This window comes from Micromonospora sp. DT53, from assembly GCF_049841535.1.
Taxonomy (GTDB): domain Bacteria; phylum Actinomycetota; class Actinomycetes; order Mycobacteriales; family Micromonosporaceae; genus Micromonospora.
The window spans coordinates 152116-207084 of sequence record NZ_JBNCKM010000006.1; the positions used below are offsets into that span (position 1 = coordinate 152116).

Sequence of the window (54969 nt, forward strand, 5' to 3'; positions counted from 1 at the left end):
GACGCGGGGTGGAGCAGCTCGGTAGCTCGCTGGGCTCATAACCCAGAGGTCGCAGGTTCAAATCCTGTCCCCGCTACAAGTTCGAAGCCCGTCTCCGGGTCACCGGAGGCGGGCTTTCGACTTTCTGGCGCGGCGGGTCACAGCGGTTGGTGACCCCCGCTGATCATCGCCGGAACGGATGGGTTAGTCTTAACCAGTCGACGCGGGGTGGAGCAGCTCGGTAGCTCGCTGGGCTCATAACCCAGAGGTCGCAGGTTCAAATCCTGTCCCCGCTACCACTGAAGGTGATTCAAGTCCGGCCCCCACGGTGTGGGGGCCGGACTTGTTTGGTGTCGCTGTGGAATGGGGGCCCCGCGGGGGCCGGCACCGCGCGGGCGCCGGCCCCGGGGCGGGTTCTACCGCAGGCCGAAGGCCCGGGTGACGGTCTGGGTGACGCCACCACCGTTGCGCTGCTTGGCGGTGACCCGGATCGACGCGAAGTCGGCCCGGTGCGGCGCGTTCAACGACGCCTGCCAGGTGCCCTTCTTCTCCTTCAGGCCCTGCCGTTGCCAGGTCGCCCCGTCGTCGTAGGAGATCTCCAACTGGAGCGACGACACGGCGTCCCGAGCCGCGGTGCTGCCCACCACCACGGGCGTGATCGCGAAATCGGTTCGGCGCTTCGTCCGACCCGCGAGGTCCACGTCCGTTCCGTAGTCCAGTTGGACCAGCGGGATGGCCTGCACCTCCGTGCTGCCGCCGGAGACGAAGCTCCACTCGGTGTGCGTGGCGGTCGAGTACGGGCTGAACTCGGGCTTGCCCTTGGTCTCGACGACCAGTCGGTACGGCAGCTTCTCCGGTGACAGGTCACCGGCGCCGACCTCGGGCCAGCCGTCGAACTGGGTCAGCTGCTTGTCGCCCTGATAGAACGTGGCGATCTGGGACATGCTGGCCCCGCCGCTGTGTGCGGCGCCCGCGTCGCCGAACCCCTGGATGTACGCGCTCATGGCGGTCTCACCGCGAAACGGGATCTCGGTGCTGAGCAGCCGTGGCCGGGTGATGGGCCCGAACCAGCGGTCCTTCTGGACGCTGCCCGGCCGGTAGGCGATGGCCTCCGTGTTGGACCGCGCCCAGTCGGCGACGTCGGCGTACTGCATCCACTTGACGCCACCGCCTGCGGAGACCCAGTCGGTGCGCGGGCCCGGGGCGACCGGCTCGAACGGGAACGGGCGTGCCGCCGCGTACTCGTACGGCGGGAAGTCCACCCGCGTCTCGCTGGACTGCTTGCCCGGGGGCGGGGAGAAGGTGAGATCGATCCGGGCGAGGTTGCGCCTGTCGGTCTTGGCGGACGGGTCCTTCGGCACCCCGCCACGGTGGTAGTCCACCAGGTCGTACAGGTACTTCGCCGTGGGGTGGGCGACGACGACCAGTCGTACCGTGTTGCGGCCCGCGGCGGTGATCTTCTGGATCAGCGCCTGGCCCTCGTCCATTGTCACCGAGGCCACCGGGATCGGCCCGGTCGTCACGGCGTCGGGGTTGCCGTACCAGTCGCTCTTGCGGCCCGGCCGGTCGTTGACCACGACGAGCATCGCCGCACCTGCGGTGTGCGCCGCCGCTGCCTGACCCGTGGGGGTGACCGAGTCGTTGCCGCGGACGACCACGGCCCTGCCCCGGGCGGAGAGGCCGGCGTAGTCGGCGGTGCCGCCGTTGCCCGCGAAGACGGCGTCCAGGGGCGAGGTGCCGTCGGGCAGCGGCGGGGTACCGGGCTGCACCAGCGGGTCGCTGAGGCGTCGGCCCTGGTAGCTGATCGCCAGCGGCGTCTGCTCGGCGCGGATCCGGGTGGTGAAGACGAAGCTGCCCTTCTTCACCTTGTCCCTGGTCGGCAGGGCCCACAGGCTGTCGTAGGCGGCGCCCGGCCAGAAGGTCTCGCGGAGGGCGTTCCAGTCGGTGGGTGTCGGCTCGCTTGAGGTGAACGAGCGGTAGACGTCGATTCTGCTGTTGACGACGGCCGTCGGCTGGGGTGTCGCCACCTTCACCTGCCGGGCCCGCGCGGCGTCGAGTTCCACCACCCGGTTGGCCGTCAGATCGACCTCGGGAGCGGTGAGCATCGCGAGGCCGAGGGAGCGGGGCCCGTGTAGACCCTCCACGTCCGCCGCCGCGACGACTGTGTAGGAGCCGGGCGCCAGGCGGGCGGTGAGCTTCCCGTCCGGCACCCACATGAAGGCCGAGCCCGTCTCGGCGTTGACGACCTCGACCTCGCCGCTCATCGGCCGTCCGGCGCGGTCCTTCAGGTGGATGGTGAGGTCGTACTTCTTGGACTCGACGGCGACCCCGACGGCCGTGTGCACCTCGCCGGCCGCGAAGCGGGCCGTGACCTGGGCGGAGTACCTGCCGGCGGTGAGGCCGGCCGGGGCCACCACGACGTCGACCGTCGCGCTCCCGCCAGCGGGCACCGTGACGCGGTCGGCGGTTGTGGTGAACGTCTGTGCGGGGGCGGTGCCGTGGTCGACGGAGAGGTCCGCCGTGATCGGGCTGTCCGTGGTGTTGGTGTAGGTGATCGTCCGCTTGATCGGCTGCGGTGCGGTGCCCCAGCCGACGAGTCCGGCGTCCACCGACCCGGACGCGATGATCTGGTCCTGGTGGTAGGCGGCGGCGACGTTCAGTCGACCGCTACCGGCCTGGTACGCGTTGTAGTCGGGCGTGCGGGCGCTGGTGCTCATCAGCGCGTCCTTGATCTGCCGCGCGCTCCAGGCGGGGTGCTTCTGCACCAGCAGGGCGGCCGCCCCGGCGACGTGCGGCGCTGCCATCGAGGTGCCACTGTCGACGTAGTAGTAACCCTCGCCCCAGGAGATGTGCTGCGAGCGTGCCGCCAGCACGTTCACGCCGGGAGCGGTCATGTCGGGCTTGAGGGCCTCGTCGTTCATCCGGGGCCCGACGCTGGAGAAGTCCGCCAGGTGGTCGGAGGTGTCCACCGCGCCGATGGTCAGCGCGGCGTCCGCGGTGCCCGGCGCACCAAGGGTGTACGGATCTGGCCCGCTGTTGCCGGCGGCGACGACGAAGAGCGCACCCGTCTCGGCGGTCAGTTGGTTGACGGCCTGGCTCAGTGGGTCGTCCTGGGTGTGCCACGCGCTCACGCCGAGGCTCATGTTGATCACTTTGGCGTGTTCGGCCCGCGCCGCCCACTCCATGCCCGCGATGATCCCCGAGATCGAGCCGCTGCCGTACTCGTCGAGGACCTTACCGATCACCAGGTCGGCGTCGGGGGCCACGCCCCGTTCCTTCCCGCCGGAGGCGGCGCCCGTGCCGGCGACGGTGGAGGCGGTGTGGGTGCCGTGCCCGTTCCGGTCGATCACGTCCTGGCCGGGGATGAAACTGCGGGAGGCCACCACCCGGTCGGCGAGGTCCGGGTGGGTGGTGTCCACGCCGCTGTCCAGGACGGCGACCCGGACACCGTTGCCGGTGCCACCCGCGGACCAGGCCGCGGGCGCTCCGATCTGGGCGGTGGTGTCGGCAAGCGTGGCCGTCGCCTTGCCGTCGAGCCACACCTTGTCGACGCCGCCGGTGAAGGATGGTGCCGGGGCGGCGGCGCTGCGGCCGGTCGGCGACTGTCCGTCGGTGAGGGCCGACCAGAAGTCCGCGGTCTGCGATCGGCGGGTACGGATCGCCTCACCACGGACGGAGGGAAGCTCCATCGTGGTCCGCGCGCCCGGCAGGGTGGCGCCGGTCCTGAGCTTCGCCGAACCCGTCGTGCGGGTGACGATCAGGGGGAGTTCGGCGGTCTGCCTGTCGTCGTAGCCCTGGGCGACGAGCTGGGTGACGTCGAACAGCTGCTTGTCGAGTCGACCGGTCGCGAGGTAGGGCATCGCCTCGTCCGGGTACACATAGGTGTCCCGGCCCTCGGTGGAGATGCGCACGGAGCCGGTGGCGCCCGGCGCGCGCTTGACGTCCACCGAGGGTGTCGCGCCCTGGACGCCCGGGGTCACCGTCACCCGGTCGCCGGTGATCAGCGTGACCGTGACGGGTGTGCGGTCCGCGTTGCCGCTCGGAGCGGGTCGCGTCGGCGGCGGCGGTGTGGGCGGCGGGGCGCCGTGCGCCGCCGTGGGGGTGAGGAGAGCCGCGGCGAGGGTGACGCCGACCGCTGCCGCCGCAGATCTTCGGGTGCGAGAGATCCGCGCACTGTCTACAGAGTTGACCATGCGGCGAATCCGATCACCTCCAGAGATTCATGTAAAGATCATCGTCTTTGCCGGGGCGTTGCGAGCACGTTGCGCGCTGGCCGGAGAGCTTTCGGACGATCCGGTCCCGTGATTCGGCGTGGACCGACGTGCCGAGCTTGCGCCCTTCGGCGAGGATGGGCACATGTCTTCATTCGGGAAGTGGTGGGGCCGCCTGAGCGCGGTCTTCGGTGCGGTCGTACTGGCGGTCTTCGTGCCGGTGGCGGCCTGGGCGTCCACGGGCACCGGCGAACTCGTGGTGGAGGCCGCTCGGCGGCGACGCAGCAGCGGCTTCGGGGTGCTCCCGCTGCTCTGCTGCCTGGTGGTGGTCGCGATCGTCGTGTTCCTGGTGCTGCGGCTGATGCGCAACCGCCGGGGTGGCCCGCCGCGCTGACCGGGTCGAAGGCGTCGACGGGTTACCAGCGGCCGGCCCCGGGCCGGCCGCCGGTGCTCACGGCCGCCAGGGCCGCGATGGCCTGGGACAGGAAGCGCGCGGTGGCCTCACGGGTGCCGTCGCGCTTGACGCGGATCCGCTCGGCGGCGGCGACCAGCAGGGTGCGCACCTTGGCGTGCCCCTGGGGCGGCGGTGCCGGCGCCGGCCCGAGCAGGTCGGCGATGCTGGCGCCGAACGCGGCGGCACGCCGCTGGGCCGGGTCGGTGATGCTGCCCTCGGCATAGCGGCGGACCGCGGAACTGGCGTTCAGCCCACGCTCGTGGCCGAGGACGGTGCCAACCTCACCATTTGTGGTCAAAAAGTTGATCACGTCGGCGACCGTGTCCGGGTGGCGGGTGCCCCGGAACGCTGCCCAGTACATCGACGCCCGCGCCCACTGAGCCCCCGGCGGGCCGGGGAAGCCGACGATGCCCAACTCGGACTCGGTGAGTCGTTGCAGCTCCGGTAGTTGGTGCGACCAGGCGAAGGACGCGGCGGTCACCCCGTTCACCACAAGTTGCCGGGCCGGCTCGCCGCTGTCGGCCTGCTCGACAAGCGCGGCGCTCGGCGTGGCCCGCCCCCGGCGGGCCCGCTGCCACAGCTCGAACCACGCGATCAGCTCGTCCGCGCCGAAGCCGAGCTGGTTGCCCCGGTAGAACTCGCCGCCCTGCGACCGCAGCCAGAGCCAGAGCGCCCGGTAGTCGCCCGACCCGTCCATGGTGCCGGCCACCCGACCGTCGCTGGCCTCGGTGACCTGCGTGGCCCAGGAGATGTAGTCGGCCCAGGTCATCCCGGCGCGTGGCTCCGGCATCTGCAGCTCCCGCAGCAGGTCCCGGTTGAACACCACGACGGCGTGGGTCTGCCCGGCGGCCACCGCCATCGTTCGCCCCTCCACCGTGCCGTAGCGGATCAGACCGTCCGGCAGGCCCCGAAGATCCAGGTGGTGGTCGGTGAGGTCGAGGATGACCTGTCGTTGGGTGTACTCGGTCAGCATGGCGTCGTCGATCTGGATCAGGTCCGGTACGTTCCCGCCGCCGGCCTGCGTGGCCAGCCGGTCGTAGTAGCCGTCGGCGCCCTGCCAGGTGACCCGGAAGGTGACCCGGGGGTTGCGACTCGAGTAGAGCTGAAGCGCCTTCTCGGTCAGCTCTGCCCTCTTGGTGCCACCCCACCAGAAGACCGACAGCTCGACGGGCCCGTTCTGGGCCGAGGTGGCCGCGCCGTCGCTGCACCCCGCCAGCCCGCCGGACGCGAGCAGAGGTGCGCCGAGCAGCGCGCTGAGCAGTCGGCGCCGGCCCGGGTCGGCGCCGAGGCGGTCGAGCGGCTGTCGAACAACGGGCACGGGGCTCTCCTGGACCTACGGGGGTGGCGGTCGGACCATTCACGCAGGCAGCGCACGAGGGTGTCAACGTCCGTCCGGTCACCCTCGGCTGGGTGGTCGAATCAGGGCCCTCCAATGTCGCGTGGTGTACTAGGGCGCGTGGAACTTCTGCACTCGGGCAAGGTTCGGGACATCTACGCCGACGGCGACGACCTGATCCTGGTGGCCTCGGATCGCATCTCGATCTACGACGTGGCGCTGCCGACGCCGATCCCGGACAAGGGTCGCCTGCTCACCGCGCTCTCGCTCTGGTGGTTCGAGCAGCTCGCCGACCTGGTGCCGAACCACGTCATCTCGGCCACCGACGTGCCCGCCGAGTTCGCCGGGCGGGCCATCCGCTGCCAGCGGCTGGACATCATCCCGGTGGAGTGTGTCGCTCGCGGTTACCTGACCGGTGGCGGCCTGCGGGAGTACGAGCAGACCGGCGCGGTCTCCGGCCTGCCGCTGCCGCGAGGGCTCGGCGAGGCGTCGATCCTGCCCGAGCCGATCTTCACGCCGTCGAGCAAGGCACCGGCGGGCGAGCACGACGAGCCCATCACGTACGACGACGTGGTGGACAAGGTGGGTCAGGCCACCGCCGAGCGGCTGCGGCAGATCACCCTCGACATCTACCGGCGCGGCGCCGAGCTGGCCGCCGACCGGGGCATCCTGGTCGCCGACACCAAGATCGAGCTGGGTTGGGCGCCGGACGGCACCCTGGTCCTCGCCGACGAGCTGCTCACCTCCGACTCGTCGCGGTTCTGGCCGGCCGAGTCGTACCAGCCGGGGCGGGTGCAGTTCTCCTACGACAAGCAGTACGTGCGGGACTGGGCCACCGGCAGCGGCTGGGACAAGCAGGGCCCCGCACCGGACGTGCCGGCCGAGGTGGTCGAGGCGACCCGGGCCCGCTACATCGACGTCTACGAGAAGCTCACCGGCAACCGCTGGGAGTGACCGGGACACCGCGCTTTCACCGTTCCTGCTGGACCTGACCGTCGTCACCGCCGAGGATGGACCCGTCACTCTTCGTGGAGTCTGGGGCGGTCGGATGAACGGCGACATGTGGATCAGGGCGCTCAAGGCGGCCCGGGCCGGTGCGGGCGTCTCGCAGGAGGCCCTCGCGGAGCTGATCAGGTGGAGTCCGTCCACCATCGCGGCGATCGAGACCGGGCGGCGCCGGCCCACCCCGCAGTTCGCCGAGGCGGCGGACGCGGCGCTGGACACCGGCGGGCTGCTGGCCGAGTTGCTGGCGGTGGCGGCCCGGCAGGAGTCGCCGGCCTGGTTCGCGCCGTGGCGGGCGATCGAGGCCGAGGCGGTCGCCCTCCGGACCGTTCAACCGTCGCTGGTGCCCGGTCTGCTCCAGACCGAGGCGTACGCGCACGCGGTGCTCAGCGCCCAGGGCACCCACACCCCGGAGCAGGTCGACCAGCTGGTCGCCGGCCGGCTCGCCCGCCAGGAGCTGCTGACCGGCCCGGCCCCGAAGCGGTTCACCGCGGTCGTCGACGAGACCGCGCTGCGCCGCGTGGTCGGCGATCGGGACGTCCAGCTCGCCCAGTTGGAACGGCTGGCCGAGCTGGCCACCCTGCCCCACGTCCGGCTCTACGTGATCCCCGCCGGGGTGGGCGCGCACCCCGGGCTCGCCGGCGGCTTCGTGCTGGCCAACCTGCCCGACGGCGACGAGGTGGCCTACATCGACGGGGTCTTCGGCCAGATCGTCGACCGGCCCGACACCGTGGATACCATCAGGACGATGTGGGACACCCTGCTGGGCGAGGCCCTGCCGGTGGGCGTGTCCGTCGAGCTGATCGGAAAGCTGGTGAACGAGCTGTGAACTCCGCCCCCACCCCTCGGTGGCGCGTATCGACCCGGAGCGGCAACGGCGGCGACACCTGCGTCGAGGTCGCCGACAACCTCCCGGACCAGGTGCTGGTCCGGGACTCCACCGACCGCGCCGGCACCGTCCTCACCTTCGCGCCGGCGGCCTGGCGCGCATTCGTGGCGCGGGTCCGCACCGGCCGCTGAGGTCACTCCACCCAGTCGAGGGTGCGCTGCACGGCCTTGCGCCACTGACGCAGCTCCTCCTCGCGCAGGTCCGGGGCCATGGCCGGCTCCCACTGCGCGTCGGAGCGCCACTGTGCCCGCAGGGTGGCCAGGTCCGGCCAGAAGCCGACCGCCAGACCTGCCGCGTACGCGGCGCCCAGGCAGGTGGTCTCGGTGATCCGGGAGCGGACCACCGGCACGTCGAGCACATCGGCGAGGAACTGCATCAGCAGGCCGTTCGCGGTCATCCCGCCGTCCACCCGGAGCCGGCGCAGCGCCACATCCGAGTCGGCGTTCATCGCGTCGACCACCTCGCGGGTCTGCCACGCCGACGCCTCCAACGCCGCACGCGCCAGGTGCCCCTTGGTGATGTAACCGGTCAGGCCGGCGATCACCCCGCGGGCGTCGCTACGCCAGTGCGGGGCGAACAGCCCCGAGAACGCCGGCACCACGTAGCAGCCGCCGTTGTCGTCCACGGTGCGGGCCAGCTCCTCCACCTCGGCGGCCGTGGAGATCAGCCCGAGGTTGTCCCGCAGCCACTGCACCAGCGAGCCGGTGACCGCGATGGCGCCTTCGAGGGCGTACGCCGGTGGTTGGTCCTTGATCCGGTAGGCGACAGTGGTGAGCAGGCCGTGCGTCGACGGGACCGGGCTGGCGCCGGTGTTGAGCAGCAGGAAGCTGCCGGTGCCGTAGGTGCACTTCGCCTCACCCGGCTGGAAGCAGGTCTGCCCGAACAGGGCGGCCTGCTGGTCGCCGAGCGCGCTGGCCACCGGCACCCCGGCGAGCACCCCGCCGGCCGTGCCGTACACCTCGGCGGAGCAGCGGATCTCCGGCAGCATCGCCGCCGGCACGCCCATCGCGTCCAGCAGCTCCGGCGCCCAGTCCAGGGTCGTGAGGTCCATCAGCATCGTCCGGCTGGCATTCGTCACGTCGGTGACGTGCTCGCCTGTCAACTTCCAGATCAGCCAGCTGTCCATCGTCCCGAAGAGCACCTCGCCGCGCTCGGCGCGCTCGCGCAGGCCGTCGACCTCGTCCAGCAGCCAGCGCAGCTTCGGCCCGGCGAAGTAGGTGGCCAGCGGCAGGCCCGTGCGGGCCCGGAACTGCCCCTCGCCGTACGCCGAGGCAAGCTCGCGCAGCAGCGGCCCGGTCCGGGTGTCCTGCCAGACGATGGCGTTGGCCACCGGCCGGCCGGTGGCCCGGTCCCAGACGACAGTGGTCTCCCGCTGGTTGGTGATGCCGACGGCCGCCAACCCGGACGCGTCGGTGCCGGCGGCCCGCAGCGCCTCGGCGACCACCTGCTGGACGTTGTCCCAGATCTCCTCGGCGTCGTGCTCCACCCAACCCGGTCGGGGAAAGATCTGCCGGTGCTCGCGCTGCGCCACGGCGACGATGTCCCCGGCCCGGTCGAAGACGATGCACCGCGAAGAGGTGGTGCCCTGGTCGATGGCGGCGACGTACTGGGGGGTCACCGCAGCACCGTACCCGGACGGCGGCGCGGCGCGACAGGCGTCACCGCGGGTTCCGGCCCGCCGCCGTCGGCGGCCCTCCGCTTCCCCTACGATGTGCGAACGTGCGCGACATCGCAGTTTTCAGTGGAACCGCCCATCCCGACCTGGCTGCCGAGATCTGCGCCCACCTGGGGGTGCCGCTGCACCCGGTGCGGGTCTCCCGGTTCGCCAACGACTGTCTGGAAGTCCAGTTGCAGGCCAACTGCCGGGAGCGGGACGTCTTCCTGATCCAGCCGTTGGTGCCGCCGGTGCAGGAGCACCTGGTCGAGCTGCTGCTGATGATCGACGCCGCCCGGGGTGCCTCCGCCGGTCGGATCACCGTGGTGCTGCCGCACTACGCGTACGCCCGGTCGGACAAGAAGGACGCGCCGCGGATCTCGATCGGCGCGCGGCTCGTCGCCGACCTGCTCACCTCGGCCGGAGCGGACCGGGTGCTCGCGATGACCCTGCACTCGCCGCAGGTGCACGGCTTCTTCAGCGTCCCGGTGGACCACCTGCACGCGCTGCGGGAACTGGCCACCCACTTCCGACGCTACGACCTCAGCAACACAGTGGTGGTCTCGCCCGACCTGGGCAACGCCAAGGAGGCCGCGGCCTTCGCCCGGCTGCTCGGCACGCCTGTCGCGGCCGGGGCGAAGCAGCGGTTCAGCGACGACCTGGTCAAGATCAGCGCGGTGATCGGCGACGTGGCCGACCGCGACGTCATCGTGTTGGACGACGAGATCGCCAAGGGCAGCACCGTGGTCGAACTGATGGAGCATCTGCGCGGCCTGAAGGTCCGGTCGATCCGGCTCGCCTGCACGCACGGCCTCTTCTCCGGCGACGCCTTGCAGCGGCTCAGCGACCAGGACGGCGTCCTGGAGATCGTCTGCACCAACACGGTGCCCATCCCGGCCGCCAAGCGGGTCGCCAAGTTGCAGGTCCTGTCGGTGGCCCCCGCCCTGGCCGAGGCGACGCGCCGAATCCACAACGGCGAATCCGTCTCCGCCCTCTTCGCCTAACCCTCCCTCGCCCTCGCGCCCCGCCCTCGCCCCCCCGCCCCCCGCGCCCCGCCCCCCGCGCCCCGCGCCCCGCGCTCGCCCTCCCTCGTCGCTGCCCCTCGTCCGCGCGATCTTGCGGTTTCTGTCGGGACATAAGGGATATCCCACTCATCCCGACAACCAAAACCGCACGATCGCGGGAACCTCCGGCCTGGGCCGGCGTCGATCATGGAGTTGTGGTGCCTCACATAAGGGGCGTATGCGGAGCTATCGCCCACCACGACTCCATGATCGACGGGCGGGGGCGAGGGCGGGGGCGCGGCGGGGCGCGGGCGCGGGTGGGGCGGGGGCGGGGGTGGGGTTAGCGGGGGGTGTGGTTGTGGTTGGTCAGGTCCGTTGTGATGCGGACCGTGGTGCCGACGGCACCGGTGACGACCTCCATCGCGTCGGTCAGCTCACGGGCCAGCCACAGGCCCCAGCCGCCGGCGGTGTCCGGGGCCGGTCGACTGCGGTCGCCCAGCCGCTGCGGGCTGATCCCGTGCCCGTGGTCGGCGACCTCGCAGACCAGCGCACCGGACTCGCGCCAGAGTCGCAGCCAGCCGCGCCCACCGCCGTGCCGCACCGCGTTGGTGATCAGTTCATTGATCGCGAGCACGAAGTCGTCGAGCCGTTGGCCGCTGAAACCCGAGGCATGCGCGCAGGAGGTGACCGAGTGTCGAATCTCGGTCACCTGGGCCTGGTCAAAGGCTTCGGCGATCAGGAGGGCAGGTTCGATGGGCACAACCGTACGCGAGGCGTGCGGATCTGCGTTCGTCATGGCCCGTCCCGGCGGCGCATCTCGGAGTACTTCGCGGCTTTTCCACCGTACGTCAGGGTTTCCCGAACCGCACTCGCTGCTCGCCGTGCGGCCCGCCGGTTGTGGCATCCTGACCGCCATGCCGTCGCCGCCGGGTGGGTTCGAGGTGCCGCTGTGGCGTGCGCTCACCGTGTTCAGGTTGGCCTCTCTGGCGTACGTCTGCGCGCTCGCCGTGCGCGACGCCGACCGGTACACCCACCCGTACGCCGTCGGCGCCCTGATCCTGTTGATGATCGCCTGGACCGGCGCGACGGCGGTCGGGTACGCCCGGCCGGCCTGGCGGAGCTGGCCGCTGCTGCTGGCCGACCTCGGGGTGGTGGTGGCCATCGTGCTGGCCACTCCGTGGGTGGTCGGCCGGACGGCGCTCACCCACGGCGTACCCACTCTCGGGGTGGCCTGGATGGCCGGCCCGGTGCTGGCCTGGGCCGTCTCCGGCGGGCGACGGCGGGGCACGGTCGCCGCGCTGCTGGTCGCCGGTGCGGACCTGGCCACCCGGGAGCGGATCGGCCAGTCCTCGTTCACCGGGGTGATCCTGATGCTGCTCGCCGGGGTGGTGGTCGGGCACGTGGCCCGGCTGGCGGCGAGCGCCGAGGAGCGGCTGCAACGCGCGGTGGAACTGGAGGCCGCTACCCGGGAGCGGGAGCGGCTGGCCCGGGGCATTCACGACTCGGTTCTCCAGGTGCTGGCGCTGGTGCAGCGGCGCGGCGCTGACCTGCCCGGCGAGGCTGGCGAGCTGGCCCGGTTGGCCGGCGAGCAGGAGGCTGCCCTGCGGGCGCTGATCGCCGGCACCAGCCCCGACGCCGGCACCAGCCCGGCCGCCGGCAGCCTCCCGGCCGGCGGCGAGGCGGTGGACCTGCGGACCCTGCTCGGGCGGTACGCCTCGGCGGCGGTGGCGCTCTCCGCCCCGGCCACCCCGGTGCCGCTGCCCCGACGGGTGGCCGGCGAGTTGGCCGCCGCGACCGGCGCGGCCCTGGACAACGTGGGGCGGCACGCCGGTGGGCGGGCCTGGGTGTTGATCGAGGACGAGGGGGCGACGGTGACCGTGTCGATCCGCGACGAGGGGCCGGGCATCCCGGACGGTCGGCTGGACGAGGCGGCCGCCCAGGGGCGGCTCGGCGTGACCCAGTCGATCCGGGGCCGGGTGGCCGACGTGGGCGGGACGGTTCGGATCGTGTCCGCACCCGAGGCGGGCACCGAGATCGAGCTGAGCGTGCCGAGGTCACCGCGGTGAACCAGATCCGGGTGATGGTGGTGGACGACCATCCGATGTGGCGGGAGGGGGTGGCCCGCGATCTGACCGAGGCCGGGTTCCTGGTGGTGGCGACCAGCGGCGAGGGGCGGCAGGCCGTTCGGGTGGCCGCCGCCGCCCGGCCCGACGTCGTCGTCCTCGACCTGCAACTACCGGACATCTCCGGTGTGGAGGTGATCCTGGGGTTGCGCGCGGCGCTGCCCGCCGTGCGGGTGCTGATGCTCAGCGCCAGCGGCGAACAGCAGAGCGTGCTGGACGCGGTCAAGGCCGGGGCCACCGGTTACCTGGTGAAGTCGACAGCGCCCGCCGAGTTCCTGGAGGCGGTCCACCGCACCGCGGCCGGCGACGCGGTCTTCACTCCCGGCCTGGCTGGGCTGGTTCTCGGGGAGTACCGCCGGCTGGCCGCCGGACCGGGGCGGGGGACCGGCCCGGCCGGCGTTGCCGAACCCCCGACGCCCCAGCTCACCGACCGGGAGACGGAGGTGCTGCGGCTGGTCGCGAAGGGGATGTCGTACAAGCAGATCGCCCAGCGGCTCGGCCTGTCGCACCGCACGGTGCAGAACCACGTGCAGAACACCCTGGGCAAGCTGCAACTGCACAACCGGGTCGAGCTGACCCGGTACGCCATCGAACGCGGCCTGGACGGCTGAGCGAACGTCAGACCGAGCGCGGCGGCTCCGTCTCGTGGATGGCCAACTCCTCGGCGGTCGCGCCGCCTCCGGCCGATCCGGCGTCGTACGCCACCGAGTCGGTCTCCTGGTCGGTGTGCGACCCCTCGTCCGGTTCCACCAGCCGGCCCACCGTGGCGTCGGCGACCGTGCCGAGCTGGCCGTGGTCGTAGAGGGAGACCGGTGAGTTCGGGTCCGAGGTCGGCCCTGGATCCATCACGTCGGCGTCCAGTTGGGCCTCCGCCGCGGCTTCCAGGTTGTCCGCCTCGAAGGCGATCTTCGGGTCGATCGTGCCGGCCAGCGGGTCGTCCGCCGGGCGCTCGTAGACCTCGCGGTCGAGCTTGTAGTCCAACGACTCACCGTCGAGTTGCTCCTCGGCGGTCGTCCCGAACCGGTCCACCGCCACCGGCGTGCGGTCGCCGGGCAGTTGGGCCGGGTCCGGGCCGTCGGCCTCGCGCCCGGTGAGGACGTCGTCGTTGGCGGTCGAGTCGTCGTCGGCGGTGTCGGGAAGCCCCTGCGCCTCGGTGTCGGACACGGGGGTCGGGTACTCGTTGTCGCGCATGTCTGATCACTACCCGCTGCCCTGCCGCCATAACCGGGCGACCTTCGGCGGTACGGCGCCGAACCGGGCGCTGACGGCGAAAGCCCCGTCAGAGCTCGTCGTCCGGGTGCAGCACACACCAGACAACCTTTCCGTCCGGTACGGCGCTGCTGCCCCAGCGACGGGTCACCGTGTCGATCAGCAGCAGGCCCCGGCCACCGGCCCGGGTCGGCGGGGATATCCCGGCGAACGTCGGTCGAAGCGGGGAGTGGTCGTGAACCGCCAGGTGCAGGGTGTCCTCCTGGGGCGCCAGCCGAACCGTCATCGGGGTCCGGGCGTGCGCCACCACGTTGTTGACCAGCTCGGTGATCGCGATGCACGCCGGGTCGGTGAGCGTCGGCATGCCCCAGCGCTCGCACCCGGTGGTGACCAGCTCGCGCGCCTGCCGGGCGGCTTCCACCGCCGGGGCCAGTTCGGCGGTGAGCACCGCCGCCAGTGGCGTCGCCGCGACCGCGGCCAGCGCGCCGTCGAGCGTCGGCCAGGCCGGCACGCCGGCGAACGCGGCGTCCGGGTGGGCGGGCCCGTCGACCGTCGCCGGGTCGCAGAGCAGCAGATCCGCGGCGGGCCAGTCGGCCACCTCCCGACGAATGTCGGCGAAGACGCCACGCCCGACCGGGTCGACGACCCGCAGACCTGTCACGTCGGCCACCACCGGGCCGGGCCGGGCCACGAGGCGGGCGAGCAGCGCGCCGCGTACCGCCTCGGCTCCGGCGGCGTCGAGCACACCTGTCAGCCGGACCACGGCTGACGACTCGTCGATCTCCACGAGACAGCTCGACATGATCGCCCCATTGTGCGCGCCGGTGACGGTCAGCGCATTCGGGCGCTCGACATCTGCCATCAGCGTTCCGACCGGGAGCGGCGGTTGATGGCGGCCAGGGTGCCGACGGCGGTGCCGGCGGCGGCCAGACCGAACGCGGCGGTCATCCGCACCAACTGTCGCCGTCGACCGTTCCAGCCCCCGTCCTGGTGCGCCTGGGCATCGGCGTGGAACACGTTGCCGCTGCCGTCCACCCGGGCGCCCGGGCCGAACTGGGTGCGGTGGGCGTACCAGCCGAGCGTGCGCTCCACCAGCGCGGGCGCCAGCCGCCACTGCAGGCCGATCAACCGGGCCGCGCCACCGGCGTACGCCTCGCGGCGGGGGCGGCGCAGCAGCCGGACGATGGTCTCGGCGACCACCTCCGGCGGGTAGATCGGCGGAGGTGGCACCAGCTCCCGGCCGCTGTGGTTGCCCGTGTGCCGGAAGAACGGGGTGTCGATCGTGGCCGGCAGCACTGTGCAGACCGAGATGTGACCCCGGCCGGTGACCCGCAGTTCCTGTCGGACGGTGTCGGCCAGCCCTCGGATGCCGTGCTTGGTGGCGTTGTACGCCGACTGGTACGGCATGGCCACCTCGGCCAGCACCGAGGCGTTGTTGACAAGCACACCGCCACCGGCGGCACCCAGGTAGGGCAGGGCCGCCTTGATGCCGTGCACCGCCCCGAGCAGGTTGACATCCAGCACCCGGCGGAACTCGGCGACCGGGATCTCGTCGAACAGACCCACCGCGCTGACCGCTGCGTTGTTGACCCAGGCGTCGATCCGGCCGAACTCGGCCGCCGCCTGATCGGCCAGCCGCCGCACCGACTCCAGCTCGGTCACGTCGGTCGGTACGACAAGCGCCCGACCGCCCAACTCCCGACAGCGCCGCGCCACCTCCTGCAGGGCGGGCTCGGTACGGGCGGCCAGCACGACGGCGGCGCCCCGGCGGGCCAGTGCGTACGCGGTCGCCGTGCCGATCCCGCTGGACGCGCCGGTGATCACCACGGTCGATTCGTCGAGGCTGCGGGTCAGCGGCATTCCTCAGCGGTACCCCCGGTCGGCCCTGGTCACACCGACCAGGGCTTGTCGATCATCGTCGAACCGTGTGGTGGCGCGTCCCGTGTGCTTGCCGTGGCGCAAGTGTCGGTGGCACTCGCACGGACTCTTCCTGATCTGCCAGGTTTCGGCTCAGCGTCGCGGGGTTAATGGGACGCTCTGACCGGGAGGACCACCGCCGAGGAAAGATCGCAGGGAGGTGACCCATGCGCGTCGGCCTCGTCTGCGCGCACGCCAGTTCCTACCGCCACGCCGACGGCCCGCCGGTCGGCACCCGACAGCACATTGCCCGGGTCGCCGCCGAGCTGGCCGAGCGAGGCCACGACGTCCGGCTCTACGACCGCCGGGACGACCCGACGTTGCCGGCGACGATGAACGTCGACGGCTACCAGGTGCACCAGGTGCCCGCCGGCCCGCCCACCCCACTACCCACCGCCGAGCTGATCCCGCACGTGACGGAGGTCGGCCGCTGGTTGGCCGACGAGTGGTCGGGCGCCTGGCGGCCAGAGGTGGTGCACGGGCACTACTGGGTAGGTGGTCTGGCCGCCGCGCACGCCGTCCGGGAGACCGACATCCCGGTGGTGCAGACGTTCCACTCGCTCGGCATCGAGCAGCTGCGTCACCTGGGCGGCCACTACGACGGGCCGGGACAGCGGATCACGCTGGAGCGCGCGTTGACCAGGGCTGTCGACATCGCCGTGGCCCAGTCCAACGACGAGGTCGACGAGCTGACCCGGATGGGTCTGCAACGCAGCTCGGTCGCGTTGGTGCCGGCCGGCGTCGACATCGACCTGTTCCATCCCGACGGCGAGGCCGCACCCCGCGAACAGCGACCCCGCATCCTCTCGGTGGGCTCGCTTGCCGCCGGGCACGGCCAGGAGGACCTGGTCCGGGCGATGCGGCTGGTCGGTGACGCCGAGCTGGTGATCGCCGGTGGGCCCCCGGCCGACCAGTTGGCCAACCACGCCGAGGCACGACGGCTGCGCGAGCTGGCCGAACAGCTCGGCGTCGTCGACCAGGTACGCCTCGTCGGGGCGGTGCCGCACGACCAGATGGCCACCTGGTACCGGTCGGCGGACGTGGTCGCCTGCACGCCGCACTACTCCTCCGCCGGGCGGGTCTCCCTGGAGGCGATGGCCTGCGGGGTGCCGGTGATCGGCTACGCGATGGGCGGCCTGGCAGACGCAGTCGTCGACGAGGTCACCGGCCGCCTGGTGCCCCCCGGTGACGTACGCGCGCTCGGAGTGTCGCTGCGCCGGCTGCTCGCCGACAACGCCGGTCGGTTCGCGTACGGGCACGCGGCCGTGGACCGGGTTCGCAGCAGCTACACCTGGGAGCGGACCGCTGGCGCGCTGGAGCGTCTCTACGAGCGGGTGGTGAGCCGCCGCAAGCCGGTCGAGGCCTGAGCCCCAACAGCGTTGCGGTGCCGGACGGTCAGCTCGGCCGGCCGGCACCCACCATGGCGGGGTCGCGACGGTGTGCCACCGGGCGGTGCTGCTGCGGTTCGGCGTACCTGGTCAGGCCGATCACCGCGGCCAGGGTGATCAGGAAGCCGACAGCGGCCAGCCACTCCCGTCCCGGCCAGATCTTGTCGTTGAGCAGCAGCAGGCCGACGATCGCGGCCGGCACCGCGCCGGCGGCGTCCATCGCGGCGACCGCGGCGGTCGTCGAACCGCGTTGCATGGCCAGGCCGAGCAGCAGCTGGCCGACGATCGAGTGGGCGATCAGCAGGTAGAACAGTGGGTCGGCGAGGAACGCCTCGGCGGACGGCGCGGAGGCCAGTGGCCGGGCGGCGACCGCGGCCGAGCTGAACGCCAGCCCGGCCAGTGAGCCGAGAGCCACCGAACCCGGCGCCCCGTGCAGACGGACGGCGAAGAAGCCGAGCACCGCGATCACGCCGAGCGCCACCAGCAGGGCGATCGAGCCGGCGGTACCGAGCTGCTTCGACGGCGCCGGTCGGGCGGACAGCACAAGCGCGGTGATCCCCGCGAAGAGCAGCGCCAGCAGCACCACCTCCGCCGCCGGTAGCCGCCACTTCAGCACCAGCACCCCGAGGATGGCGGTCACCCCGAGCCCGGCGGCCACGCTGGCCTGCACGAGGAACAGCGGCAGGTCCCGTCGGGCCAGGAAGGCGAGCACGAAGCCGCCGATCTGGCAGCCGAGGCCGACGAGGTACGTCCGGTGCCCGGCGAGGCGCAGCAGCAGGCCCGGATCGAATGTGTGGTGGACAGTGGTGCGGGCCGCGGCCACCGACTGGAGCAGGTTGGCGAAGCCGTACGCGACGATCATCGCCGCGAGGAAGCACCAGCCGGAGGAGACCACTTGGCGAGGATAGAGGTTGCCGGGGGTCAGCGCTCGGCTGGTCGATCGAGGCGGGCGAGGATGTCGGCGTGCAGCACACCGTTGGTGGCCACCACGCTGCTGTCGGTGCCCGGAGCACCGGCCGGCGCGGGCTGTCCGGCCAGATCCGTGACCGTGCCACCCGCCTCCGTGACGATCGGCACCAGCGCCGCCACGTCCCACAGGGACAGTTCCGGCTCGGCCATCACGTCGAGTGCCCCCTCGGCCAACAGCATGTAGCCGTAGAAGTCGCCGTACGCCCGGTTGCGCCAGCTGTCCCGGATCAGGTCGAGCACCGCGTCGAGCCGCCCGGCGCTCTCCCACCCGTTCAGCGACGAGTAGCAGAAGCTGGCGTCGGCCACCCCGCGCACCGCGGACACGCCGATCCGTTCACCCGCCGTGGGGCCGGGTCCGGCGTACGCGCCCGCGCCCGCGCTGGCCCACCAGCGTCGTCCGAGCGCCGGTGCGGACACCACACCGACCGCCGGCCGGTCGCCGTCGTAGAGCGCGATCAGGGTGGCCCAGATGGGCACGCCCCGGACGAAGTTCTTGGTGCCGTCGATCGGGTCGATGATCCACCGGCGGCCGTTCGGATCGGCGGACGGCTGCGCGCCGTACTCCTCACCGAGCAGCCCGTCGGCCGGCCGGTGCTCGGCCAACAGGGCGCGGATCTCCCGCTCCACGGCGGTGTCCGCGTCGGAGACCGGTGTCAGGTCGGGCTTCGCCTCGACGCGCAGGTCGAGCGCGCGGAACCGGGCCGTGGAGACGGCGTCGGCCCGGTCGGCGAGCAGGTGGGCGAGGGCGAGGTCGTCGGCGTACCCGGTCATGCCGGCAACCTAGCCCACGCCCGTCGGGTCACTCGTCGGGCCCGCGCCGGTCACCCTCGCCGGGCCCGCGCTGGTCGCTGTCGCCGCGCGAGTCACCCTCGCCGGCGCGGGAGGCGAGCAGCCGACGGTACGAGGCCAGCCGGCGCGGGTCGGCCTTACCGGCGGCCACCCAGGCGTCCAGCCCACAGTCGGCCTCGTCGGGCGTGTGCGGACAGTTCGGCGGGCACTCGACGGTGCCCTCGACCAGGTCCGGGAAGCCGTGCAGCAGGCTGTCGGCCGAGACGTGCGCCAACCCGAAGCTGCGGATCCCGGGGGTGTCGATGATCCAGCCCGGGTCGGAGTCGACGCCGGGCGCCGGTGGCAGCCGCAGCGCCACCGCGCTGGTCGAGGTGTGCCGGCCCCGGCCGATCGCGCTGACCACGCCGACCGCGCGCAGCGCGTCCGGAACGAGGCGGTTGACGAGCGTCGACTTGCCCACCCCGGAGTGCCCGACCAGCACCGACACCTTGCCGCTCAGCAGCGCACGGAGCGCGTCGAGGTCGGAGTCGGGGCGGTTGAGCACGTACGGCAGCTCCAGCTCGGTGTAGTAGCCGAGCACCTCCTCCGGCCCGGCAAGGTCGGCCTTCGTGAGGCAGAGCAGCGGCTCGACGTCCGCGTCGTACGCGGCCACCAGGCAGCGGTCGATGAACCCGGTGCGCGGCGGCGGGTCGGCCAACGCGCTCACGATCACCAACTGGTCGGCGTTCGCCACCACCACCCGTTCCAGCCGACCCTCGGCGGTGGTCTCGTCGTCGTCCGCGGTGCGACGCAGCACCGAACGGCGCTCGGCGATCCGGACGATGCGGGCGAGAGCGCCCTCCGCGCCGGACGTGTCGCCGACCAGGCTGACCCGGTCACCGACCACCACCGACTTGCGGCCCAGCTCGCGGGCCCGCATGGCGGTGACCGTGGGCAACTCGGCGCCGACAACGCCGCGCTCGGCACCGGCCAGCACGCACTGGTAGCGCCCCCGGTCGACGGCGATGACGAACCCGTCGACCGCGTCGGAGTGCTGCGGGCGGGTGCGCGTACGCGGGCGCGACGACTTTCCGGGTCGGACCCGTACGTCGTCCTCGTCGTACTCCCGCCGTTTGGTCGCCAGGACCTGTCCTCTTCTCGCGTCAGCTCTTGCCGGTCACCATCGCTGACCATAGCGCCGGGAACTCGGGCATGGTCTTGGAGGTGCACCCCACGTCGTCCACCTCGATGCCCGGAACGGCGAGCCCGGCCACCGCGGCGGCGTGCGCCATCCGGTGGTCGTGGTAGGTGCGGAAGGTCCCGCCGCGCAGCGGGCGGGGCCGGATCTCCAGCCCGTCCGGTGTCTCGGTGATGTCCGCCCCGAGCCCGCCGAACTCCCGCGCGAGCGCGGCGAGCCGGTCGGTCTCGTGGCCACGGATGTGCCCGACGCCGGTGAACACCGACGGCGAGTCGGCAAGCAGGGCCAGTGCGGTCAGCACGAGGGTCAGCTCGCCGACGTCGGAGAGGTCGGCGGTCAGACCGTGCACCACGCCGGTGCCACGGACGGTCAGCCCGTTGGTGGAGAGGGTGACCTCGCCGCCCATCCGCTGGAGCAGCGAACGGAGTTGCTCGACCGGCTGCGCGCTGCTGTGCGGCCAACCCTGCAGGGTCACCTCACCGCCGGTGACCAGGGCGGCGGCGAAGAACGGCACGGCACCGGAGAGGTCCGGTTCGATGTCCCAGCCGCGTCCGGTGAGCGGACCGGGCTCGACGGCCCAGACGTCGGGGGTGCTGTCGTCGACCGCCGCGCCGGCGGCCCGCAGCATCCGCACCGTCATCCGAAGGTGCGGAGCGGAGGGCACCGGCGGGCCGACGTGGCGGACCACGACGCCCCGGTCGAAGCGCGGAGCGGCCAGCAACAACCCGGAGACCAACTGACTGGAGGCGGACGCGTCGATCACGACCTCGCCGCCGGTGACCCGGCCGGTGCCGAGCACGGTCAGCGGCAGGCTGCCGGTGCCGGTGACGTCGATCCGAACGCCCAGCGAGCGCAGCGCGCCGACCAGCGGGCCGAGTGGCCGGGTGCGCACGTACGGGTCACCGTCGAAGGTGACCTGCCCGTCGGCCAGGCCCGCCACCGGTGGCACGAACCGCATCACGGTGCCGGCCAGCCCCACGTCGACGTGCGCGGGGCCGACCAGCGGGTGCGGTCGGACCAGCCAGCGCTCGTCGTCGCTGATCGAGACGTGCGCGCCCATCGCCCGCAGGCCGGCGGCCATCAACTCGGTGTCGCGGGCGCGCAGTGGCTGGGCCAGCGTCGACGGGCCGGCGGCCAGCGCGCTGAGCACCAGGGCGCGGGCGGTCATCGATTTGGAGCCGGGCAGGCGCAGCGTCGCCGCCACCGGGTCGGATGCGGTCGGTGCGGTCCACGGCTGCGGCGGCCGGGTCGCGGTCAGGTTCCCCACGGTTACATTCTGCCGTGTCGGGGGGTGGGCGGCGGCGCCCGGCGTTCGTACTCCCGGTTGGCGGGACAGCCGACGGGGCCTCCGACGCGTTAGCGTGTGCCCCATGTGCGGCAGGTACGCGACGACCCGGAGCTCCGGCGAGCTGAGCGCGCTGTTCGAGTCCTCCGACGACTCCGACGGCCTGGTTCGGGCTGATCACAACGTCGCGCCGACCGACCCGGTGCCGCTGGTCCGGGTCACCCCGGAGGGGCATCGCAGCCTCTGTGTCGGCCGCTGGGGTCTGCTGCCGCACTGGTCCCGGTCCGCCTCCGGCGCTGCCCGCATGATCAACGCGCGGGCGGAGACGGTGGCCACCAGTCGGGCGTACGCCAGCTCCTTCTCCCGGCGTCGCTGCCTGGTCCCCGCCGACGGCTGGTACGAGTGGGTCCGCCTGCCCGACGGCGGCCGACAGGCGTACTTCATGACTCCTCGGGACGGCTCGGTGCTCGCGTTGGCCGGCATCTGGTCGGTCTGGGGGTCCGACGCCGAGACCCGGCTCACCTTCAGCGTGCTGACCACCGCGGCGCTCGGCGACCTGGCCGAGGTGCACGACCGGATGCCGGTGCTGCTGCCGCCCGAGCGGTGGTCGTCGTGGCTCGCGCCGACCGACGAGCCGGGGCGGCTGCTCACTGCGGCGTCGGCGGAGCAGTTGGCCGGGTTGGAGATCCGTCCGGTGGGTGCGGCGGTGGGAGACGTTCGCAACGACGGGCCGTATCTGACCGCCCGGGTGGCGGTGGCGTCGACGGCGACGCCGCAGGAGCTGACCCTGTTCTGACACCGCCGCATCGTCGGCCGCCGATTTGCCAGGGTTCCGCGCGATTCGTCTCCTGACTGTTCAGTCATGTTCCCGGCAGACACTTGTCCCGGTGTTGCGAAGTGCGATAGAACACAGCGCCGGTAGTGGTCGTCGATTCGCACGGGGCGGACGACGTCCACAGTTCTTGCCGGTCCCACGGGGGAGGTGGGCGGATGACACGGGCACGTATGCCGCGCACGCACGAGGTGGCGGCGGCGCGGCGAGATCCGCGACTGCTGCGGGCAGTGCGGGAACGGCGACAGGACGACGCGTGGCGCACCAGGGGCACCTGCCAGAGCGTCGATCCGGAGACTTTCTTTCCGGCACCGAACGAGCCGGCGGACGCCGCCGTCGCGCTGTGCCGCAGTTGTGACGTGCAGGGGTCCTGCCTGGCCTGGGCCCTCGACGTCGGCGACTGCCACGGTGTGTGGGGCGGCACCACGCCGCGGGAACGACGGGCGATGCTCGTCGCCTGGCGTGGCGAGGTCGACCCCGACCCGGACGCCATCGACGACGCCGGCCCGCCGGTCCGCGATCGGCTGCTCGCCCTGGTCCCGCTGAGCTGATCGGCGGCCCGGTTCACACCCGTCGCCCGTCCGGCGGCGCAGAATGGGCCGGTGCCACCCAGCAACGAGATCGACACCCCGCGCGGTCCGGCGCGGATCGACACCGACCTGCCGGTCCGCCCGGCCACCGCCCTGCTCGTCCTCGGGCACGGCGCGGGTGGCAGCGTCGACGCGCCCGACCTGCTCGCGGTCCGGGACGCGTCGGTCGCTGCCGGCCTGGCGGTGGTCCGGGTGACCCAGCCCTACCGGGTCGCCGGTCGACGTGCGCCGGCACCGGCAGGTCACCTCGACGAGGCCTGGGTGGCGGTGCTCGCCGTGCTGCGTGACCGGCACGCCGACGTGCCGACGGTGGTGGTCGGTGGGCGTTCCAGTGGCGCCCGCGTGGCCTGCCGGACGGCTCGTGCGGTGGGCGCTGTGGGTGTGGTCGCGTTGGCCTTCCCGCTGCACCCGCCCGGCCGGCCGGAGCGCTCTCGCGCCGCCGAACTGGACACCGGCCTGCCGACGTTTGTCGTCAACGGTGACCGGGACCCGTTCGGGACGCCGGAGCCGGGGCCGACCGTGCGAGTGGTGAGCCGTCCCGGTGAGACGCACGATCTGCGCCGGGATCCGGCCGGCACCGCCGCCGCCGTGCGCGACTGGCTGTACGCCCAGGGCTGGGCGGCCGGCTGACCAGCCGCGGCCGGCTCGCCGGGGCGACCGTTTCCGGCGCCGGGCACGGGTCGTTGCATCCGATGGTGCCGCCGGCCCGATCGGGGCCGGTGACACCAGTCCTCCCAGGCCCTTCCTGGTCCCAGCGCCGGCCGCCGTCGGGGCCGGGGCCAGGAACGGGAGGGCTGGCCGGAATGCCTCAGTGGTCATCTCGCGTTACTACCCCCGGACGACTTTTCTGTGAGGGGGGTGACCGGTGCCAACCGAGACACGAAGCCTGGAACGGGACGAACGGGACGCCCGGCAGCTGAAGCGGCTGCTGGATGGCCCGGAGTGGCCCGCGACGGCGGGACCGGGCGGGGTGGGTGCGGTGAGCACGGGCACACCGGCCGGAAGTGAATCTGCGGGCAGGGCCGTGCGCGTATCCTCGGCGGGAAAGCATCCGACGCGAGGGGATGTGCGGTTGACCACCGAGAAGACGGACGAGCGCAGGGCCCGGTTCGAGCGGGACGCGATGCCATTCGTCGATCAGCTCTACGCTGCTGGGCTGCGGATGACGCGTAACCCGGCGGATGCCGAGGACCTGGTCCAGGAGACCTACCTGAAGGCGTACGCGGCCTTCCACCAGTTCGAGCAGGGCACGAACCTGAAGGCCTGGCTCTACCGGATCCTGACCAACACCTACATCAACTCCTACCGCAAGCGGCAGCGCCAGCCGATTCAGGCGCCCACCGAGGAGATCACCGACTGGCAGCTCGCCGAGGCCGAGTCGCACACCTCCAGCGGGTTGCGCTCCGCCGAGACGGAGGCACTGGACCGGCTGCCGGACAGTGACGTCAAGGAAGCCCTCCAGCAGTTGCCGGAGGAGTTCCGTCTGGCCGTCTACCTCACCGACGTCGAGGGCTTCTCCTACAAGGAGGTCGCGGACATCATGGGCACGCCCATCGGCACCGTGATGTCGCGTCTGCACCGGGGCCGTCGTAATCTGCGCAAGCTGCTCGAGCGCTACGCGGGGGAGCGGGGCTTCAGCGCTGCTCGCTCGGCGAAGGGCTCGACCGCCGCCGCTGCCGGCCGGGAGGTGTGACGTGAGCTGTGGGGAGCCGCACGAGACGGACTGCCGCGAAGTGCTCGCGGAGGTGTATCTCTACCTGGATCTGGAGTGCGCCGACGAGCGCCGCTCGCTGATCCGGCACCACCTGGACGAGTGCGGGCCCTGCCTGCGCGAGTACGGGCTGGAGCAGGAGGTGCGGGCGTTGGTGGCTCGTTGCTGTGGCAACGAGACCGCGCCGGACCAGCTGCGCGAGCGGCTGCGGATCAAGCTCACCGAGCTGGTGGTCTTCGAGACCAGCGACTCTCGTGAGCTGGCCGACTGAGCGTCGGCACAAGCTGGCAAGACCGGTGGCCCGGGTCGATGTCGACCCGGGCCACAGGTGTACCCGGCCTCGGCCGGCTGAGCGGCGACGGGCAGCCGGCCCGTCGACCCGTTCAGGAGTTGGGACGCTTGCCGTGGTTCGCGGCGCTCTTCTTACGAGCCTTCTTCTTCCGGGACTTCTTCGCCATGCTGACCTCCTCGTGATGGGTCGGATCCGTCCTGCGCACGACCTCGGCGCCGATGCGGCCACCGGCGGTCCGGCGTCGGGTCCGACCCGCTGATGGTAGTGCGGTCGGCACCCGCCGCCTTCCCCAGGGCGGGCCTGTCATCCCGGCTGTGCCGCTGCGCGCCCACCGCCGGTCGACCCATGATTGGATACAGCGGCAGGCACGTCGCGAAGAGGGAGGGCCTGGACATGGCCGAGGAGATCCGCGCCGAGATGGTGGCCAACGTCTGGAAGGTCGTCGCCACGGCCGGTGACACGGTGGCCGAGGGTGACACCCTGGTGATCCTCGAGTCGATGAAGATGGAGATCCCGGTCGTCGCCGAGTCCGATGGTGTGCTCCAGCAGCTCGTCGTCAACGAGGGCGATGTCGTGCAGGACGGTGACCTGATCGCGGTGATCGCTTGACCGGGTTGCGGGTCCGCCCGGCGGAGCCGGCCGACTTCCCGGCGGTGGCCCGGTTGACAGTGGCCGCGTACGAGGCGGACGGCCAGCTCAAGGGCGAACACGGGTACGGCGAGGTGTTGGCCGATGTGGCGACCCGGGCCACCAGCGGCGAGGTGCTGGTCGCGGTCGACGAGGTGACCGGGGCGGTGCTCGGCTCGGTCACGTTCGTGCTGCCGGGCACCCGGTTCGCCGAGTTGTCCGGGCCGGGCGAGGCGGAGTTCCGGATGCTCGCCGTCGACCCGGGCGCTCAGGGGCGGGGTGTCGGCGCCACGTTGGTCGAGGCGTGTGTCGACCGTGCGACCGACTTGGGTTGCACGGCGGTGGTGATCTGCGTGCGGGCCGGGATGGCCGATCCGGCGCACCGGCTCTACGCGCGGCGCGGGTTCGTCCGTTCGCCGGAGAAGGACTGGTCTCCGGCGCCGGGCGTGGACCTGCTCGGCCTGCGGCTGGAGCTGACGCGCGGCTGAGCCGCCGGCCGAAGCGCCTGGGCCGTGGCGATCAGGCCGGGTCAGGCGTCGGGCTGCGTGCCGATGGCGGCCAGCAGCTCGTCGGCCACCTCCAGGGCGAGTTTGCGGCGTTCGTCGTCGCTGATGTGCGGCGCGCGGACCGCGAACCAGCTGGTGTGCACGGCGAAGATTGACAGCGCGGCGCGCAGTTGGGCGGCGGGGGAGTCGTCGCCCCGGCAGAGCGCGTCGGCCAGCTCCAACATCCGACCGCGCATCTTCTGGCCGGAGGAGAGGCTCTTGAGCGCGGTCTGGTTCTGCTCGAAGAAGCGCATCACCGACGGCTGGGTGCCGTCGAACATCGTGTCGGCGTACCGGGAGATCAGCTCGCGCCGGGTGTCCAGGGTGGCGGGCTGGGTGGCGGCCCAGGCGATCAGCGCGTCCATCCCCTCCAGCCGGTCCTCGACGAAGCTGGCGACGATGTCGTCCTTGCTCTTGAAGTGGTAGTAGAGAGCAGCCTTGGTGACGTTGAGGCGCTCGGCGATTTCCCGGAGCGAGGTCTTCTCGTACCCCTGCTCGGTGAAGAGTTCGAGCGCGACGGCCTTGATCCGTTCCCGCGTTCCGCCGCCTGTGCTCTCGCTCACCCACGCCCCCCAAATGGCTTGACCGTTGCTCGTACCCAACTTACCGTGCGGCTAGTAAGGTGACTAGCCGGGCGGCAAGTAAGTGCGGCAATCCTCGGGGGGAGCTTACCCATGACTCAGGCAACGCAGGCCGGCACGCGACCCAACAACATACGGGTGGTGCTGTTCGGCCTGATGATCGCGATGATGCTCGCGATGCTCGACAACATGATCGTCAGCACCGCGCTACCGCGGATCGTCGGCGAGTTCGGCGGGCTCAACCACTTCACCTGGGTGGTTACCGCGTACGTGCTGGGCACCACCGTCTCCACTCCGATCTGGGGCAAGCTCGGTGACCTCTACGGCCGCAAGTCGGTCTTCCTGACCTCCGTCGTCGTCTTCCTGGTCGGCTCCGCCCTCTGCGGTATGGCCGGCTCCGGGATGCTCGGTGGCCCCGAGGACGGCATGGTCCAACTCATCGCCTTCCGGGCCGTGCAGGGCCTCGGCGCCGGCGGCCTCATGGTCGGCGTGATGGCCATCATCGGTGACCTGGTCCCGCCCCGCGAGCGCGGGCGCTACCAGGGCATGATCGCCGGCATCATGGCCATCGCCATGGTCGCCGGCCCGCTGGCCGGTGGCTTCATCACCGACCACCTCTCCTGGCGCTGGGCGTTCTACGTGAACCTGCCGCTGGGCGGTGTCGCGCTGCTCGTGCTGATCACCACCATGCACCTGCCGAAGTACCGCACCGAGCACCGGATCGACTGGCTCGGCGCCGGGCTGCTCTCGGTCGGCATCACCGCGATCGTGCTCATCACCACCTGGGGTGGCAACGAGTACGACTGGACGTCGCCGCAGATCATCGGCCTGGCCGTGTTGGCCGTGCTCGCGTTGGTGGTGTTCGGGATGGTGGAACGCCGTGTCCAGGAGCCGATCCTGCCGCTGTCGCTGTTCGCCAACCGCAACTTCGCGCTGATCTCGGTGATCGGCTTCCTGCTCGGCTTCGCGATGTTCGGCGCGATGAACTTCCTGCCGCTCTACCAGCAGACCGTGCAGGGTGCGTCGGCGACCAACAGTGGTCTGCTGCTGCTGCCCCTGATGTTCGGCATGCTTGTCGTCTCGCTGGTCATCGGCCGGGCGATCACCCGCAACGGCAAGTACCGGGCGTACCCGATCATCGGTGGCGTGGCGATGACGGGGGGCATGGCGCTGCTGTCCATGCTCGACACCGACACCAGCAAGCTGATGTCCTCGCTGTACATGATCGTGCTCGGCGTCGGCATGGGCTTCCTCATGCAGACGTCGATGCTCATCGCGCAGAACAGCGTGGAGCAGAAGGACCTCGGCGCGGCCAGCGGCGCGGCCACCTTCTTCCGGTCGATCGGTGGCTCGTTCGGCATCTCGCTGTTCGGCGCGATCTTCGCCAACCGGCTGGCCAGCTCCGAGGGCGGCCGGGCCTTCGGTGGCGAGTCCGGCGGCTCCGGGATGGATCTGGAGAAGCTCAAGGAACTGCCCGCCCAGGCACGCGAGTTGGTGCTCGGAGGTCTCGCCGACGCGATCTCGCACGTCTTCCTCTGGGCGGTGCTGTTCACCATCGTGATCCCGGTGCTCGCCTGGTTCATCAAGGAGATCCCGCTGCGCACCGCGAACGAGGCGCCGCCGCAGGCCACCCCGGAGGAGGAGGCCGAGGTCGCCCTCGGCAAGGCAGCTCCGGTCGCCTGACCCGACCCCGAACCCCAACGCGCCGCGTCGACCCTCACGGTCGGCGCGGCGCGCCCCTGCTCAGCCGTTGCCAGAGACGGCGCAGGGGGTTGCGGGGGCGGGGGAGCCGGGAGGATCGAGTGCCCAGCAGTTCGGTGGCCAGTGCCGCCGTCGCCGGGTCCACCTGCGGGGCGGCGAGTGCCAGATGGGCCAGCGAAGCGGCGATCGGGACCGGCCGGCTCCGCGCCACGGCCGCCGCGTCGGCCAGCCGCTCCGCCACCACCCGAGCCACGTCCGACCGCACCGACGGGTCCACCCAGGCGGCGGTGACCAGGGCGAACAGCGCCGCCTCGGTGACCCAGTCCTCCACGCCCCAGATCAGATCGAGAAGCACCCGGCGGCGGGTCGAGCCCTCCCACGGCTCGTCGGTGCGGTGGTGCAGCAGCCCCAGACAGGCCCACACCTGCACACCGCGAACCCAGACCGACGGATCGTGGGCGGCCAGCAGTCGACCCACCGCGTTGGCCGGCGCCGCGGGCGGATGCACCAGCAGGCCGAGCAGGTCGTCCAGGTCGAGGCCGGCCAGGCCCACCGCCGCGTCGTACGCCGCCGGTGGGTGTGCCCACGCCGGGTGGGCGATCTGCCCGATCCGTTCGACAGCTGTCGCCGAGGGCGCCGCCAGCGCGGGCGTGGGGACGACGTCCGCGTAGTGCCACAACCGCGCAGCTGTCGCCCGTCGGGGCTCGCGCGGGTCGGGCTCCGGCGCGCCGACGACCTCGATCCGCAGCCCGGGGGCCGTGGAGATCGCCGTTCCGACCGCGCTCGGCGGGGCGGCGGCGGGTAGGCGTACCGCACCGCCGAGACCGTTGTCGTCATCGGCGACCGCCTGGCGCATCGCGTCGACCAGAGGCCCGCCGGCCGGGGTGAGTTGGCCGAGCCAGGGGCGGCCTCGGCAGCACTGGGCCAGGTCGCCGTGCTCGTGGCTGTCGTCCGGGTGGTCCCGCACGAAGTCGGCGAGCGCGACCAGGTGGGCGAGGTCACCGTCGCGCAGGTGCCGCAGCCGGTGGGCGGTGTGCACCGCGCAGTCGAACGACGGATCGCGCGCCAGCGCCCGCTCGGTCCACTCCAGGGCCTCGTCCAATCGGCCGATCTCGGCCAGGGTGCCGGCGATGTCCGCGTAGATCGCCAGGTCGTCGGGGTCCAGCTCGACGGCCCGACCGAGGGCCGCGAGGCCGTCGCGGGTCCGGCCCGAGCTGCGGTACGCGTACCCGAGCCACACCTCGCCCATCTTCGAGGGCTGTGCGCGTACCCCTCGGGTGGCCCAGCGGACCGCCAGCTCGTTCTCGCCGAGGCGGCGGGCCAGCGCGGACGCCGCGCCCAGCAGCAGGCCGTGTTCGGGGTGCACGGTGGCCGCGTTGCGGGCGAGCGTGAGGTACGGGGTCAGCGGGGCCCGGCCGAGCCGCGGCACCGGGTCGGGCAGCGCGGCGCACACCTGCATGAGGACGCGGGCGACGTGCTCCGGGTCCAGTCGTGCGGCCAGCTCGGGCGCGGTGACCCAGGGCACGCCGGCCCACTCGGTGCCGGGCGCGTACGTCGTCGCCGCGGCCAGCAGCTCCAGCCCCTCGGCGGGGCGGCCCGCGGTGGCGAGGAGGTGGGCGCGGGCGACCACCGCACCGACGAAGGTGTGGTGGTTGATCGGAAAGAGGTCGAGGCCGCCGCCGCTCGTCGCGGCGAGCCGGGCCAGTGTCTCGTGCACCTCCGGGAGGGTGGGAGCCCGTGCCAACGCGCCGGCCAGGTGGCCGGCGGCGTGGTGCAGGTCACCCTCGTCGAGTGCCAGCCGGGCCAGCGCCAGCTCCTCCGTCACGGAGAGCGCGGGGTCGTCCGTTCCCTCGGGCACGTCGTCCTCTCGTCGCGGGCTAGACCGGGTGCAGCGGGTAAAGCCTAGTTGACATTGAGATCAACTGGTGATCACCTGCGCATTTCTGCTCGTTCGATTGCTGAGATACGCTCAAAAGTGCAAGACTGAGCAAGAATCGCGCGGCAACCGCGCAGGGGGAGGGGTTTCCGTGACACGTGCAGGGGCTGGGATGGCCGCCGACATCGACGAGCAGCCGACTGGCTACGCGCGCCTGCTCTCCGCCGCCAACGCCGCCGAGATCGCCCGGGTGGCGGCGGTCATCGCCGAACGTCGGCCCCGACACGTGGTCTTCACCGCGCGGGGCACCTCCGATCACGCGGCCCTCTACGGGGCCTACCTGACCGAGATCCGGCTCGGTCTGCCCGCCGGGCTCGCCTCGCCCAGCGTCGTCACCCTGTTCGGGGCCCGCCCCGACCTGTCCGACGCGCTGGTCGTCGGAGTCAGCCAGAGCGGTGGCTCGCCCGACCTGGCCGAGGTGCTGCGCGCCGCCCGAGCGTCCGGGGCGCTGACCCTCGCGGTGACCAACGCCCCCGACTCGCCGCTTGTCGACGTGGCCGAGCTGAGCGTCGACATCGCCGCCGGGCACGAGCGGGCGGTGGCCGCCACCAAGACGTACACCGCCGAGTTGCTCGCCCTGTTGATGCTCGTGGAGGGGATTCGGGCCGGCGACGGCGTGCTCCCGAAGGGCGAACGGGAAGCGCTCGACGCACTGCCCGAGCTGGCCGCCCGCACCCTGGCCGACGGCACCCCGGCCCAGCTCGCCCCGCGCTACCGGTTCGCCCGCCAGCTGGTCACCACCGGCCGGGGGTACGCCTACCCGACCGCCCGGGAGGCCGCGCTGAAGCTGATGGAGACCTCGTACCTGCCGGCGCTCGCCTTCTCCGGCGCCGACCTGCTGCACGGCCCGCTCGCGATGACCGACCCGGAGGTGCCGGTGCTCGCCGTGGTCGGCTCCGGTCCCGGTGGCCGTTCGATGGGCGAGGTGCTGCCCCGCCTCGGTGAACGCCGCGCCGACGTCGTGGTGGTCGGCTCCGCCGACGTGCCGGGCGCCACCCGACTGGCCGTTCCCGAGGTCGACGAGCGGTACGCCCCGCTGCTGGACATCCTGCCGATGCAGCGCCTGGCGCTGGCCCTGGCGCTCACCCGAGGCGAGGACCCGGACGCGCCGCGCGGGTTGAAGAAGGTCACCGCGACGATGTGAGGCGCGGCGTGGCACCCTGGTCACCGTGTCCACGCTGCGCGACCTCGCCGAGGAGCACACCCATCTCCGTCCGGCCGACATCGACCACCTGCACCGGATCGCGGGCGACTGGCAACTGCTCTCCGATCTGTCCTTCGCTGACCTGCTGCTCTGGGTGCCGGTCGACGCCGACGGCACGTTCCTCTGCGTCGCCCAGGTCCGCCCGACCACCGCGCCGACCGCCTACCAGGACGACCAGGTGGGTCGGATCGTCGGCGGGTCGGAGGTGGCCCACCTGGGGGTGGCGTACTCCCAGGGCCGGATCTGGCGCGAGGGCGACCCGGTCTGGTATGGCGACGTGCCGGCCCGACACGAGGCGATCCCGGTCCGGCTGCGTACCGCCGAGGGGGAGGCCGGCGAGGTGATCGCCGTGGTGGGGCGGGACACCAACCTCTCCACCGCCCGTACGCCCAGCCAGCTGGAACTCAACTACCTCACCACCGCCGACGACCTGGCGCAGATGATCGCGGACGGAACCTTCCCGCCGCCGAGGCACCCGGGCGAGACCACCTCGGCGCCCCGGGTCGGCGACGGCCTGGTCCGGCTCGATGCCGGCGGCAAGGTCACCTACGCCAGCCCGAACGCGCAGTCCGCGTACCGCCGACTGGGTTACGCCTCCCACCTGGTGGGGGAGGACCTGGCCGCGCTGCACCGCCGGCTGGCCGGTGACCCGCTGGACGGCACCGAGGCCTCCAACGGCATCCTGGCCGCGCTGCGCGGTGAGGCGCCGCCCCGCCGGGAGATCGACGCACGAGGTGCCACGATGCTCACCCGGGCGCTACCGCTGATGCCGGCAGGGGTGCCGATCGGCGCGCTGGTGCTGGTCCGGGACATCACCGAGGTCCGTCGCCGGGACCGGGCGCTGATCACCAAGGACGCCACGATCCGGGAGATCCACCATCGGGTGAAGAACAATCTCCAGACGGTCGCCGCGCTGCTGCGGTTGCAGGCCCGCCGGGTGGCGATGCCGGAAGCCCGTGTCGCGCTGGAGGAATCGGTCCGGCGGGTCGCCTCGATCGCCCTGGTGCACGAGACGCTCTCGATGTCCAGCGACGAGGCGGTGGAGTTCGACGGCATCGTCGACCGGGTGGCCAGCGCGGCGACCGAGGTCGCGGCGACCGAGGTGAGCGTCGGCATGCGGCGGCGGGGCAGCTTCGGCGTACTGCCGGCGGAGATCGCCACCTCGCTGGTGATGGTCCTCAACGAGTTGCTGCTCAACGCCGTCGAGCACGGCTTCCCGCCGGCCGACGAGGCCGAGGAGCCCCCCGTACCCGCCGCCTCCGGCATGGTGCCGGTCGCCGTTCCCGAGGTCGACCCGTCGCTGCGACCCGAGGTGGTGGTCTCGGCGCACCGATTCCGCAAGATGCTGCACGTCTCGGTGACCGACAACGGGCGCGGCCTACCCCCGGACTTCGACGCCGAACGCGGCAGCCGGCTCGGCCTCCAGATCGTCCGGGCCCTGATCACCGGTGAGCTGCGCGGCACCATCGAACTACGTGCCGGCGCCAACGGTGGCACCGAGGCCATGCTTGTCGTCCCGCTGGCCCGCAACACCCACGACGGCCGCTCGCAGGCCTGAGCCGCCGCCCGCCGCCCGCCGCCCGGCTTCCGCCTCCCGCTCGGGCGGGTCCGCGTCGGGGAGCGGATGTCTGGATGAGCGTGATGCCGGTGGGTCATCTTGATGACTCACCGGCATCACGCTCAACGAGGTGCGCGGACCGCCGGCCTGCCCATGGACGGACCGGTCAGCGCCCGGCACGGCTGGTCAGCAGGGCCACGGTCAGGCCGGGGCGCTGCCAGACCTGCGTGACGGTGAAGTCCGCGCGGAGCGCGTCGCCCTTGGCGTCCGGCACGGCGGCCAGCGGCTCGGCGTGCCGGCCGGAGACGACGAGCCACACCCGTGTCGTACCGGCCAGGCACGGTGCCGGCCGGGGGCACTCGGCGGCCCACAGGTCGCCGCGGCGCACCTCGTCCTCGGTGACCAGCACGTCGCGTGGTGGGTCGCCGAGGTGGTACTCGATGCCGAGGTCGAGGAAGAGCCAGCTGTGCCGGGGCGAGTAGACCACCCCGTCACCCGGTCGTTGACCGTCGGCGATCACCCGTGCCGCCCCGGCGTAGTCCACCGGCGCGCTGCGCGGCCACTCGTGGGTCCGTCGCAGCGCGGTCTGGTCGGGTAGGCCGAGCAACCCGGCCAGGACCACCACGACGAGCGCGGCCGGCGCGGCCACGGCGGCCAACGCCGCACCCGCCAGCAGGCACGCGAAGGGCACCACGAAGACCAGGTACCGGGGCACCCACAGTGGTACGACCGTGCCGGCGGCGAAGAGCAGCAGTACGGGCAGCAGCACCGCGCTCACCGGCAGCAGGGCCCGCCGCCCGAGCCGGGCGGCGCCCAGCGCGGCGACCCCGACCAGCAGGCCACCCACCACACTGCTCTGGGCGACGCCGCCGGGCAGCGCGCTCAGGTCGTCCAGCCGGGCCAGGTGGACCCAGTTCAACTGCCGGGACTGCTGGGTCCGGGCCTTGACCAGCAGCGGACCGGCCAGCAGCGCGACCGGCACCACGGCGACCAGCCACCGCCACACCCGCCGGTCCCGCTCGGCGTCGAGGTGCGCGGGAGCGGCGATGCCGGCCGCGGTCGGGCCGCGCCACCAGGCGATGAGGACGACCAGCGCGTGGGCGGTGAGCACTGTGAGCGCGATCAGGTGGATGAGCCCGAGAGCGGCGACGGCGGCGGCGTAGCCGGCCCAACGGGCCCAGCTCGGTCGACGCAGCGCGATCACCAGCAGCAGGGTGGCGAGCACCGCGAGCATGGTGGCCAGCGCGTACGGGCGAGCCTCCTGCCCGTAGCGGGAGGTGCCGGGGAGCACCGCGAACAGCAGCCCGGCGAGGAGGCCGCCGCGCCTGTCGACGAGCCGCGCGCCGAGCACGGCGAGCAGCCCGGCGGCCACTGTCATCGCCAACACCGCCGGTACGCGCAGGGCGATCGTGGAGTCGCCGACGACTGTCGTCCAGACGTGCATCAGCAGGTAGTACGGCCCGGTGGCGGCGTCGATGGTGCCGGCCAGCCGGGCCAGGTCGCCGGGCGACCGGGTGGCCGCGCTCCACGTCGCCAGCTCGTCGCGCCAGAGTTGGGCGGAGCCCAGCCCGGTCAGGGTCACCGCCAGGGTCACCAGCGCCGGGGCGAGCCAGACCGGCAGGCGGCGCAGGCGTTCCCACGCCGCCCCGGCCGACCTCTCGGACAATTGCCCCACGGTCCGAGCCTGCCACGGCCACCTCCGTCGTGGGCGTCAGCCGGCGGTAGGCGGTGGGCGCCAGGCCGGCATCACGTCGTTCGGTCGGGCGGTCTTCGCCGGATCACGTTCCACAAGCTCGTCCAGCACGTCGTCGATCCGGTCGATCAGCTCGTCGTCGAGCCGTACCGTGGCGGCCGTGGCCGTCTCGGCCAGCTGCTCGGGCCGTGAGGCGCCGACGATCGCGCTCGCCACCGTCGGGCGGCGCAGCACCCACGCCACCGCCAACTGGGCCATCGTGCAGCCGGCCGCGTCGGCGATCGGTCGGAGCCGGCGTACCCGGGAGAGCAGCGCGTCCGAGGAGTAGCGGGCGATGAACGAGCCACCGAAGCCGTCGGTGGCCCGGGAGCCGGCGGGCGGACGTCGGCCGGGTTCATACCGGCCGGTCAGCACGCCCATGGCCAGTGGCGCCCAGGCGAGCTGGCCCAGGCCGAGATCGGCGCAGGCGGGCGACACCTCGGCCTCCACCACCCGCCACAACATCGAGTACTGCGGCTGGTTGGCGATGAACGGGATGTGCAGCTCGGCGGCGAGCCGCAGGCCCGCGCGCAGCTGCGGGGCGGTCCACTCCGAGGCGCCGACGTAGAGCACCTTGCCCTGGCGGACCAGGTCGGCGAAGGCGAGCATCGTCTCCTCCAGCGGCACGCTGTCGTCGTACCGGTGCGCCTGATAGAGGTCGACGTAGTCGGTGCCCAGCCGGTTCAGCGAGGCGTGACAGCCCTCGATGATGTGCTTGCGGGACAGCCCGGCGTCGTTGGCTCCGGGCCCGACCGGCAGGCACACCTTCGTGCACAGCTCGATCGAGCTGCGCCGGACACCACTCAGCGCCTTGCCCAACGCCTCCTCGGCCCGCCCCTGGGCGTACCGGTCGGCGGTGTCGAAGGTGGTGATGCCCGCGTCCAGGGCGGCGGCCACGCACGCGGCCGCCGCGTCGTCGTCGAGTTGGTTGCCGTGGGTCACCCAGTTGCCGTACGCGACCGCGCTGACGCGCAGGCCCGACCGGCCCAGTTGTCTGTACTCCATGTGGGGATCCTCGGGCCGCTCCGTGCTGTCGCCGAACCGTTCGAACGTGGTCGAATCCGTGGGTGATCGAGGTTCGGTTCTCACCCGACGACCTCAGCCGGGTCCGGTTCGTGCACTCGCCCCTGGCCGAGCTGGTGGCCAGTTCCTGGGCGCTGCGCAAGCCGGCGAAGTACTGGATGCACCGTCCGTGGCGGGAGCGCGCGGAGCGGCTGCTGCCGGAGGCCGGCCTGGAACCGCTGTTGGCGGTGCTCAGGTCGTCCAACGGCTACGTGCCGGATTTCCTCACCCCGATCGGGGTGGCACCGAACCTGGCGGCCGAGCTGCGGGCGGTCGCCGGCACCGACCCGTCCCGGGTGCGGCGGCAACTGGACCGGGCCGGAGCACCCCGGCTGACGCCTGACGAGCTGGTCGCGCAGTTGCACAGGTACTTCACCCTGCTGATCGCACCGGACTGGCCCCGGCTGCGGGCGCTCGCGTTGGCGGACATCCGGCGGCGCACGCTGCTCGCCGCCGAGCAGGGCGGGCGCACCCTGCTCCGCGAGTTGCACCCGTCGATCCGCTGGGACGGCGCGGCGCTGCGGGTCGCCGTCGGCACGACCCGGCCGGCCGGCCTGGACGGACGCCCGTGGACGATGCTGCCCACCTCGTTCGCCGGGCCGACGGTGCACGCGATCATGGAGGGCGATGCCGGGCCCGCCCTCTGCTATCCGCCCACCGGGTTGGGTGGGCTGTGGGATTCACCGCCGCCCAGCGCCGCGCTGGGCGCCCTGCTCGGCGGTACGCGGGCGGCGGCGCTCTCCCTGCTCGACTCGCCGCTGAGCACCGGTGAGTTGGCCGCGCTGCTGGGTCTCGCGCCGGCGACGGCGTCGCACCACCTCACCACGCTGCGGGACAACGGCCTGATCGCGGGCGTACGGCAGGGGCGGGTGGTGCGTTATGCCCGAACTGTCCTTGGTGACCAGCTGGTCGACTGACCCTCGGCCCGTGATGTGGGATCCAGCACGTGGACATTGGCCGGCCCCCTCGGGGTGTGGCAGCATGGGCCCATGACCGCCGCAGTCGTCCGCCGCTTCGTGGCACGTCGCCACGTTGATTACGGCCGCGTGCGCAGCGCGATCTGTCCGGCCTACTGACGACGCCCGACCAATCTGTCTCGGGCGCGCTCCGCGCCGGCTGTCTGAAGACACCGTTGTCCCGCCCGCTTCGCCGGGCCGGCCGCCGCGCCCCGCGTAACCCGAGGCACAGCAGACAACGGAGGACGCCGCGATGGCGGTCAGCAGCATCCCGGCCCGTTCCGAGGACCCGACGGCTCGCCCGACCCGAGCGCCGCGCCGGCCACGGGGTGAGGGTCAGTGGGCGCTCGGCCACCGTGAGCCGCTCAACCCCAACGAGCGGATCAAGAAGGACGACGACCCGCTCAACGTCCGGGCCCGCATCGAGAACATCTACGCGCACCGCGGCTTCGCCTCCATCGACCCGCAGGACCTGCGGGGCCGGTTCCGCTGGTGGGGCCTGTACACCCAGCGCAAGGCGGGCATCGACGGTGGGCGCACCGCCGTGCTGGAGCCGCACGAGCTGGAGGACGAGTTCTTCATGCTCCGGGTTCGCATCGACGGCGGCCAGCTCAGCCTGGCCCAGCTGCGGGTGATCGCGGACATCTCCCGGGAGTTCGCGCGGGACACCGCCGACATCACCGACCGGCAGAACATCCAGTACCACTGGATCCGGGTCGAGGACATGCCGGAGATCTGGCGTCGGCTGGAGTCGGTCGGCCTGCAGACCACCGAGGCGTGCGGCGACTGCCCGCGAATCGTGCTGGGCAGCCCGGTCGCCGGCGTGGCCCGCGACGAGCTGCTCGACCCGACCCCGGCGATCGACGAGATCGTCTCCCGGTACGTCGGCGACAAGCAGTTCTCCAACCTGCCCCGCAAGTTCAAGACGTCGATCTCCTGGCTGGTCGACACCCCGTACGAGTCGAACGACATCGCCCTCCTCGGTGTCGACCACCCCGAGCACGGGCCCGGCTTCGACGTCTGGGTCGGTGGCGGTCTCTCCACCAACCCGATGCTCGCCAAGCGGCTCGGCGTCTGGGTTCCGCTGGCCGAGGTGCCGGACGTGTGGGCCGGGGTGGTCGGCATCTTCCGCGACTACGGCTACCGCCGACTGCGCAACCGGGCCCGGTTGAAGTTCCTGGTGGCCGACTGGGGCGTGGAGCGCTTCCGCGAGGTCCTGGAGAAGGACTACCTCGGCCGTACGCTGCTCGACGGCCCGCCGCCGGTCCTGCCGTCGAAGCCGGTCGACCACGTGGGTGTGCACGAGCAGGCCGACGGGCGGCACTACGTGGGCGCCGCCCCGGTGGTCGGGCGGGTCTCCGGCGCGCAGCTCAGCCAGCTGGCCGACGTGGTCGAGGCGCACGGCAGCGACCGGGTGCGGCTCACCCCGTACCAGAAGCTGCTGGTGCTCGACGTGCCGTCGGACCGGACGGAGTCGCTTGTCGACGCGCTGCGCGGGATCGGTCTGGAGGCCCGGCCGTCCGCGTGGCGGCGCGGCACGATGGCGTGCACCGGCATCGAGTACTGCAAGTTGGCGATCGTCGAGACCAAGGCCCGCGGCGAGGAGTTGGTGGCCCGGCTGGAGCAGCGGCTGCGCGACTTCGACGCGGACATCTCGATCCACATCAACGGCTGCCCGAACGCGTGCGCGCGCACGCAGGTGGCCGACATCGGGCTCAAGGGTCAACTGGTGGTCGGTCCGGACGGCCGGCAGGTCGAGGGTTTCCAGGTGCACCTGGGCGGCGGGCTGGGCATGGCCCAGGGGCAGACCGCCGGTTTCGGCCGCAAGCTGCGCGGCCTGAAGACCACCGCCGAGGAGCTTCCGGAGTACGTGGAACGGCTGGCCCGTCGCTACCTGGCCGGTCGGAGCGAGGGCGAGACGTTCGCCAATTGGGTGATCAGAGTCGACGAGGAGGAACTGCGGTGAGCAGCGAGAACCGAGCGGCACCCCTGTACTGCCCGTACTGCGGCGAGGAGGACCTACGGCCGCACGAGGCGGGGCACGGCGCCTGGGAGTGCCACGCCTGCACCCGGGTCTTCTCGGTGAAGTTCACCGGGCTGCTCAGCCGGACGGTGACCTCATGAGTCTCGTCTCGGCCGCGAGCCTTCGCCTGGTCGGCCCGGGCGGCTCGACGCCGGCCGACCCGGCCCGACGCGGCCCGGACGAGCTGCGAGCCCTGGCCGAGCAGGCCGCTCGGGACCTGGAGGGCGCCCCGGCGCTGGAGATCGCCCGCTGGGCGGCGCAGACCTTCGGTGACCGGTTCTGCGTCACCAGCTCGATGGCCGACGCCGTGCTGGCGCACCTGGTGTCCCGGGTGGCCCCCGGGGTGGACGTGGTCTTCCTCGACACCGGCCTGCACTTCCCCGAGACGCTGCGGGTGCGCGACGAGGTCGCCCGGACGCTGCCGGTGAACGTCCGGTCGATCCGGCCCCGACTGACCGTCGGCCAGCAGGACGGTCAGTACGGCCCCCGGCTGTTCAACAAGTCACCGGACGACTGCTGCCAGCTGCGCAAGGTGGAGCCGCTGGAGCGGGCGCTGACCGGGTACGACGCCTGGGCCGCCGGTCTGCGTCGGGACGAGTCGCCGAGCCGGGCCAACACGCCGGTGGTGACCTTCGACGCGCGGCGCGGCAAGGTCAAGGTCAACCCGATCGCGGCCTGGTCGCAGAAGGATGTTGACTCCTACATCGCCCGCTTCAACGTGCCGGTCAACGAACTGTTCAAGCAGGGTTACGGGTCGATCGGCTGCTGGCCGTGCACCCGCCGTACGAAGGCCGGCGAGGACGCGCGGGCCGGTCGGTGGGCCATGTTCGAGAAGACCGAGTGCGGGCTGCACGTCTGACCTCGTCGGCGACGACCCTGACCGGCCCGGGTGTGGCCGGCGGGGCGGAGCCGGTGGTGTTGGTCGCGCACGGCAGTCGTGATCCGCGAGCGGCCGATGCCACCCGGGCGCTGGCTCGGGCGGTGTCGGCGGCCCGGCCGGGCACACAGGTGTGGGCGAGTTGGCTGGACCACACCGAGCCGGGGCCGACCGAGGTGCTGCGTGACCTGGCCGTGGCCGGTCACCGCCGGGCGGTGCTGGTGCCGCTGCTGCTGACCGCCGCGTACCACAACCGGGTGGACATTCCGGCGGCGGTCGCCGCGGCGACGCAGTCCGGGCCACCGCTGACGGTACGGGTCACCGATGTGCTCGGCCCGGCCGACGACACGCCCGATCCGGGGCTGCTGGCCGGGCTGTGCCGTCGACTGGGTGAGACACGTCCGGGCCGCTTCGACGCGTTGGTGTTGGCCGCGGCGGGCACCCGGGACGCGCGGGCGCGCCGTTCGGTGGGCCGGGTCGCCGATGCGCTCGGCGTGGAGTTCGGGGTGCCCTGCCGGGTGGCGTACGCGTCGGCGGCTCCACCGGCTGCCGGCGTGGCGGTGTCCCGGCTGCGGGCGTCCGGCGCGCGCCGGGTCGCGGTGTCCGCGTACTTCCTGGCACCGGGGCTGTTCCACGACGCGGTGGCCGAGGCGGCCCGGGCGGCCGGCGCGGTGGCGGTCGCCGCGCCGTTGACCGACGCACCGGAGTTGGTCGAGTTGGTGCTGCGTCGGGTCGACGACCGGCCGGTGCTGGCGTCGACGGGGTGACCCGTGCCGGCCCGGTGATCCGGTGCCGGACAGCGGAACGCCCCGGCGGGCGAACCCACCGGGGCGTACAGCGTGTCGTTGGGGATCAGGCGGAGTGAGCGCGCAGCACCCGGAGACCGCCGCGCCGCTTGACAGCGCGCCGCTCCTCCTCGCTCATTCCGCCCCAGACGCCGGCGTCCTGACCAGACTCGAGTGCCCACTGCAGGCACTGGTCGGTCACGGAGCAGCGCCTGCAGACGGCCTTGGCCTGCTCGACCTGCAGGAGAGCCGGTCCAGACGTCCCGATCGGGAAGAACAGCTCCGGGTCCTCGTCGCGGCAGACACTATGGTGACGCCAGTCCATGGCGGCAACACTCCTCATTCTGGATGGGTGGCGAACAATTGCTTGTCGTGCTTTTCCTATATGCATCCGCAGTGCCGAGGTGACAGTTAGCGTTCGTCCATTCGGCAGTGCGTGAGCAGGCGTTCAGCGCCGGGGACCTGCTGGAACAGCTCAACCTGACGAGCATATCCAGGCAATGTCCCGGTAACTCAAGTCCGCTTGTGAATACTTTCACGAACAGTCGTGATGTCAAGGGTGACGCTCGGAAAAACTCCGGGCGGTGAGCAAGCCCACAACCCATTTGTCCGGGTTCCAGTGCTTTCCTGGTTACCCGCCGTGCCACAGTCGAGGATCAATATAGTACAGTCCGCGTGACATTGCTGACATTTCCGGCACCTGCCCCTCGGTGTGGCGGCGACCAAGTCGATCGGTTGTGGCTACCGTGTCGACCAAGGGCAGTACCCGAGACCTAGCAGATTACTCTCAGTGCGGCGGGAACGGAGGTGAATCTGACTTTCTCCCGCTCGCCGAGATAGTCCCCATCCAGCTGGAACGCCTGCGGACGGCTGGAGACCAGCGTGAACTCCGCTGTGTCATGGAGTCGTAACACCTGACGGCCGCGCGGATTGGGTTGCCGAGACAGGAACTGCGTCACTGTCCGTGTTGTGCTAGCCACCCGGAGCTGACGCAACGCCAGCACATCAAGCCCGAGATCGAACGACGCCGCCGGGTTCGGGTTGACCTCCCGGTCGCCCAGGTACGTCCAGGGCGCCGTGTTCTGGATGATGACGGTGGCCAGCTCGGCCTCTGCCGGCTCGCCCGGACGCTCCAGGACGATGGCGGGGTGCCGCCGGTCCGAGGCGAGGAAGTACTGGTTCATGATCGAGCGCAGGTAGAGCGACGGCGTGGACACCCGCCCCTTGCGCCGGGCCTGCTCCACCCGGTGGATCACCGCGGCGTCCAGGCCGAACCCGGCGCAGAAGGTGAAGTAGCGGTCGTCGGCGCGGCCCAGCCCCACCGTCCGGCTCCGGCCCAGCCGCAGTCCTTCCAGGATCATGCTGGTCGCCTCCGGCCACTCCCGGGGCAGACCCACCGCGCGGGCGAACACGTTTGTCGAGCCCCCCGGGACGGTCGCCAGCGCGGGCAGTCGCTCGGCCAGCGGGGCATCGCCGGCGAGCGTCGGCGGTTCGGCCGTCATCAGGCCGTTCACCACCTCGTTCACCGTGCCGTCGCCACCCAGGGTGGCGACCAGGTCGACCCCCTCCGCGGCTGCCTCCCGGGCCAGCGCCATGGCGTGCCCACGCCGACGGGTGTAGCGCACGCTGAGATCGACTTCGCTGCGCAGCGCCCGGACGAGCACATCCCGGCTGCGTTCGCTGGTGGTGGTGGCCTTCGGATTGACCACCAGGACGGCCCGCATGGGCGGCACTGTACCTCTCGGCAGCCCGGGTATCGTGGCGCGCGTGACCATCGACTCGGAGCCGATCCCCGTCACGCTGCGCTGGGCGGTCCGGCTGCTGTGGGCCGAGGCGGCCGTCGTCGGGCTGATCGCCGTCTGGCTGGTCTGGGCAGACCTCACGGCCACCCGCACCGACCTGCTGGCGGCGGTGCTGGTGACCGTTTTCGCCGTCGGGGCGGCCGTGGCGCTCTGGGCGCTGGGCCGCGCGCTGCTGCGCCGTCAGGCGGGCGCACGGGCCCCCGCGATCGTGCTTCAGCTGATGCTGCTGCCGATCGGGTGGTTCATGATCCAGGCTGGGCTGGGCTGGTTGGGCGTGCCGGTGATGGCGCTCGGCCTGGGCGTGGCCTGGCTGCTGATCTGCCCTCCGACGACCCGTGCGCTCGGCTTCCAGTGACCGCGCCGGTGTGTCGGGCCGGTCAGTAGCCGCCGGAGCGGCGGGTGAGCAGCGCGATCGTGGCCCGACCGTCGGCGGACGTGGCGGACGCCGAGGTGGTCAGCGCGGTGAGCACCTTCCAGGCGAAGGACGACTCGCCGGGCAGGGTGGCACCGCGCACGGTCGGCACGGTCACCTCGACGGTCAGCGCGTCTTCGGTGACCGCGAAGCGGCACTCCAACTCGGCGTCGCGGGTGGCGATGGCGAGCAGCATGGCGCACGCCTCGTCGACAGCGATCCGCAGATCCTCGATCTCGTCGAGCGCGAACTGCAACCGGGCCGCGAGGCCGGCGGTGGCGGTGCGAAGCACGCCGAGGTAACCGCCGTCGGCAGGCACCGTGAGGTGCACCACGTCATCGTCGGTCGCTGGCTGGCCGGTCAGTTGAGTCACGCCTCATCCCCCCGGTCGGGGACTCTACCCGGTCAGTCGGCCGCACGCGTGCCGGCGGTGGTGGCACGGTCGGCCAGCTCGCGCAGCGCGTCACCGCTGAGCCGATAGGTGACCCACTCGCTCATCTGCTCGGCGCCGATCGAGGCGTAGAAGCCGGCGGCCGGATTCCAGTCGATCATCGACCACTCCAGCCGCCGGTAGCCGCGTCGTACGCAGATGTCGGCCAGAGCGGCGAGCAGCAGTCGGCCGGCTCCGGTGCCCCGGGCGGCCGGCCGGACGAAGAGATCCTCCAGGTAGATGCCGTGCACGCCGGCCCAGGTGGAGAAGTTGAGGAACCACAGCGCGAAGCCGACCGGCTCGTCGTGCTCGTCCACCGCGACGTGACCGAAGAGCGCCGGAGCAGTCGTCCGACCGCTCCAGCTCGGCGCGTCTGACGCCACGTCGCGACCTGGAGCGGTCGCGAACAGGGCCGAGGTGAGCTGTTCGGCGGTGAGGTGGCACTGCTCGGGGGCGCGTTCGTACTCGGCCAGCTCGTGCACCATGGCGACGACGGCCGGCACGTCCTCGGGACGTGCCGGCCGGATCGTCGGGATGACCGGTGAGGTCACGCCTTCTTGGTCTCCCAGAAGATCTTCGAGATCTCGTCGATCTTGGCGAGCAGCTTGTCGGCGGTGGCCGGGTCGAGGCTGCCCTTGACGCCACCGGCGCCGGCGAGCTTGGTGGCCTCGTTGAACAGGCTGTGCAGGTTCGGGTACTTCTCGAAGTGCGGCGGCTTGAAGTAGTCGGTCCACAGCACCCAGAGGTGGTGCTTGACCAGCTCGGCGCGCTGCTCCTTGATGATGATGGCCCGGGTGCGGAACTCCGGGTCGGTGTTCGACTGGTACTTCTCGCAGATCATTTTGACCGATTCGGCCTCGATCCGGGCCTGGGCCGGGTCGTAGACACCGCACGGTAGGTCGCAGTGAGCGCTCGCGGTGACGCGGGGCGCAAGGATGCGCGGAAGTCGCATCGGGATCCTCCATGGGAAGTTTGCGATGATCAAAGGCGACATTACTCCTGGGAATGCTCCCCGAACGGGGTGGAGGTGAAACCAGTGGTCGCCGATCACCCGGCTGAGGTGCCCCGGTTGCGGAGACCGCTGACCGCCGTTCTGGTGACCGGCCCGTCCATGGCCCCGACCCTGCGCCACGGCGACGCGGTGCTGGTTCGTCCCGGTGGCCGCCCGATCCGAGCCGGCGACGTGGTGGTCGCGGTCTTCCGGACCCGGCCCGATCTGCTGGTGGTGAAGCGTGCGGTCCGGCCACAGGACGGCGGCTGGTGGCTGCGCGGGGACAACGAGCTGATCACCGACGACTCCCGGGCGTACGGGGTGGCCGACGTACGCGGACGGGTGGTGGCCCGCTACTGGCCGCGTCCCGGACGGGTGCCTCGTCGCCAGTTATGACCCTGCTCACATCCGGGGGGTGGGGTCGACACTATGCTCGGAAAGTGCCCGGGTGACCCCCCGCACCGCGTGCCACCGCTCGCCGCCCACCTCGCGGCGGGCCCGGCCGCCTCACATCTGCTCGACAGATCCTGGAGTCACCACCATGTCTTCGTCCACCGTGGACCCCGCTGATCCCGTTTTCCTGCTGCACCGGGGCGGCAAGATGGCCGTCACCTCGACCGTGCCGCTCACCAGCCGGGAGGACCTCTCCCTGGCGTACACCCCGGGGGTGGCCCGGGTGTGTGAGGCGATCGCCGCCGACCCGGCCCTGGTGGACGACTACACCTGGGTGTCGCACACGGTCGCGGTGGTCACCGACGGTTCGGCGGTGCTCGGGCTCGGCAACATCGGCCCCCGGGCCGCGTTGCCGGTGATGGAGGGCAAGGCGGTGCTGTTCAAGCAGTTCGCCGGGGTGGACGCGGTGCCGGTGTGCCTGGACACCCAGGACGTGGACGAGATCGTCGCGGTGGTGCGGGCGTTGGCGCCCTCGTTCGGCGGGATCAACCTGGAGGACATCAGCGCGCCGCGCTGCTTCGAGATCGAGCGTCGGCTCGACGAGGCGCTGGACATCCCGGTCTTCCACGACGACCAGCACGGCACGGCGATCGTGGTGCTCGCCGCCCTGCGCAACGCCGCCCTGTTGCTGGAGCGCAAGCTCGGTGACCTGCGGGTGGCGGTGAGCGGCGCGGGCGCGGCCGGCGTGGCCGTGACGAAGATGCTGATCGCCGGGGGCGTCGACCCCGACCAGGTGGTGGTCTGTGACTCCAAGGGGATCATCGGCCGGCACCGCACCGAGCTGACCGGCACGAAGGCCGAGCTGGCGGCGAGCACCAACGCCGACGGCCGTCACGGCGACATCACCGAGGCGCTGCGCGACGCGGACGTGCTGATCGGGGTCTCCGGCGGCCAGATCCCCGAGGCGGCGGTGGCCGGGATGGCGCCCGGCGGGATCGTGTTCGCGCTGGCGAACCCGACCCCCGAGGTGCACCCCGAGGTGGCCGCCCGGCACGTCGCGGTGGTCGCCACCGGGCGCAGCGACTACCCCAACCAGATCAACAACGTGCTGGCCTTCCCCGGGGTGTTCCGCGGTGCGCTGGATGCCGGTGCCACCCGGATCACCGAGGCGATGAAGGTCGCCGCCGCGGACGCCATCGCCGGCGTGGTGGCGGAGTCCCTGACCGCCGACGCGATCGTTCCGTCCCCGCTCGACCCGCGTGTCGCGCCAGCCGTGGCCGAGGCGGTCGCCGAAGCCGCCCGCCGCGACGGCGTCGCCCGCCGGTAACGGGCCGGGCCGGGGCCGCTCACGGCCCGCCGGCCGGTGCGGGCGGCTTCTTAACGAGCGCTCAGCTTGTTACCGTGCCGATCATGCGTGCTGCCTTTGCCTCCCGTTTCGACGACGCCGATCCGCTCGCCGCGCTCACCGTCGGCGAGCGGCCCGAGCCGACCCCTCCGGCCGACGACTGGGTGACAGTGGAGCTGCGGGCCACCTCGCTCAACCACCACGACCTGTGGTCGCTGCGCGGGGTGGGCCTCACCGAGGCCCAGCTGCCGATGATCCTCGGCTGCGACGCCGTCGGACTGGACCCGGACGGGCGCCCGGTGGTCGTGTACCCGGTGGTCGTCACTCCGGGGGACCCGCGGGGGGTCTCCATCCTCTCCGAGCACTTCGCCGGGACGCTCGCCGAGCGGGTGGCCGTACCCCGGTCGAACCTGATCCCGCTGCCCGACGGCATGGCGGCCACCGACGCGGCGTGCCTGCCCACGGCCTGGCTGACCGCGTGGCGGATGCTGACCACCAAGGGCCGCGTCGCGGACGCCGACAGCGTGCTGGTCCAGGGCGCGGGCGGCGGCGTGGCCACCGCAGCCGTCGCGCTCGCCGTCGCGATGGGCAAACGGGTGTACGCGACCAGCCGCGACGCCGTGAAGCGGGACCGGATCTCGGCCCTCGGCGCCACCGCCGTGGAGCCCGGCGCCCGGTTGCCGGAACGGGTGGACGTGGTGATCGAGACGGTCGGCGCGGCCACCTTCGACCACTCGCTGAAGTCGGCCGCGCCGATGGCCCGGATCGTGGTCTCCGGCGCTACCGCCGGGCACGAGCCGTCGGTCAACCTGCGCCGGGTCTTCGCCATGCAGCTGGAGATCCTGGGCACCTCGATGGGCACGCCTGGCGAGCTGTACGAGCTGCTGGCGTTCTGCTCCGACAACGAGGTGCGCCCGGTGGTGGACAGCGTCGTCCCGTTCAGCCGGGTCGAGGAAGCCTTCGCCCGACTGCACTCCGGCGACGCCTTCGGCAAGGTCGTCATCGACCACACCGCCTGACGCGCACCGCGCCGGCCCCGGCCCGGCGCCGGCGCGGCGCGGCTCGGCTCGGCGCCGGCGCGGCGCGGCTCGGCTCGGCGCGGCGCGGCGCGGCGCGGCTCGGCTCGGCTCGGTCGCAAGATCGCGCAACATCATGGAAATAGTGGCCTCCGCGTCGTGGGAGGCCACTATTTCCTGGTTACTGCGCGATCTTGGGCGGCCGGAGCGGGCGGACCTCAGAGGTGGTCGTCGAAGGTGGCGATGTCGCCGCGCGTCGCGTCGGTGGAGATGCGCTTCTTGGCGTCCGCGTCGCCGTACAGCGACCAGCGCAGGAACTCGGCCGACGTGTCCGAGACGACCCGCAGCGTCGCGCCGTCGCTGAGCAGCGCCCGCCCGTGGTCGCCCTTGGGCAGGCTCAGCATCGCCTTCGGCCAGGGCACCTTGTCGTACGCGGCCCGGCCCGCCGCGTACTCGACCACCTCGTCCAACTCGCCGTGCACGAACAACTGCGGCGCGGCCGCGCCGGCGAACGCCGTGCCCACGCCGAGCGCCGTGCCCGCGAACACCACTCCCGCGTCCAGTCGCTCGTCCCGGCTCGCCGTGAACAGGCCGATGGTGGTCACCCCGCCCGCCGAGTGCCCGGCCGCGGCCACCCGCTCGCCGTCCAACCGGCCGCGTAACGCGTCGCCGGCCTTGCCGTCCAACGCCAACACCTGATCCAACGCGTACGACACGTCGGCGGGCTGGTTGAGCACGTCGAGGACGTTGTTGTCCGCGTTCCGGGAGGTGTGCGGGAACGTCGGCGCGGCCACCACGAAACCCGCCGCCGCCCAGCGGGTCAGCAGCGTGGCGTAGTCGTCCGGCCGCCCACCGAGGCCGTGACTGAACATCACCACCGGGAACCGGCCCGCCGCCGCCGTCGCCGACCGCTTGGCCGCGCCGCCGGACTGGCCGGCCGCCGGGTACCAGAGCGTCGTCGGCAGCGCGCGGCCGTCCCGGTTCAGCTTCAACTGGCGTACGCCTACCGCGAAGGCGCGCTGCGGGGCCTTACCGGCGGGGACCTTCGGTGTCGGCGTGGCGGCGGGCGGTGGTTCGACGGGCGCCTGCTGGCCCTCGGTCTTCCTGGCGTCCGCCGAGCAGCCGACCAGACCGGCCATGAGCACGGCGCTGGCCAACAGGGCGGGGGTCACGCGACGTGGCATGAATCCGATTGTGCCTTGCCCCGCGGGCGTACCCGAGGGACTTCGACGCGGTGTGCCCGCCCGCTCACCCAACGCCGCGCGGCCGGGATCAGGCCGCGGCACGTTCGGTGAGCGGGCGTCGCCGTCGTGCGGTGTCGGTAAGTGCACGCAGGGGAAAGGCGGCGTTGGGGTTGTACCGGTTCGTCCCGGGCGGGACGATCTCGTCGATCCGGTCGAGGGTCGCGTCGTCCAGGGTGAGCGTGGCGCCCTTGAGCAGGTCCTCCAGTTGCGGCATGGTGCGCGGTCCGATGATTGCCGAAGTCACGGCCGGATGGGCCACGGTGAAGGCGATGGCGAGCTGCGGAAGCGTGCAGCCGATGCTCGCCGCGAGGTCGACGAGCTGCTCGACGGCGTCGAGCTTGGCGGCGTTCTCGGCGATCGTGGGGTCGAACTGCGCCGGCCGCAGGGCGGCCCGCCCGGTCGACAGGTCGATCGGTTGATTCCTGCGGTACTTGCCGCTGAGGAACCCGAAGGCGAGCGGGCTCCAGACCAGCACGCCCATGCCGTGGCGCTGGCAGACCGGGAGGGTCGACGCCTCCACCCCGCGGGCCAGGATCGAGTAGGGCGGCTGCTCGGTGCGCAGGCGTCCGAGGTTGCGCCGCTCGGACACCTGGTGCGCCTCGACGATCTCCTCGGCCGGGAACGTCGAACAGCCGAAGGCGCGGATCTTTCCGTCGCGGACGAGGTCGGTGAGCACCGAGAGCGTCTCCTCGATGTCGGTCGAGGCGTCGGGACGATGGAGCTGGTAAAGGTCGATCCAGTCGGTGTTCAACCGCCGGAGGCTCCCCTCGACGGCCTTGAGGATCCACCGCCGCGAGTTGCCACCCTGGTTGGGGCCCTCGCCCATCGGAAAGTGCACCTTGGTGGCCAGCACGACGTCGTCCCGCCGCCCCCGAAGCGCCTTGCCCACGATCTCCTCGGACTCCCCCCGGCCGTACATGTCGGCGGTGTCGATGACGTTGATGCCCTGGTCGAGCGCGGTGTGGATGATGCGGACACAATCGTCGTGGTCGGGGTTGCCGACGGCACCGAACATCATGGTCCCGAGACAGTGGGTGCTCACCTCGATGCCGGTGCCGCCGAGGGTGCGATAGCGCATGTCGATGCTCCTTGGGCTGATTCGGTAGCGATCACCGCGCACCCTAGGAGCTAGAGTCGGCTCTAGGTCAACTCCTCGTTACCCTGCTCGGCATGGTCGAGGTCACCGCGAGTCTGAGCATCGGACAGGTCGCCGAACGCACCGGCTTGAGCGTGCACACCCTCCGCTTCTACGAGCAGGAGGGCCTCTTCATCAGCCCGGTACACCGTGGGCCCGGCGGGCGGCGCAGCTACACCGAGGACGACGTGGACTGGCTGAACGTCTGCATCATCCTTCGCGCCTCCGGCATGCCGCTGCCCGAGTTGCGCCGGTACACCGACCTCGTCCGGGAGGGCGCCGGCAACGAGGAGGAACGACTCGCGCTGCTGCGCGAGCACCACGGGCGCGTCACCACCCAGATCGGCAGGCTCACCCAGTGCCTGGATCTGATCACGTTCAAGGTCGGGGTGTACGAGGATCTGCTCGACCAGGACCGGCACGCAGCCGAGCCAGATCGTCGGCGTCCTTCGGTCGGCGGGGACGTTCCGGCATCCAGACCGGGTACATCTGCTTGAACTCGATCTGGGCCGCCACCGAGATCGTCGGCACGGTGAGCGGGCCGATCCGGCCGGGCGGGGCGTCCAGCATCCCGGCGGGCAGCGGGGTGCCGGCCCACGACCCGGCGCCCACAGTCGGCCGGCCGGCGGCATCCCGACCCAGGTACGCGACGCTGACCTCCACGTCGGCGGCGAACAGGTCGAGCTGCGACTCCACAGGCATCCGCGGGTCGGGGGCCCAGCCCCGGGCCAGCAGCAGGTCGGCCAGCCGGTCCGCGTCGTCGCGCCAGCAGTACCAGTCGACGTCGACGTGCGGCCGGGTCACGACGCCGAGTTGGAAGTCCATCGCCCAGCCGCCGCGTAGCCACACCGGGATGCCTTCCGCCCCGGCCACCGCGACCACCTCGGCGATGCTGGCCAACTGCCGGCGCGCGAGCTCGTCCACCGGACGACCGTACCTACGTCGGTAGGGGGCGCGCCGAGCGCGGATCGAGGGTGAACGTACGCACGCCGACGGCGTACGACCCCTCGGGCGCTCGACGTGCCGACGTCGGCCAGTAGTAGGCCCGCCCCCATCGTTCCACGGTAGGTGCCCGGCCGGGCGTAGCGACCCCGCCGTCCGGCTCGGGTGCGCCCGCCACCCGGTCGGGTGTCACCTCCGCCGGCCGGGTCCACCCCCGGGAACGCCGTGGGCCGGGGACGGTGCCGCGTGGCCAGCTTCGCTAGGGTCACCGACATGCCTGAGAACTACACGGACCCCAGCGGCAACACCGAGGCGTTCCGCGCCTTCAACCAGACGCCGGAGGCTACGGCGCCGACGGACGCCCCGTCCCGCCTGCCGCTCATCATCGGCGCGGCAGTGGTCGTCGTCGTGCTGGTGGCACTCGTCGCCTGGCTGGCGACCGGCTGATCAAGTCGCCTGGCCGGGGTGTTCGCTGATCAAGTCGCCTGGCCGGGGTCTTCGCTGAATTGGCTCTACCTACGCGCGCACCCTCGGGCCTCCCGGGGGTGCGCGCCTCAGTGGCGTCCGGCCGCGCCGACCACGTCCCGGGTCTGCCGGGCGATCTCCCGCTCCTCGTCGGTGCGGATGACACAGACGCTCACCTCGGCGCCGTCGGGCGAGATCAACCGGTCGCCGTCGCCGTGGTTGCGGGCGTCGTCCACGGTGATGCCGAGCCGGCCCAGACCGGCCAGGGCGGCGGCCCGCACCGGCGCGGCGTGCTCGCCGACCCCGGCGGTGAAGGCGATCGCGTCGACCCTGCCGAGCAGCGCGTAGTACGCCCCGACGTAGCCGGTGATGCGCCGGCAGTAGACGTCGAAGGCCAGCGCCGCCGCCCCGTCACCGGCCGCCCGGCGTTCGAGCACCTCGCGCATGTCGTTGACGCCGGTCAGCCCGAGCAGGCCGCTGCGGTGGTTGAGCAGGTCGTCGATGTCGTCCACCGACAGCCCGCCCTCCCGGCGTAGATGGAAGATCACGGTCGGGTCCACGTCGCCGCTGCGGGTGCCCATCACCAACCCCTGCAACGGGGACATGCCCATCGACGTGGCGACGCTGCGACCGTTCTGCACCGCGCAGGCGCTGGCCCCGTTGCCCAGGTGCAGGGTGATCGTGTTGACCTGCTCGTACGGGCGGCCCAGCAGTTCGGCGGTGCGCCGGGACACGTACGCGTGTGAGGTGCCGTGGAAGCCGTACCGGCGGATGTCGTACCGTTCGGCCGTGTCCCGGTCGATCGCGTACGTCGCGGCGGCCTCCGGCAGGGTGTGGTGGAACGCGGTGTCGAAGACGGCGACCTGCGGGACGTCCGGCAGTGCCGCGCGGGCCACCTCGATGCCGGCCAGGTTGGCCGGATTGTGCAGCGGGGCGAGCGGCACCAGATCCTTGATCGCGGCCAGGACCGCGTCGTCGACAAGCACCGGCGCGCTGAACGTCCGGCCACCGTGCACCACCCGGTGCCCGACCGCCGCCAGCCCGGTGAGGTCCAGACCGTCCAGGACCTGCCGTACCGCGTCGGCGTGGTCGGCCGGGCCGCCGCCCGGCTCACCGATCCGCTCGACGGTCCCGTGGTCCAGTGCCCGGTCACCGTCGTAGCGGCGCCACTTCACCGACGACGACCCGCAGTTGAGCACCAGCACCCGACTCACGACGCCTCCTCGGTGGCCGCCTGGATGGCGGTGATCGCCACCGTGTTGACGATGTCCGGCACCAACGCGCCCCGGGACAGGTCGTTCACCGGTCGCCGCAGGCCCTGCATGACCGGGCCGACGGCGACCGCCCCGGCGGAGCGCTGCACCGCCTTGTACGTGTTGTTGCCGGTGTTCAGGTCCGGAAAGATGAAGACCGTGGCGTGACCGGCGACCGGGCTGCCGGGCAGCTTCGTCGCCGCCACCGCCGGGTCGATCGCCGCGTCGTACTGGATGGGTCCCTCGACCAGCAGGTCGGGTCGGCGTTCCCGGACCAGCGCGGTGGCCGCGGCGACCTTCTCCACGTCCGCGCCGGCGCCGGAGCTGCCGGTGGAGTACGACAGCATGGCCACCCGGGGTTCGATGCCGAACCGGGCGGCGGTGTCGGCCGACGAGATCGCGATGTCGGCTAGCTGGGCCGCGTCCGGGTCGCGGTTGACCGCGCAGTCGCCGTAGACCAGCACCCGGTCGGCGAGCAGCATGAAGAAGACGCTGGAGGCCACCGAGACGTCCGGCAGCGTACGGATGATCTCGAACGCCGGCCGGATGGTCGCGGCGGTGGTGTGCGTCGCGCCGGAGACCATGCCGTCGGCCCGGCCGGTGGCCACCATCAGGGTGCCGAAGTAGTTGGGCTGCGCCACGACGTCGTGCGCCAATTCGGCGGTGACACCACGGTGGGCGCGCAACCGGGCGTACTCGGCGGCGAACTCGTCGCGCCACCCGCTGGTGCCCGGGTCGACCACGTGCGCGTCGCCGAGGTCGATGCCCAGCTCCCGGGTGCGCCGGGCGATGTCGTCCGGCCGGCCGAGCACCGTCAGCTCGGCCACTCCACGGCGCAGCAGGATCTCCGCCGCGCGCAGGATCCGCTCGTCGGTGCCCTCCGGCAGCACGAGGTGCCGGGGCTTCGAGCGGGCCCGGTCGATCAGCTCGTTCTCGAACATCAGTGGGGTGACCCGCGCCGACCGGCTGACCCGCAGCCGACGGGCCAGGTCGTCGGTGTCCACACAACGTTCGAACGCGCCGAGCGCGGCCTCCACCTTGCGCGGGTTCGCCGTGCTGGGCCGGCCCTCGATCCGACTGGACGCGGCCACCGTGTCGTAGCTGTCGCTGCCTACGGACAGCACCGCCAGCCCGGTGTTCAGCCCCTCCACCAGCCGCATGACCCTGGGGTCGGGCTGCTCGCCGAGGGTGAGGACCAGCCCGGCCACCGACACCTGCCCGGCCACGTGCGCGGCGCTCGCGGCGACGAGCAGGTCGGCGCGGTCCCCGGGGGTGATCACCAGGGCGCCCTCGGTGAGGTGGCCCAGCAGGGTCGGCACGTGCGCCGCGCCGACCACGAAGTCCAGCACGTCGCGACCGAGCGCGGCGTCGTCCCCGGCCAACAGGGTGGCGCCGAGCGCCGCCGCCACCTCGGCCACCGTCGGCGCCGACACGCTCGGCACCTCCGGGATGGCGTACGCGGGGACCGGCAGGTCGGGCAGCGTCATCGGCCCGGGCACCCGGTTGGCGATCACGGCGAGCACCGTCGCGCCCAGGTCGGCCAGATCGTGGTACGCCCCCCGCACCGCCGACGCGACAGCCGCCGGCTCCTGCCCGAAGCCGTCCACCACAGGCACCACCACGCTGCCGAACTCGGTGGCCAGCCGGGCGTTGAAGGCCAACTGCCGGGGGCGGGCCGGATCGCCCGGGTCGTCGAAGTCGCTGCCCACCACGACCACCGCCGGGCACTGCCGCTCCACCGCCCGGTAGCGCTCGACGATCGCGGAGATCAGCTCCTCCCGTCGGCCGTCGGCGACCAGCGCCGCAGCGTCGGAGTAGCTCGCCCCGGCCAGCTCGGACAGCGGCACCTCGACCCGGTACCGCTCACTCAGCAGGGCGAGGATCGGATCCTGGCCGGTGTCGGCCACCAGCGGCCGGAACACGCCGATCCGCCCGACCTGGCGGGACAGCAACTCCGCCAACCCGAGGGCAACCGTCGACTTCCCCCCGCCAGACCCCACGCTCGTCAGATACACACTTCGGGCCACAGCCCCACCCCCCCGCCCGTTGATCAAGAAGTTTGCGTCAACTCCGACCCCCATCGTGACCGAAACTTCTTGATCACCCGGTGCGGAACGGGTTAGGCGTCTTCGTCGTCGGGGTCGTCTAGGCGGGCTAGGTAGGTTGCCAGGCGCTCGATGGGGGTTTCGAAGTCGGGGTTGAGGTCTACGAAGTCGCGCAGGCGCTCGCCCAGCCACTCCAGCGTGACCTGCTCTTCGCCCCGGCGCTCGACCAGCTCCTCGATGCCACGGTCGGTGAAGTACATCGGTACGTCCTTGTGCTCGACCCGGCTTGGGCCGGGCGGATGGGCGGATGGATCGGCCGGCACCGGCCGGCCCGGTCGGCCGTGCGGCCCGACGAGAGCCGGGGCAGGGCCGTGGTGAGACGGCCCTGCCCCGGCTTCCGTGCTCAGCTCAGGTCACGGGCGGGGGAGAGCCGCCTCGATCAGCGCGTTCTGCTCGACCTCGTGGGTCTTGGCCGAGCCGACCGCCGGGGCGGCCGCAGCCGGGCGGGAGATCCGCCGCAGCCGAACGTCCGTGAGGTGCTCCAGCAGGTTGAGCGCGACGAACGACCAGCCACCCTGGTTGGCCGGCTCCTCCTGCACCCAGGCGAAGTCCTCCGCGTTCGGGAACTCCGCGAGGGCGGCCCGGATCTCCTCCACCGGCAGCGGGTACAGCTGCTCAAGCCGGATGATCGCGGTGTCGGTGACGCCACGCTCCTGCCGGGCCTGGAACAGGTCGTAGTAGACCTTGCCCGAGCAGAGCAGCACCCGCTTCACCGCCTCCGGTGCCGGGGCCGCCGTGTCGCGCAGCACCGGCTGGAAGGTGCCGGTGGTGAAGTCCTCCACCGACGAGACGCAGAGCTTGTGCCGCAGCAGCGACTTCGGCGTGAACACCACGAGCGGCTTGCGCTTGGGCGACAGGGCCTGACGGCGCAGCAGGTGGAAGTAGTTCGCCGGGGTGGTCGGGATGGACACCCGCATGTTGTCCTCGGCGCACATCTGCAGGAACCGCTCCGGCCGCCCGGAGGTGTGGTCCGGGCCCTGACCCTCGTGGCCGTGCGGCAGCAGCAGGGTGATGGCGGAGCGCTGGCCCCACTTCACC

57 protein-coding genes and 2 tRNA genes (1 of these 59 only partly in view) are annotated in these 54969 nt (G+C 72.3%); 31 read left to right on the plus strand and 28 right to left on the minus strand.

Features of this window, described 5'->3' with window-relative positions; all coding sequences use genetic code 11:
• Positions 1–2: 2 nt before the first annotated feature.
• Together ACLQ3B_RS20175 and ACLQ3B_RS20180 are read left to right on the plus strand one after the other, a co-directional pair.
• A tRNA-Met gene (locus ACLQ3B_RS20175) sits at positions 3–76 on the plus strand.
• A 125-nt stretch (positions 77–201) separates the two neighbouring features.
• Positions 202–278: transfer RNA gene (locus tag ACLQ3B_RS20180), tRNA-Met, on the plus strand.
• Positions 279–395: 117 nt separating this feature from the next.
• On the opposite strand, the gene ACLQ3B_RS20185 is transcribed toward ACLQ3B_RS20180, so the two are convergent.
• Entirely contained in the window at positions 396–4172 is a 3777-nt protein-coding gene (locus ACLQ3B_RS20185; protein WP_425782265.1) for a S8 family serine peptidase, read from the minus strand.
• A gap of 163 nt (positions 4173–4335) precedes the next feature.
• On the opposite strand from ACLQ3B_RS20185, the gene ACLQ3B_RS20190 reads away from it, so the two are divergent.
• Positions 4336–4584 (plus strand): hypothetical protein, encoded by a 249-nt coding sequence (locus ACLQ3B_RS20190; RefSeq protein WP_425782266.1) that lies wholly within the window; start codon positions 4336–4338, stop codon positions 4582–4584.
• 22 nt (positions 4585–4606) lie between these two features.
• On the opposite strand, the gene ACLQ3B_RS20195 is transcribed toward ACLQ3B_RS20190, so the two are convergent.
• Positions 4607–5962: an ABC transporter substrate-binding protein gene (locus ACLQ3B_RS20195; RefSeq protein WP_425782267.1), complete on the minus strand. Its 1356-nt coding sequence runs from the start codon at positions 5960–5962 to the stop codon at positions 4607–4609.
• A gap of 138 nt (positions 5963–6100) precedes the next feature.
• On the opposite strand from ACLQ3B_RS20195, the gene ACLQ3B_RS20200 reads away from it, so the two are divergent.
• From ACLQ3B_RS20200 to ACLQ3B_RS20210, 3 genes are all read left to right on the plus strand, one after another.
• Positions 6101–6934 carry a phosphoribosylaminoimidazolesuccinocarboxamide synthase gene (locus ACLQ3B_RS20200; RefSeq protein WP_425782268.1) on the plus strand — a complete coding sequence of 278 codons (834 nt, stop codon included), beginning with the start codon at positions 6101–6103 and terminating at the stop codon, positions 6932–6934.
• 94 nt (positions 6935–7028) lie between these two features.
• On the plus strand, positions 7029–7811 hold the full coding sequence (locus ACLQ3B_RS20205) for a helix-turn-helix domain-containing protein (protein WP_425782269.1): 783 nt from the start codon (positions 7029–7031) through the stop codon (positions 7809–7811).
• Positions 7808–8002 carry a DUF397 domain-containing protein gene (locus ACLQ3B_RS20210; RefSeq protein WP_425782270.1) on the plus strand — a complete coding sequence of 65 codons (195 nt, stop codon included), beginning with the start codon at positions 7808–7810 and terminating at the stop codon, positions 8000–8002. The genes ACLQ3B_RS20205 and ACLQ3B_RS20210 overlap by 4 nt, the downstream gene beginning before the upstream one ends.
• Before the next feature lie 2 nt (positions 8003–8004).
• Here ACLQ3B_RS20210 and glpK read toward each other — a convergent pair whose 3' ends face one another.
• On the minus strand, positions 8005–9489 hold the full coding sequence (gene glpK / locus ACLQ3B_RS20215) for a glycerol kinase GlpK (protein WP_425782271.1): 1485 nt from the start codon (positions 9487–9489) through the stop codon (positions 8005–8007).
• A 101-nt stretch (positions 9490–9590) separates the two neighbouring features.
• On the opposite strand from glpK, the gene ACLQ3B_RS20220 reads away from it, so the two are divergent.
• Positions 9591–10529 (plus strand): ribose-phosphate diphosphokinase, encoded by a 939-nt coding sequence (locus ACLQ3B_RS20220; RefSeq protein WP_425782272.1) that lies wholly within the window; start codon positions 9591–9593, stop codon positions 10527–10529.
• A 340-nt stretch (positions 10530–10869) separates the two neighbouring features.
• Here ACLQ3B_RS20220 and ACLQ3B_RS20225 read toward each other — a convergent pair whose 3' ends face one another.
• Entirely contained in the window at positions 10870–11325 is a 456-nt protein-coding gene (locus ACLQ3B_RS20225; protein WP_425782273.1) for an ATP-binding protein, read from the minus strand.
• A gap of 118 nt (positions 11326–11443) precedes the next feature.
• Here ACLQ3B_RS20225 and macS point away from each other — a divergent pair, with 118 nt between their 5' ends.
• Positions 11444–12595 (plus strand): MacS family sensor histidine kinase, encoded by a 1152-nt coding sequence (gene macS, locus ACLQ3B_RS20230; RefSeq protein WP_425782274.1) that lies wholly within the window; start codon positions 11444–11446, stop codon positions 12593–12595.
• 14 nt (positions 12596–12609) lie between these two features.
• Complete coding sequence (locus ACLQ3B_RS20235; protein ID WP_425782540.1) at positions 12610–13263, plus strand: response regulator; 654 nt, start codon at positions 12610–12612, stop codon at positions 13261–13263.
• Positions 13264–13270: 7 nt separating this feature from the next.
• Here the strand turns inward: ACLQ3B_RS20235 and ACLQ3B_RS20240 are convergent, their stop codons facing one another.
• The 3 genes from ACLQ3B_RS20240 to ACLQ3B_RS20250 all read right to left on the minus strand — a co-directional run bounded on the left by ACLQ3B_RS20240 (position 13271) and on the right by ACLQ3B_RS20250 (position 15721).
• Positions 13271–13843, minus strand: coding sequence for a DUF5709 domain-containing protein (locus ACLQ3B_RS20240; protein WP_112583682.1), 573 nt, complete (start codon positions 13841–13843; stop codon positions 13271–13273).
• A gap of 88 nt (positions 13844–13931) precedes the next feature.
• Complete coding sequence (locus ACLQ3B_RS20245) at positions 13932–14723, minus strand: ATP-binding protein (protein ID WP_425782275.1); 792 nt, start codon at positions 14721–14723, stop codon at positions 13932–13934.
• Positions 14723–15721, minus strand: a complete 999-nt coding sequence (locus ACLQ3B_RS20250) for an SDR family oxidoreductase (RefSeq protein WP_425782276.1) — start codon at positions 15719–15721, stop codon at positions 14723–14725. The genes ACLQ3B_RS20245 and ACLQ3B_RS20250 overlap by 1 nt, the downstream gene beginning before the upstream one ends.
• Before the next feature lie 224 nt (positions 15722–15945).
• On the opposite strand from ACLQ3B_RS20250, the gene ACLQ3B_RS20255 reads away from it, so the two are divergent.
• Positions 15946–17145: a glycosyltransferase gene (locus tag ACLQ3B_RS20255; protein WP_425782277.1), complete on the plus strand. Its 1200-nt coding sequence runs from the start codon at positions 15946–15948 to the stop codon at positions 17143–17145.
• A gap of 28 nt (positions 17146–17173) precedes the next feature.
• Here the strand turns inward: ACLQ3B_RS20255 and ACLQ3B_RS20260 are convergent, their stop codons facing one another.
• From ACLQ3B_RS20260 to aroA, 4 genes are all read right to left on the minus strand, one after another.
• Positions 17174–18028, minus strand: coding sequence for a hypothetical protein (locus ACLQ3B_RS20260; protein ID WP_425782541.1), 855 nt, complete (start codon positions 18026–18028; stop codon positions 17174–17176).
• 59 nt (positions 18029–18087) lie between these two features.
• Positions 18088–18906 carry a histidinol-phosphatase gene (hisN, locus tag ACLQ3B_RS20265; protein ID WP_425782278.1) on the minus strand — a complete coding sequence of 273 codons (819 nt, stop codon included), beginning with the start codon at positions 18904–18906 and terminating at the stop codon, positions 18088–18090.
• A gap of 28 nt (positions 18907–18934) precedes the next feature.
• Positions 18935–19843, minus strand: coding sequence for a ribosome small subunit-dependent GTPase A (gene rsgA, locus ACLQ3B_RS20270; protein ID WP_425782542.1), 909 nt, complete (start codon positions 19841–19843; stop codon positions 18935–18937).
• Positions 19844–20066: 223 nt separating this feature from the next.
• A complete protein-coding gene (gene aroA / locus ACLQ3B_RS20275; RefSeq protein WP_425782279.1) occupies positions 20067–21368 on the minus strand; it encodes a 3-phosphoshikimate 1-carboxyvinyltransferase in 1302 nt (433 codons plus the stop codon).
• 103 nt (positions 21369–21471) lie between these two features.
• Between aroA and ACLQ3B_RS20280 the strand changes: the two genes are divergently transcribed.
• The 5 genes from ACLQ3B_RS20280 (at position 21472) to rsrA (ending at position 24790) form a co-directional block, all read left to right on the plus strand.
• A complete protein-coding gene (locus ACLQ3B_RS20280; RefSeq protein ID WP_425782280.1) occupies positions 21472–22182 on the plus strand; it encodes an SOS response-associated peptidase in 711 nt (236 codons plus the stop codon).
• 194 nt (positions 22183–22376) lie between these two features.
• Positions 22377–22769 carry a WhiB family transcriptional regulator gene (locus ACLQ3B_RS20285; RefSeq protein WP_425782281.1) on the plus strand — a complete coding sequence of 131 codons (393 nt, stop codon included), beginning with the start codon at positions 22377–22379 and terminating at the stop codon, positions 22767–22769.
• 51 nt (positions 22770–22820) lie between these two features.
• Positions 22821–23438: an alpha/beta family hydrolase gene (locus ACLQ3B_RS20290; protein ID WP_425782282.1), complete on the plus strand. Its 618-nt coding sequence runs from the start codon at positions 22821–22823 to the stop codon at positions 23436–23438.
• Between the two features lie 235 nt (positions 23439–23673).
• The gene (locus tag ACLQ3B_RS20295; RefSeq protein ID WP_124818865.1) at positions 23674–24501 is read left to right on the plus strand and encodes a sigma-70 family RNA polymerase sigma factor; all 828 of its coding nucleotides are present in this window, start codon (positions 23674–23676) and stop codon (positions 24499–24501) included.
• A gap of 1 nt (position 24502) precedes the next feature.
• Positions 24503–24790 (plus strand): mycothiol system anti-sigma-R factor, encoded by a 288-nt coding sequence (rsrA, locus tag ACLQ3B_RS20300; RefSeq protein WP_124818863.1) that lies wholly within the window; start codon positions 24503–24505, stop codon positions 24788–24790.
• 112 nt (positions 24791–24902) lie between these two features.
• Here the strand turns inward: rsrA and ACLQ3B_RS20305 are convergent, their stop codons facing one another.
• Entirely contained in the window at positions 24903–24977 is a 75-nt protein-coding gene (locus ACLQ3B_RS20305; RefSeq protein WP_369814844.1) for a 50S ribosomal protein bL37, read from the minus strand.
• 221 nt (positions 24978–25198) lie between these two features.
• Between ACLQ3B_RS20305 and ACLQ3B_RS20310 the strand changes: the two genes are divergently transcribed.
• Both ACLQ3B_RS20310 and ACLQ3B_RS20315 read left to right on the plus strand, forming a co-directional pair.
• A complete protein-coding gene (locus tag ACLQ3B_RS20310) occupies positions 25199–25420 on the plus strand; it encodes a biotin/lipoyl-binding carrier protein (RefSeq protein WP_196930429.1) in 222 nt (73 codons plus the stop codon).
• Positions 25417–25926 carry a GNAT family N-acetyltransferase gene (locus tag ACLQ3B_RS20315; protein WP_425782283.1) on the plus strand — a complete coding sequence of 170 codons (510 nt, stop codon included), beginning with the start codon at positions 25417–25419 and terminating at the stop codon, positions 25924–25926. The genes ACLQ3B_RS20310 and ACLQ3B_RS20315 overlap by 4 nt, the downstream gene beginning before the upstream one ends.
• A 41-nt stretch (positions 25927–25967) precedes the next feature.
• Here the strand turns inward: ACLQ3B_RS20315 and ACLQ3B_RS20320 are convergent, their stop codons facing one another.
• A complete protein-coding gene (locus tag ACLQ3B_RS20320) occupies positions 25968–26546 on the minus strand; it encodes a TetR/AcrR family transcriptional regulator (protein ID WP_425782284.1) in 579 nt (192 codons plus the stop codon).
• Between the two features lie 111 nt (positions 26547–26657).
• Between ACLQ3B_RS20320 and ACLQ3B_RS20325 the strand changes: the two genes are divergently transcribed.
• Complete coding sequence (locus ACLQ3B_RS20325) at positions 26658–28247, plus strand: MDR family MFS transporter (protein ID WP_425782285.1); 1590 nt, start codon at positions 26658–26660, stop codon at positions 28245–28247.
• 34 nt (positions 28248–28281) lie between these two features.
• Here ACLQ3B_RS20325 and ACLQ3B_RS20330 read toward each other — a convergent pair whose 3' ends face one another.
• Positions 28282–30123, minus strand: coding sequence for a tetratricopeptide repeat protein (locus ACLQ3B_RS20330; RefSeq protein WP_425782286.1), 1842 nt, complete (start codon positions 30121–30123; stop codon positions 28282–28284).
• A gap of 190 nt (positions 30124–30313) precedes the next feature.
• On the opposite strand from ACLQ3B_RS20330, the gene ACLQ3B_RS20335 reads away from it, so the two are divergent.
• On the plus strand, positions 30314–31345 hold the full coding sequence (locus tag ACLQ3B_RS20335; RefSeq protein ID WP_425782287.1) for an SIS domain-containing protein: 1032 nt from the start codon (positions 30314–30316) through the stop codon (positions 31343–31345).
• A gap of 25 nt (positions 31346–31370) precedes the next feature.
• Positions 31371–32963 (plus strand): histidine kinase N-terminal domain-containing protein, encoded by a 1593-nt coding sequence (locus tag ACLQ3B_RS20340; RefSeq protein ID WP_425782288.1) that lies wholly within the window; start codon positions 31371–31373, stop codon positions 32961–32963.
• A 166-nt stretch (positions 32964–33129) separates the two neighbouring features.
• On the opposite strand, the gene ACLQ3B_RS20345 is transcribed toward ACLQ3B_RS20340, so the two are convergent.
• Together ACLQ3B_RS20345 and ACLQ3B_RS20350 are read right to left on the minus strand one after the other, a co-directional pair.
• Positions 33130–34638 (minus strand): glycosyltransferase family 39 protein, encoded by a 1509-nt coding sequence (locus ACLQ3B_RS20345; protein WP_425782289.1) that lies wholly within the window; start codon positions 34636–34638, stop codon positions 33130–33132.
• Between the two features lie 36 nt (positions 34639–34674).
• A complete protein-coding gene (locus ACLQ3B_RS20350) occupies positions 34675–35700 on the minus strand; it encodes an aldo/keto reductase family protein (protein WP_425782290.1) in 1026 nt (341 codons plus the stop codon).
• Positions 35701–35762: 62 nt separating this feature from the next.
• Between ACLQ3B_RS20350 and ACLQ3B_RS20355 the strand changes: the two genes are divergently transcribed.
• From ACLQ3B_RS20355 to ACLQ3B_RS20375, 5 genes are all read left to right on the plus strand, one after another.
• Positions 35763–36674, plus strand: a complete 912-nt coding sequence (locus tag ACLQ3B_RS20355) for a helix-turn-helix domain-containing protein (RefSeq protein WP_425782291.1) — start codon at positions 35763–35765, stop codon at positions 36672–36674.
• 292 nt (positions 36675–36966) lie between these two features.
• Positions 36967–38679 carry a nitrite/sulfite reductase gene (locus ACLQ3B_RS20360; protein ID WP_425782292.1) on the plus strand — a complete coding sequence of 571 codons (1713 nt, stop codon included), beginning with the start codon at positions 36967–36969 and terminating at the stop codon, positions 38677–38679.
• Positions 38676–38837, plus strand: a complete 162-nt coding sequence (locus tag ACLQ3B_RS20365; RefSeq protein WP_124776219.1) for an IS1 family transposase — start codon at positions 38676–38678, stop codon at positions 38835–38837. The genes ACLQ3B_RS20360 and ACLQ3B_RS20365 overlap by 4 nt, the downstream gene beginning before the upstream one ends.
• Complete coding sequence (locus tag ACLQ3B_RS20370) at positions 38834–39595, plus strand: phosphoadenylyl-sulfate reductase (protein WP_425782293.1); 762 nt, start codon at positions 38834–38836, stop codon at positions 39593–39595. Before ACLQ3B_RS20365 ends, ACLQ3B_RS20370 begins: the two co-directional genes overlap by 4 nt.
• The gene (locus ACLQ3B_RS20375) at positions 39577–40380 is read left to right on the plus strand and encodes a sirohydrochlorin chelatase (protein ID WP_425782294.1); all 804 of its coding nucleotides are present in this window, start codon (positions 39577–39579) and stop codon (positions 40378–40380) included. The genes ACLQ3B_RS20370 and ACLQ3B_RS20375 overlap by 19 nt, the downstream gene beginning before the upstream one ends.
• Positions 40381–40465: 85 nt before the next feature.
• Here ACLQ3B_RS20375 and ACLQ3B_RS20380 read toward each other — a convergent pair whose 3' ends face one another.
• Positions 40466–40723, minus strand: a complete 258-nt coding sequence (locus ACLQ3B_RS20380) for a WhiB family transcriptional regulator (RefSeq protein ID WP_088950012.1) — start codon at positions 40721–40723, stop codon at positions 40466–40468.
• A 448-nt stretch (positions 40724–41171) separates the two neighbouring features.
• Complete coding sequence (locus ACLQ3B_RS20385) at positions 41172–42122, minus strand: diacylglycerol/lipid kinase family protein (RefSeq protein ID WP_425782295.1); 951 nt, start codon at positions 42120–42122, stop codon at positions 41172–41174.
• Between the two features lie 43 nt (positions 42123–42165).
• Between ACLQ3B_RS20385 and ACLQ3B_RS20390 the strand changes: the two genes are divergently transcribed.
• Positions 42166–42555, plus strand: a complete 390-nt coding sequence (locus ACLQ3B_RS20390; protein WP_425782296.1) for a hypothetical protein — start codon at positions 42166–42168, stop codon at positions 42553–42555.
• Positions 42556–42577: 22 nt separating this feature from the next.
• Here the strand turns inward: ACLQ3B_RS20390 and ACLQ3B_RS20395 are convergent, their stop codons facing one another.
• From ACLQ3B_RS20395 to sodN, 3 genes are read right to left on the minus strand one after another with little or no spacing between them, the layout of a single operon-like run.
• A complete protein-coding gene (locus tag ACLQ3B_RS20395) occupies positions 42578–42985 on the minus strand; it encodes an ATP-binding protein (RefSeq protein WP_196919591.1) in 408 nt (135 codons plus the stop codon).
• Between the two features lie 32 nt (positions 42986–43017).
• Positions 43018–43593, minus strand: a complete 576-nt coding sequence (locus ACLQ3B_RS20400; protein WP_425782297.1) for a GNAT family N-acetyltransferase — start codon at positions 43591–43593, stop codon at positions 43018–43020.
• A complete protein-coding gene (sodN, locus tag ACLQ3B_RS20405) occupies positions 43590–43994 on the minus strand; it encodes a superoxide dismutase, Ni (protein WP_030336684.1) in 405 nt (134 codons plus the stop codon). Before sodN ends, ACLQ3B_RS20400 begins: the two co-directional genes overlap by 4 nt.
• An 84-nt stretch (positions 43995–44078) precedes the next feature.
• Between sodN and ACLQ3B_RS20410 the strand changes: the two genes are divergently transcribed.
• The 3 genes from ACLQ3B_RS20410 (at position 44079) to ACLQ3B_RS20420 (ending at position 46790) form a co-directional block, all read left to right on the plus strand.
• Entirely contained in the window at positions 44079–44429 is a 351-nt protein-coding gene (locus ACLQ3B_RS20410; RefSeq protein ID WP_425782298.1) for a S24/S26 family peptidase, read from the plus strand.
• A gap of 145 nt (positions 44430–44574) precedes the next feature.
• Positions 44575–45753 carry an NAD(P)-dependent malic enzyme gene (locus ACLQ3B_RS20415; RefSeq protein WP_425782299.1) on the plus strand — a complete coding sequence of 393 codons (1179 nt, stop codon included), beginning with the start codon at positions 44575–44577 and terminating at the stop codon, positions 45751–45753.
• A gap of 74 nt (positions 45754–45827) precedes the next feature.
• On the plus strand, positions 45828–46790 hold the full coding sequence (locus ACLQ3B_RS20420) for a zinc-binding dehydrogenase (protein ID WP_425782300.1): 963 nt from the start codon (positions 45828–45830) through the stop codon (positions 46788–46790).
• Positions 46791–47005: 215 nt separating this feature from the next.
• Here the strand turns inward: ACLQ3B_RS20420 and ACLQ3B_RS20425 are convergent, their stop codons facing one another.
• Together ACLQ3B_RS20425 and ACLQ3B_RS20430 are read right to left on the minus strand one after the other, a co-directional pair.
• On the minus strand, positions 47006–47971 hold the full coding sequence (locus ACLQ3B_RS20425) for an alpha/beta hydrolase family protein (protein WP_425782301.1): 966 nt from the start codon (positions 47969–47971) through the stop codon (positions 47006–47008).
• A gap of 88 nt (positions 47972–48059) precedes the next feature.
• Positions 48060–49109, minus strand: coding sequence for an aldo/keto reductase (locus tag ACLQ3B_RS20430; protein WP_425782302.1), 1050 nt, complete (start codon positions 49107–49109; stop codon positions 48060–48062).
• Between the two features lie 92 nt (positions 49110–49201).
• Between ACLQ3B_RS20430 and ACLQ3B_RS20435 the strand changes: the two genes are divergently transcribed.
• Entirely contained in the window at positions 49202–49663 is a 462-nt protein-coding gene (locus tag ACLQ3B_RS20435; protein ID WP_425782303.1) for a MerR family transcriptional regulator, read from the plus strand.
• On the opposite strand, the gene ACLQ3B_RS20440 is transcribed toward ACLQ3B_RS20435, so the two are convergent.
• Positions 49545–50090, minus strand: coding sequence for a nucleotidyltransferase domain-containing protein (locus ACLQ3B_RS20440; protein WP_425782304.1), 546 nt, complete (start codon positions 50088–50090; stop codon positions 49545–49547). The two genes, ACLQ3B_RS20435 and ACLQ3B_RS20440, sit on opposite strands and share 119 nt — an antisense overlap.
• A gap of 291 nt (positions 50091–50381) precedes the next feature.
• Here ACLQ3B_RS20440 and ACLQ3B_RS20445 point away from each other — a divergent pair, with 291 nt between their 5' ends.
• Positions 50382–50555 (plus strand): hypothetical protein, encoded by a 174-nt coding sequence (locus tag ACLQ3B_RS20445; protein WP_167493012.1) that lies wholly within the window; start codon positions 50382–50384, stop codon positions 50553–50555.
• A 107-nt stretch (positions 50556–50662) separates the two neighbouring features.
• On the opposite strand, the gene ACLQ3B_RS20450 is transcribed toward ACLQ3B_RS20445, so the two are convergent.
• From ACLQ3B_RS20450 to ACLQ3B_RS20465, 4 genes are all read right to left on the minus strand, one after another.
• Positions 50663–51787 carry an acetate/propionate family kinase gene (locus ACLQ3B_RS20450; RefSeq protein WP_425782305.1) on the minus strand — a complete coding sequence of 375 codons (1125 nt, stop codon included), beginning with the start codon at positions 51785–51787 and terminating at the stop codon, positions 50663–50665.
• A complete protein-coding gene (pta, locus tag ACLQ3B_RS20455; RefSeq protein ID WP_425782306.1) occupies positions 51784–53907 on the minus strand; it encodes a phosphate acetyltransferase in 2124 nt (707 codons plus the stop codon). Before pta ends, ACLQ3B_RS20450 begins: the two co-directional genes overlap by 4 nt.
• Positions 53908–53945: 38 nt before the next feature.
• The gene (locus tag ACLQ3B_RS20460; RefSeq protein WP_030490374.1) at positions 53946–54131 is read right to left on the minus strand and encodes a DUF6104 family protein; all 186 of its coding nucleotides are present in this window, start codon (positions 54129–54131) and stop codon (positions 53946–53948) included.
• Between the two features lie 153 nt (positions 54132–54284).
• Positions 54285–54969, minus strand: partial view of a multifunctional oxoglutarate decarboxylase/oxoglutarate dehydrogenase thiamine pyrophosphate-binding subunit/dihydrolipoyllysine-residue succinyltransferase subunit gene (locus ACLQ3B_RS20465; protein ID WP_425782307.1) — the end only. 3074 nt of this gene lie beyond the right edge of the window; only the last 685 of its 3759 coding nucleotides appear in the window; its start codon lies off the right edge, out of view — the gene reads right to left on this strand; the stop codon is at positions 54285–54287.

What these genes read in the sequence shown, in the direction of transcription:
- ACLQ3B_RS20250 (WP_425782276.1), bottom strand. Translation starts at nt 15,721, where the DNA reads ATGCCGCTGACCCGCAGCCTCGACGAATCGACCGTGGTGATCACCGGC.
- ACLQ3B_RS20445 (WP_167493012.1), top strand. Translation starts at nt 50,382, where the DNA reads ATGCCTGAGAACTACACGGACCCCAGCGGCAACACCGAGGCGTTCCGC.
- ACLQ3B_RS20185 (WP_425782265.1), bottom strand. Translation starts at nt 4,172, where the DNA reads ATGGTCAACTCTGTAGACAGTGCGCGGATCTCTCGCACCCGAAGATCT.
- ACLQ3B_RS20280 (WP_425782280.1), top strand. Translation starts at nt 21,472, where the DNA reads ATGTGCGGCAGGTACGCGACGACCCGGAGCTCCGGCGAGCTGAGCGCG.
- ACLQ3B_RS20325 (WP_425782285.1), top strand. Translation starts at nt 26,658, where the DNA reads ATGACTCAGGCAACGCAGGCCGGCACGCGACCCAACAACATACGGGTG.
- ACLQ3B_RS20425 (WP_425782301.1), bottom strand. Translation starts at nt 47,971, where the DNA reads ATGCCACGTCGCGTGACCCCCGCCCTGTTGGCCAGCGCCGTGCTCATG.
- ACLQ3B_RS20190 (WP_425782266.1), top strand. Translation starts at nt 4,336, where the DNA reads ATGTCTTCATTCGGGAAGTGGTGGGGCCGCCTGAGCGCGGTCTTCGGT.
- ACLQ3B_RS20360 (WP_425782292.1), top strand. Translation starts at nt 36,967, where the DNA reads ATGGCGGTCAGCAGCATCCCGGCCCGTTCCGAGGACCCGACGGCTCGC.
- ACLQ3B_RS20255 (WP_425782277.1), top strand. Translation starts at nt 15,946, where the DNA reads ATGCGCGTCGGCCTCGTCTGCGCGCACGCCAGTTCCTACCGCCACGCC.
- ACLQ3B_RS20240 (WP_112583682.1), bottom strand. Translation starts at nt 13,843, where the DNA reads ATGCGCGACAACGAGTACCCGACCCCCGTGTCCGACACCGAGGCGCAG.
- ACLQ3B_RS20460 (WP_030490374.1), bottom strand. Translation starts at nt 54,131, where the DNA reads ATGTACTTCACCGACCGTGGCATCGAGGAGCTGGTCGAGCGCCGGGGC.
- hisN (WP_425782278.1), bottom strand. Translation starts at nt 18,906, where the DNA reads ATGACCGGGTACGCCGACGACCTCGCCCTCGCCCACCTGCTCGCCGAC.
- ACLQ3B_RS20335 (WP_425782287.1), top strand. Translation starts at nt 30,314, where the DNA reads ATGGCCGCCGACATCGACGAGCAGCCGACTGGCTACGCGCGCCTGCTC.
- ACLQ3B_RS20435 (WP_425782303.1), top strand. Translation starts at nt 49,202, where the DNA reads ATGGTCGAGGTCACCGCGAGTCTGAGCATCGGACAGGTCGCCGAACGC.
- pta (WP_425782306.1), bottom strand. Translation starts at nt 53,907, where the DNA reads ATGGGGGTCGGAGTTGACGCAAACTTCTTGATCAACGGGCGGGGGGGT.
- ACLQ3B_RS20350 (WP_425782290.1), bottom strand. Translation starts at nt 35,700, where the DNA reads ATGGAGTACAGACAACTGGGCCGGTCGGGCCTGCGCGTCAGCGCGGTC.
- macS (WP_425782274.1), top strand. Translation starts at nt 11,444, where the DNA reads ATGCCGTCGCCGCCGGGTGGGTTCGAGGTGCCGCTGTGGCGTGCGCTC.
- ACLQ3B_RS20260 (WP_425782541.1), bottom strand. Translation starts at nt 18,028, where the DNA reads ATGATCGTCGCGTACGGCTTCGCCAACCTGCTCCAGTCGGTGGCCGCG.
- rsgA (WP_425782542.1), bottom strand. Translation starts at nt 19,843, where the DNA reads ATGCGGGCCCGCGAGCTGGGCCGCAAGTCGGTGGTGGTCGGTGACCGG.
- ACLQ3B_RS20285 (WP_425782281.1), top strand. Translation starts at nt 22,377, where the DNA reads ATGACACGGGCACGTATGCCGCGCACGCACGAGGTGGCGGCGGCGCGG.
- sodN (WP_030336684.1), bottom strand. Translation starts at nt 43,994, where the DNA reads ATGCGACTTCCGCGCATCCTTGCGCCCCGCGTCACCGCGAGCGCTCAC.
- ACLQ3B_RS20380 (WP_088950012.1), bottom strand. Translation starts at nt 40,723, where the DNA reads ATGGACTGGCGTCACCATAGTGTCTGCCGCGACGAGGACCCGGAGCTG.
- ACLQ3B_RS20235 (WP_425782540.1), top strand. Translation starts at nt 12,610, where the DNA reads ATGGTGGTGGACGACCATCCGATGTGGCGGGAGGGGGTGGCCCGCGAT.
- ACLQ3B_RS20370 (WP_425782293.1), top strand. Translation starts at nt 38,834, where the DNA reads ATGAGTCTCGTCTCGGCCGCGAGCCTTCGCCTGGTCGGCCCGGGCGGC.
- ACLQ3B_RS20205 (WP_425782269.1), top strand. Translation starts at nt 7,029, where the DNA reads ATGAACGGCGACATGTGGATCAGGGCGCTCAAGGCGGCCCGGGCCGGT.
- ACLQ3B_RS20385 (WP_425782295.1), bottom strand. Translation starts at nt 42,122, where the DNA reads ATGCGGGCCGTCCTGGTGGTCAATCCGAAGGCCACCACCACCAGCGAA.
- ACLQ3B_RS20245 (WP_425782275.1), bottom strand. Translation starts at nt 14,723, where the DNA reads ATGGCAGATGTCGAGCGCCCGAATGCGCTGACCGTCACCGGCGCGCAC.
- ACLQ3B_RS20430 (WP_425782302.1), bottom strand. Translation starts at nt 49,109, where the DNA reads ATGCGCTATCGCACCCTCGGCGGCACCGGCATCGAGGTGAGCACCCAC.
- ACLQ3B_RS20415 (WP_425782299.1), top strand. Translation starts at nt 44,575, where the DNA reads ATGTCTTCGTCCACCGTGGACCCCGCTGATCCCGTTTTCCTGCTGCAC.
- ACLQ3B_RS20225 (WP_425782273.1), bottom strand. Translation starts at nt 11,325, where the DNA reads ATGACGAACGCAGATCCGCACGCCTCGCGTACGGTTGTGCCCATCGAA.